This window comes from Flavobacterium sp. ov086, from assembly GCF_900187965.1.
Lineage (GTDB): Bacteria > Bacteroidota > Bacteroidia > Flavobacteriales > Flavobacteriaceae > Flavobacterium.
Genome location: NZ_FZNL01000006.1, coordinates 115344 through 173014 on the forward strand (window position 1 = coordinate 115344; position 57671 = coordinate 173014).

41 protein-coding genes (1 of these 41 only partly in view) are annotated in these 57671 nt (G+C 33.9%); 14 read left to right on the top strand and 27 right to left on the bottom strand.

Annotation, left to right across the window (positions count from 1 at the left end):
* The 14 genes from CHB81_RS08945 to CHB81_RS09015 all read right to left on the bottom strand — a co-directional run.
* Positions 1–47, bottom strand: partial view of a histone H1 gene (locus tag CHB81_RS08945; RefSeq protein WP_089351555.1) — the start only. The gene continues 130 nt to the left of window position 1, outside the view; the window shows 47 of its 177 coding nt (coding positions 1–47); its start codon is at positions 45–47; the stop codon falls past the left edge of the window.
* A gap of 320 nt (positions 48–367) precedes the next feature.
* The gene (locus tag CHB81_RS08950) at positions 368–769 is read right to left on the bottom strand and encodes a hypothetical protein (protein WP_089351556.1); all 402 of its coding nucleotides are present in this window, start codon (positions 767–769) and stop codon (positions 368–370) included.
* 19 nt (positions 770–788) lie between these two features.
* Positions 789–1178 (bottom strand): hypothetical protein, encoded by a 390-nt coding sequence (locus tag CHB81_RS08955; RefSeq protein ID WP_089351557.1) that lies wholly within the window; start codon positions 1176–1178, stop codon positions 789–791.
* A 697-nt stretch (positions 1179–1875) separates the two neighbouring features.
* Complete coding sequence (locus CHB81_RS08960) at positions 1876–2619, bottom strand: rhamnogalacturonan acetylesterase (RefSeq protein ID WP_089351558.1); 744 nt, start codon at positions 2617–2619, stop codon at positions 1876–1878.
* 274 nt (positions 2620–2893) lie between these two features.
* Complete coding sequence (locus tag CHB81_RS08965; RefSeq protein WP_089351559.1) at positions 2894–4243, bottom strand: glycoside hydrolase family 28 protein; 1350 nt, start codon at positions 4241–4243, stop codon at positions 2894–2896.
* 120 nt (positions 4244–4363) lie between these two features.
* Positions 4364–6373: a pectate lyase gene (gene pelA, locus CHB81_RS08970; protein ID WP_089351560.1), complete on the bottom strand. Its 2010-nt coding sequence runs from the start codon at positions 6371–6373 to the stop codon at positions 4364–4366.
* 196 nt (positions 6374–6569) lie between these two features.
* Positions 6570–8168, bottom strand: a complete 1599-nt coding sequence (locus CHB81_RS08975) for a glycoside hydrolase 43 family protein (protein ID WP_089351561.1) — start codon at positions 8166–8168, stop codon at positions 6570–6572.
* A gap of 330 nt (positions 8169–8498) precedes the next feature.
* Complete coding sequence (locus CHB81_RS08985) at positions 8499–9719, bottom strand: glycoside hydrolase family 105 protein (protein ID WP_089351563.1); 1221 nt, start codon at positions 9717–9719, stop codon at positions 8499–8501.
* A 20-nt stretch (positions 9720–9739) separates the two neighbouring features.
* A complete protein-coding gene (locus tag CHB81_RS08990; protein ID WP_089351564.1) occupies positions 9740–10942 on the bottom strand; it encodes a glycoside hydrolase family 105 protein in 1203 nt (400 codons plus the stop codon).
* 381 nt (positions 10943–11323) lie between these two features.
* Positions 11324–12292 (bottom strand): DUF4861 family protein, encoded by a 969-nt coding sequence (locus CHB81_RS08995; RefSeq protein ID WP_089351565.1) that lies wholly within the window; start codon positions 12290–12292, stop codon positions 11324–11326.
* A gap of 10 nt (positions 12293–12302) precedes the next feature.
* Positions 12303–13238 carry an alpha/beta hydrolase gene (locus CHB81_RS09000; RefSeq protein WP_089351566.1) on the bottom strand — a complete coding sequence of 312 codons (936 nt, stop codon included), beginning with the start codon at positions 13236–13238 and terminating at the stop codon, positions 12303–12305.
* A gap of 314 nt (positions 13239–13552) precedes the next feature.
* Positions 13553–15244: a RagB/SusD family nutrient uptake outer membrane protein gene (locus tag CHB81_RS09005; protein ID WP_089351567.1), complete on the bottom strand. Its 1692-nt coding sequence runs from the start codon at positions 15242–15244 to the stop codon at positions 13553–13555.
* A gap of 10 nt (positions 15245–15254) precedes the next feature.
* Positions 15255–18428 carry a TonB-dependent receptor gene (locus CHB81_RS09010; protein WP_089351568.1) on the bottom strand — a complete coding sequence of 1058 codons (3174 nt, stop codon included), beginning with the start codon at positions 18426–18428 and terminating at the stop codon, positions 15255–15257.
* A 39-nt stretch (positions 18429–18467) separates the two neighbouring features.
* Complete coding sequence (locus tag CHB81_RS09015; protein ID WP_089351666.1) at positions 18468–19907, bottom strand: glycoside hydrolase family 28 protein; 1440 nt, start codon at positions 19905–19907, stop codon at positions 18468–18470.
* Positions 19908–20194: 287 nt separating this feature from the next.
* On the opposite strand from CHB81_RS09015, the gene CHB81_RS09020 reads away from it, so the two are divergent.
* Complete coding sequence (locus tag CHB81_RS09020; protein WP_089351569.1) at positions 20195–21223, top strand: LacI family DNA-binding transcriptional regulator; 1029 nt, start codon at positions 20195–20197, stop codon at positions 21221–21223.
* Between the two features lie 412 nt (positions 21224–21635).
* Here the strand turns inward: CHB81_RS09020 and CHB81_RS09025 are convergent, their stop codons facing one another.
* The 8 genes from CHB81_RS09025 to CHB81_RS09060 form a co-directional block, all read right to left on the bottom strand.
* Positions 21636–23255, bottom strand: coding sequence for a UxaA family hydrolase (locus tag CHB81_RS09025; RefSeq protein WP_089351570.1), 1620 nt, complete (start codon positions 23253–23255; stop codon positions 21636–21638).
* Between the two features lie 2 nt (positions 23256–23257).
* Positions 23258–24724, bottom strand: coding sequence for a tagaturonate reductase (locus CHB81_RS09030; protein ID WP_089351571.1), 1467 nt, complete (start codon positions 24722–24724; stop codon positions 23258–23260).
* Positions 24725–24942: 218 nt separating this feature from the next.
* On the bottom strand, positions 24943–25614 hold the full coding sequence (locus CHB81_RS09035) for a bifunctional 4-hydroxy-2-oxoglutarate aldolase/2-dehydro-3-deoxy-phosphogluconate aldolase (protein WP_089351572.1): 672 nt from the start codon (positions 25612–25614) through the stop codon (positions 24943–24945).
* A 10-nt stretch (positions 25615–25624) separates the two neighbouring features.
* Positions 25625–26647, bottom strand: coding sequence for a sugar kinase (locus CHB81_RS09040; RefSeq protein ID WP_089351573.1), 1023 nt, complete (start codon positions 26645–26647; stop codon positions 25625–25627).
* Positions 26648–26772: 125 nt separating this feature from the next.
* Positions 26773–28179 carry a glucuronate isomerase gene (uxaC, locus tag CHB81_RS09045; protein WP_089351574.1) on the bottom strand — a complete coding sequence of 469 codons (1407 nt, stop codon included), beginning with the start codon at positions 28177–28179 and terminating at the stop codon, positions 26773–26775.
* A 22-nt stretch (positions 28180–28201) separates the two neighbouring features.
* Positions 28202–28993 carry a gluconate 5-dehydrogenase gene (locus CHB81_RS09050; RefSeq protein ID WP_089351575.1) on the bottom strand — a complete coding sequence of 264 codons (792 nt, stop codon included), beginning with the start codon at positions 28991–28993 and terminating at the stop codon, positions 28202–28204.
* Between the two features lie 5 nt (positions 28994–28998).
* Positions 28999–29838 (bottom strand): 5-dehydro-4-deoxy-D-glucuronate isomerase, encoded by an 840-nt coding sequence (gene kduI, locus CHB81_RS09055; protein ID WP_089351576.1) that lies wholly within the window; start codon positions 29836–29838, stop codon positions 28999–29001.
* An 85-nt stretch (positions 29839–29923) separates the two neighbouring features.
* Positions 29924–31393, bottom strand: coding sequence for an MFS transporter (locus tag CHB81_RS09060; protein ID WP_199232481.1), 1470 nt, complete (start codon positions 31391–31393; stop codon positions 29924–29926).
* A 432-nt stretch (positions 31394–31825) separates the two neighbouring features.
* Between CHB81_RS09060 and CHB81_RS09065 the strand changes: the two genes are divergently transcribed.
* The 10 genes from CHB81_RS09065 to CHB81_RS09115 all read left to right on the top strand — a co-directional run bounded on the left by CHB81_RS09065 (position 31826) and on the right by CHB81_RS09115 (position 44873).
* The gene (locus tag CHB81_RS09065; protein ID WP_369597374.1) at positions 31826–32782 is read left to right on the top strand and encodes an alpha/beta hydrolase; all 957 of its coding nucleotides are present in this window, start codon (positions 31826–31828) and stop codon (positions 32780–32782) included.
* A 1017-nt stretch (positions 32783–33799) separates the two neighbouring features.
* The gene (locus tag CHB81_RS09070; protein ID WP_089351577.1) at positions 33800–34114 is read left to right on the top strand and encodes a hypothetical protein; all 315 of its coding nucleotides are present in this window, start codon (positions 33800–33802) and stop codon (positions 34112–34114) included.
* A 221-nt stretch (positions 34115–34335) separates the two neighbouring features.
* Positions 34336–35025 carry a hydrolase gene (locus tag CHB81_RS09075; protein WP_089351578.1) on the top strand — a complete coding sequence of 230 codons (690 nt, stop codon included), beginning with the start codon at positions 34336–34338 and terminating at the stop codon, positions 35023–35025.
* A gap of 84 nt (positions 35026–35109) precedes the next feature.
* Complete coding sequence (locus CHB81_RS09080; RefSeq protein ID WP_089351579.1) at positions 35110–36894, top strand: amidohydrolase; 1785 nt, start codon at positions 35110–35112, stop codon at positions 36892–36894.
* 3 nt (positions 36895–36897) lie between these two features.
* Positions 36898–38265, top strand: a complete 1368-nt coding sequence (locus CHB81_RS09085; RefSeq protein WP_089351580.1) for an alginate export family protein — start codon at positions 36898–36900, stop codon at positions 38263–38265.
* Between the two features lie 134 nt (positions 38266–38399).
* On the top strand, positions 38400–40661 hold the full coding sequence (locus CHB81_RS09090) for a CocE/NonD family hydrolase (RefSeq protein WP_089351581.1): 2262 nt from the start codon (positions 38400–38402) through the stop codon (positions 40659–40661).
* Between the two features lie 290 nt (positions 40662–40951).
* The gene (locus CHB81_RS09100) at positions 40952–41512 is read left to right on the top strand and encodes a 2'-5' RNA ligase family protein (RefSeq protein WP_089351583.1); all 561 of its coding nucleotides are present in this window, start codon (positions 40952–40954) and stop codon (positions 41510–41512) included.
* A 229-nt stretch (positions 41513–41741) separates the two neighbouring features.
* Positions 41742–42665, top strand: coding sequence for an AraC family transcriptional regulator (locus tag CHB81_RS09105; RefSeq protein WP_089351584.1), 924 nt, complete (start codon positions 41742–41744; stop codon positions 42663–42665).
* Positions 42666–43142: 477 nt separating this feature from the next.
* Complete coding sequence (locus CHB81_RS09110) at positions 43143–43868, top strand: SDR family oxidoreductase (protein WP_089351585.1); 726 nt, start codon at positions 43143–43145, stop codon at positions 43866–43868.
* Positions 43869–44108: 240 nt separating this feature from the next.
* Positions 44109–44873: an SDR family NAD(P)-dependent oxidoreductase gene (locus CHB81_RS09115; protein WP_089351586.1), complete on the top strand. Its 765-nt coding sequence runs from the start codon at positions 44109–44111 to the stop codon at positions 44871–44873.
* Positions 44874–45033: 160 nt separating this feature from the next.
* On the opposite strand, the gene CHB81_RS09120 is transcribed toward CHB81_RS09115, so the two are convergent.
* The 3 genes from CHB81_RS09120 to CHB81_RS09130 form a co-directional block, all read right to left on the bottom strand.
* A complete protein-coding gene (locus CHB81_RS09120; protein ID WP_089351587.1) occupies positions 45034–45507 on the bottom strand; it encodes a PepSY-like domain-containing protein in 474 nt (157 codons plus the stop codon).
* A gap of 79 nt (positions 45508–45586) precedes the next feature.
* On the bottom strand, positions 45587–46285 hold the full coding sequence (locus CHB81_RS09125) for a LytTR family DNA-binding domain-containing protein (RefSeq protein WP_089351588.1): 699 nt from the start codon (positions 46283–46285) through the stop codon (positions 45587–45589).
* A complete protein-coding gene (locus tag CHB81_RS09130; protein WP_089351589.1) occupies positions 46282–47322 on the bottom strand; it encodes a sensor histidine kinase in 1041 nt (346 codons plus the stop codon). The genes CHB81_RS09125 and CHB81_RS09130 overlap by 4 nt, the downstream gene beginning before the upstream one ends.
* Before the next feature lie 165 nt (positions 47323–47487).
* On the opposite strand from CHB81_RS09130, the gene CHB81_RS09135 reads away from it, so the two are divergent.
* From CHB81_RS09135 to CHB81_RS09145, 3 genes are read left to right on the top strand one after another with little or no spacing between them, the layout of a single operon-like run.
* A complete protein-coding gene (locus tag CHB81_RS09135; RefSeq protein ID WP_089351590.1) occupies positions 47488–48870 on the top strand; it encodes a TolC family protein in 1383 nt (460 codons plus the stop codon).
* Positions 48871–48882: 12 nt separating this feature from the next.
* Positions 48883–52167, top strand: coding sequence for an efflux RND transporter permease subunit (locus CHB81_RS09140; protein WP_089351591.1), 3285 nt, complete (start codon positions 48883–48885; stop codon positions 52165–52167).
* A complete protein-coding gene (locus tag CHB81_RS09145; RefSeq protein ID WP_089351592.1) occupies positions 52157–53245 on the top strand; it encodes an efflux RND transporter periplasmic adaptor subunit in 1089 nt (362 codons plus the stop codon). The genes CHB81_RS09140 and CHB81_RS09145 overlap by 11 nt, the downstream gene beginning before the upstream one ends.
* A gap of 241 nt (positions 53246–53486) precedes the next feature.
* On the opposite strand, the gene CHB81_RS09150 is transcribed toward CHB81_RS09145, so the two are convergent.
* Entirely contained in the window at positions 53487–56138 is a 2652-nt protein-coding gene (locus tag CHB81_RS09150) for a hypothetical protein (protein WP_089351593.1), read from the bottom strand.
* Between the two features lie 4 nt (positions 56139–56142).
* On the bottom strand, positions 56143–56913 hold the full coding sequence (locus CHB81_RS09155) for a hypothetical protein (protein WP_141130381.1): 771 nt from the start codon (positions 56911–56913) through the stop codon (positions 56143–56145).
* Between the last annotated feature and the right edge of the window lie 758 nt (positions 56914–57671).

A 57671-nucleotide genomic window follows, 5' to 3' on the forward strand; every position in this document is an offset into this window, starting at 1 on the left:
TTGAATGCTTCGATTTCGGCGTTGATTTTTACTAATAGATCTTTCATGCTTATACTTATTAAATTAAGCAGCAAAAATAAAATTTTCGGCGATAGATTTACCAAATTTGATGTTAAATTTATCACTGTTTTAGCCACTTGAGCAAAGATTCGTCACAAATTGAAACTTCAAAAACATAACACTTTATTAATCATACACTTACTAATTCCTTTCCTTTTCACAGCACTTCTATTAAAAGAAACAATGCAGATCGAAAAAATAAAAAAGTGACGTTTTTAAGCAAAAAATGCAGGATATAGAACAACATATACCCTGCAAAAACAGTTTCTATTCTAATTTAAGAATAGAAAATATAAAAAAACACAAACTACATTAAAAAAAATAAGGCCTTATCAAAATTGTTAAATCTCGACTTTAAAAAACTTAAATTTTGAGATATTACTTTTGGTACAGTTGGCATTTCTAAATCCGTTTTTTCTTTAAAATACAATTTTAAATCCTTTATGATTTCTGCCTTATTTCTGGTACCATCCAATAAAATCAGATTCTTAAGATCATCTAAAAAAGACAAACTGCTGTATAATTGTTTATTGAATAAACACACCAGAATATTGGTGCCTTTTTTATCCAGTTTCAAAAAATCTAGAAATTCAGTCTTATTATATACTACATAAATGCAACGCTCAAAATCTGTAGATTCATTCTCATCAACAGCTAAAAATGAACTTTCATGAAATTCAAAGTCATCTTTGAACCTTCGTTTAAACATTTTTAAAAATGTTCCCTGATTATCTTGTTCCCGGAGCTCCGGTTGCACCAGTAATTCCGGTCATACCTCCTCCAGCACCTGCAGTAGCAGCTGCCAGATCAGCAGCATTTACCATTCGATTCCACTTATTATCAAACCAATAGTAGTACCCTGGAGTAACGTCCGAAATTGTTTTAGTGTTATATACTAATAAACTTTCAGGGGTCGTTTCACCCAGTTTGTTTTTGATAGTTGTATTGTCTGTAGTACCTGTTAATTCAACATCCGGTATTAATATACCCTTGTTTTTAGCGGCAGCAGTAACATCTAACTGCGCACCCGATCTTGGGACATTTGTTCCGATACCAACCTGTGAATAAGCCGAATAACATCCTAAAACAAAAACTAAAGGGAGTAATTTATTCTTCATAAGATTTCATCATTATGTATTATTAATTATTTTCTTGTATCTCTTACATAGAGGCAGGGACATAATACCTCTACAACTATGTTGCAAAGGTCTTTGTAAACGTTTTCTGATTTTGCCTGTAAAAGTTTTAAAACTTACAGATTAAGACATTTGTAAAAAGCGGGAATCTTTTTCCTAAAAAAAAGAAGCAAAAAACTGATAAACAAAGAAGTAAATAATAGGTATTACATACTAAAAAAAGTAAATCCTACAGATTTTATCAGTAAAAATACAAGGTGAAAATATTTGAGCAGTAGTAGACGTTATATACGATTCTTGCTAAATAAAAATGAGGAAAACAAAGTTTCCTCATTTTTTAACCCCAACAACATAACCCAATAAAAAACTGTTTCCCTTACAATTTTATAAGGCAAATTTGAAAATAAACATCGACTGTTTTATCCTCTAAAAGTTTTTATACCTACAGATAAAGACAAATTTTATTGAAGTATTAAATTCTGAATTATTAAGGTTCCGGCTTTTTATTTTTAGGTTTCGGCTTTAGTTAAAACTTATTCCATAATTTAATTGTCTCTACAGAACAGAAAAAGAACAAGCTGAACTGATGTAGCAATCTTTGCAAACACCAGCCAAAGATTAACAATCAACCAATTGTAAAAGGTATACTTTATAAGAGTTCGAAGAGGTTTAAAAAAATCTATTTAATCCCTTTTTGAAGTTTTTCTAAGGAAGGATCTTTTAACTTTTTAATTTGATTTACAACGATTTGAGCTATTTCTGTTGCCCCTTTTAGCGATAAGTGGGTATCGTCATTTTTATCCTTATTATAATAAGGATTCTCACCAGCATTGAAATGCAAATGCAATTGTTTAGATTTATCAGGTCCGTATGATTGCTCCAATAACTCTGTGTGGTATTCCAGATCTATAAAGGCTACCTTATATTCCTGAGCTACCAATCGCGCTTCAAGTGGATAATCTCCGTGAGTGGAAACCAATACTCCTTTCTCATTAAAATTACGTCTTGCTATTGAAGTTAATAGTATGGGAGTTGCACCTTTCTCTCTCGTATCCTTTACAAATTTGATTAGATTGTACCTATAAGAAGTATGCGGGTTTGTATAGCGGGTTGAATCTTCTATTTTTTCGTCATTGTGTCCAAATTCTATAAACACATAATCTCCTTTTTTGAGTTTATTAAAAACAGAATCCCAGCGTTTTTCATTGATGAAACTTTTGGTACTTCTACCGTTTACCGCTTTGTTTTCGATGACAATATTATCTTTAAAAAAAGGCTGAAGTACCTGCGCCCATCCATGCTCCGGATTACGATCAGGATCTTTTTTGTTTGCCATCGTGGAGTCACCAATAGTATAAACTGTTGTTTTTTGTGCGAAACAAGTTGATGTGATTATACAGATAATGAATATATAATATTTCATATTTTTTTTGACTTCTTAGATATTAGATTTCTTAGATATTAGACTTCTTAGATATTAGACTTCTTAGATATTAGACTTCTTAGATATTAGACTTCTTAGATATTAGACTTCTTAGATATTAGACTTCTTAGATTTGCTTAGACTTTTTATGATAATTTGTTCTTAAAATAGGCGCACTGCTGTGCGTCTCTACGGAAAACCTTTGTCCCTTTAAACCTTTGTTCCTTTGAACCTCTGCACCTTTGAACCTCTGCCCCTTTGAACCTTCAAAAACTTATTTTACCGAGGTAGGAACCGTCGCTCTCTTTCCTATAAAAACGTCTGTCATTAAAACATTTTCAGCATTTTCGTTTGAAATGGCATTTTTAGCTGATTTAATTTCAATATTGCTTAAAGTGATATTCCGAATCTTTTTGTCCGGAAATCCCTGAATTACAATACCCGATTCTGTTGCTTTGTTGCAGCTAATATTCGAAAAGTGAATATTTGATATCTCCGATTGATAACCATGACCCTCGCCGTGATAATTTGCCGTCATATATAAACAATCTTCTACTTCATCTAATTGAATGTTCCTAGCAAAAACATTCTTGATAAAACCTCCTCTGTCGGCATTAGTTTTCAGATAAATTCCTCTTTTTAAGTAACCAATTGTTTTGCAATTCTCGACGTAAATATTCTGAACTCCCGCTGACATTTCACTTCCAATAACAACGCCATGAAGTCCCTTGAAATTACAATTTCTGATTACTATATTTTCACTTGGAGTAGCAAAATTTGCTCTCCCTTCATGATCTCTTCCGGCTTTAATTGCCACATTATCATCACCATTATCAAAGGTTACATTTTCTATTAAAACGTCTTTTGCATATTCGGGATCGATGCCGTCATTATTATAATTTAAAGATTTATAACTAATTCCGCGAACGGTTATACTTTGTGATTTCAGTAAATGTAAACACCAGAAAGGTGAATTTTCGATGCTGATATTTCCGACCAAAATATTCCTGCAATTAAAAAACTGAATCATTTGCGGACGTAAAAAGTAACCCTCCCCAAATTTTCTGTCTTTTAAAGCAATGTCATTATGATTCATTTCGCGGCTTCTGTTTTTTCCCGCCTCTTCCTTAGCTTTAAAACTTTTCCAGATCTTTCCTCCTTCTCCATCAATAGTTCCTTCGCCTGTAATGGCAATATCACTACAATTGTATGCATAAATTAACGGACTGTAGTTGTACAGCATTGTACCTTCCCAACTAGTTAAAACCATTGGCAAATAATCCTGCGGATTGTCATTAAACTTAAGTTTTGCTCCTTTTTCTAATTTAAGATTTACATTACTCACAAAATGAATTGGACCGTTGATTTTATAAATTCCTTTTGGTACAATAATAGTTCCACCATTGTTCTTTTTGCACAGCGCCATTGCTTTGTCAAATACCACTTTATTATTGGTTACAGAATCTCCTTTTGCGCCCAATCTTGCAACATTAATTTGATAAGATGGAAACACCGGAAGCTGAATTCTGTTGACAATCGAATCTACTTTTGCAGAGGGAAAATCACCATTCTGAGCAAAAGAAATACAGGAAATCAACAGAAAAATTAAATATTTCAAATTCATAATTGTTGCTTTTTTTAGCCCGCAGATTTTAACGGATTTTCGCGGGTTTATTTTACACGTTTTAAATAATAAAAAATCAGTATAAATCCGTTTAATCCGCCAAATCCGTGCGCCATCTTTTTATCTCGAATACCAATTTGCAATTGAGTCTTTCAGAATGTTTTCGATTGTATATTTATCTGCTTCATTCTGCTGAAGCTGATGCGACCAGGTAACTCTTTTTGCGGGCTGAAAACCTTCGCCTTTGCAATTATACTCAGCATAGAAAGTCGTTTTCTCTGCTTCGGGTTTTGACCAGTTTTCCCAGCCTTCAGGTCTTATATGTTTTCCCATATCGCAATTGATGTAAACCGTTTTTGCATAAATACGCCACGGTCTTCCTAAGTAAACTGTCGTTGCTGATGGATTTGCTGTGAGTTTGCAATCTTTAAAAACAAAACCAAAAACAATATCCTGAGGTGTTGAAGCCGCAGTGATATAGGAATTTTTAAGACTATGAATCACGCAGTTTTCGAATAAAGCAGTCGCACTTCCAAAAATAAAATCGGTTGTACCTTCAATATAACATTCTTTAAAATATTGTTTTGCATCTTTTCCCGATAAGTACAAAGTATCCTGATTTCCCAGAATATTACAATTTAAAACCTGAACCCTATTTGCCACCAAAGACAGTGCAATCGCCTGCCCGTTATCGCCAGAAGCGTTTTTTATCGTCAAATTGGAAGCCGAAAAATCATCACCTTCTACTAAAACCGTGTAGGTAAAAAAAGTACTGTTTCGACCTGAATTGATTTTCGAAAAATTATCATCAAAACTAATAATCGTATTCTCCTTACTTTCTCCAATTAAAGCCAAATGTGTGTTCCATTCCGGAATCCGAACTTTTTCATTGTAGATTCCGTTTTTTATAAAGACGGTAACTTTTTCATACGGAAATGATGGACAAGCATTTATAGCATCCTGAATTTTTGTAAAATCACCGGAACCGTCTAATGCAACCGTTATTAAGTTATCTTTTTTTTTATCCGATGTTTCTTTTGAAGAGACTTTTACACCATTTTTAATCGCCCAAGCCGGATATTTTTTAAGGACTTCTTTTGGTTCATCCGTGTACCATGCATATCCATTTCTGCGTTCTGCACCAATCTCGTCCAATGATTTCTTTTTTACACCATCGCGATCGCAAAAGAATGGTTCGTTATTGTCCAACTCCATAAATCTTGCCCAAATTGGTGCTGTATTTTGTATAACAATCATTTTTTTGTCAATGATTTTTTCTTCGTCATTTAGAACTCGTTTCTCTTCAAGATTTGTGATTTTAGTTTTCTCGAACCAAGCCTGAGCACTTTTAACCGCTGTAATAATTTCCGAAGTAGGTTTATCGATCGACATCAAAAGCAAAACAATCTTAGCCGATTCTTTTCCGCTTAGCGAAGGTAATTCGTAGGCTCGTGCTTTGGCTGGAGCCAAAGTATTTTCGTCATGCTGGGCACACCAAGCAGTTAAAATTCCGTTTTGTTTGTATTGCGTTTTTAAGATACAATCAATTCCTATATCAAAAGATTTTCTGGCTTTTTTGACAATTTCCTTTGATGGTTTAATGCTATAAAAATCAGTTTCTTCACCTACTTGTTTCATGATATTCAATATATTAACCATTGAATCATCATTGTAAGTAATATGCGTATAATAGCCTTTTTTAAGAGGGTAAAACTGAGGCCATCCACCGTTTTTATATTGGGCTTCAAACAAATAATTTAGTCCTTTTAAGAAAGAATCTTTGTATCTCTCGTCCTTAACCTGTGCATATATTTTAGACATAAAAAGCATTTCCTGACACGTTGCACCGTTATCTGTTGTAATCTCATGCAAATCAGTTTTTAAAGCAATTAGTTTTTGCTTCTCCATCTCACTAAGCGGATTTTGCATCTGAATATTTTTTGGCCATCCGCCAATATTTCTTTGGTAAAGCAAAACATTCTCCGCAATGTTTTTGGCTTCCGCCGAAGCAAACCAAGCCGCATCATTTTTACGAATAATATCTGGCCAGTTTTTAAACGTGTTCTGTGCGTTTGCGATAAAACTTATGCCACATAAAACCAAGAATATGTATTTTTTTATTCCAATCATTTTAATATGTTTTTAAACTTAATGTTTTAAGCTTTTTTTTCAACAAAATCATTTTAACCCTATTTTAAATTATTATTTTTCCTACAAACGTATTCCAGTGTCAATTTTTAAAGTTAATCCAACAGAAGTGATTTATACAACCCGTTTTTTTCGAAAAACTAAAACATTATGTCAATTTACTGTGTTTTATTATTTTTTAGTTTGTTACCCTAAACCAATCGACGGCAACATTTCCAGAGTCATTTGTAATTTTTTCGCTCAAGGCAAAAAGTCCTACTTTAGCGCCAATCCATTTTCCTTCTTTGGCTACAAATCCATTTCCTATTGAATGGTATTTTTTATCGTCTAAGCTATAAAAGAAACTGCAAATACCTCCTTTTTTAACTTTTACTCTCAGATAGATTATATTGTCTTTTATAGAAATTGGTGTTGTCTCCGTTTCCCAAACTTTTTTATCGAACGTTCCTGTTTTCTGATTCAGATATAATTTTCCGTTCTCATTCTTCAAACACAAATAACTATAATCCAATCCCATAATTATAAGTCCGGTCGATTCTCCATTTATTCTCGCATTGAAAGTTAATTTGGCTGTAGCCGAAAATTCTTCAGCGGGGAATTTTTGCATCAATAAATTTGGTGCATCAAATATTTTCTGATCGTCTTTGATTGTTGGCAAACAAAACAAATTTAAATATCCCAAACTCGTCGGAAATCCCCAATTGATTTGAGAATTTGCCTGCCATTGCCATTGTAAACCTAATTTAAGTTCATTAAATTCATCAGATGTTGCAGGAACTTCTATCAGATATTTTCCTCCTACATTTGGTTTTTTGAATCTTGTAACTGGTTCTCCAATTCCGTTTTTATCGAAATCCTCTCCCATAACTGGCCAATCATTCACCCATTTCATAGGTTCGAGATGTACGATTCGTCCATAAGCCCCTTTATCCTGAAAATGTATAAACCAGTCTTCGCCGGTTTGTGTTTGTATCCACGCACCTTGATGTGGGCCGTTTATAGTTGTTTTTCCTTGTTCGAGAACTTTCTTCTTTTCATAAGGGCCATAAACATTTTTTGATCTCAAAACCGTTTGCCAACCTGTAGCAACGCCACCGGCAGGAGCAAAAATATAGTAATACTTATTTCGCTTATAGAATTTTGGGCCTTCAATAGTCCCTTCAGTTTCATGTCCGTCAATGACCATTACCTCATCATTATTGATAACAGTTCCGTCAGCATTCATGCTGCAAACGACCAACAGACTTTTAATTTGCGCCCGACTTCCTGCAAAGGCATGAACCAAATAATTTTTTCCGTCATCATCCCATAACGGACTTGGATCTATCAAACCTAATCCCGCTTTTACCAAAAGTGGTTCTGACCAAGGTCCTTCTGCTTTTTTGGCTTTTATCATGTAAACTCCAAAGTCAGGATCAGGATAATAAATATAAAATTCATCGTTATGAAAAGTAATACTCGGTGCCCAAACTCCATTTCCAGGCTGTACTTTATTATACGTTTCAAATGGCGGTTGTTTGCTAAGTGCATATCCTATAATTTTCCAGTTTACCAGATCTTTAGAATGTAAAATTGGTAATCCCGGAATACAATTAAAAGAAGAAGCTGTCATATAAAAATCATCTCCAACCCTGACAACATCTGGATCCGAATAATCTGCGTGAATTATCGGATTTGTATAAGTTCCATCTCCATTATCCGGTACCCAAACCTGAGCAAAAATATTTTGCATCACGAATACTGACCATAAAAGGAAAAGGACTTTTGTGTTTTTCATTGTTGTTTTTATATTTTTTTTGAGCTATTTCCCGCACCCGAGCCTGAAAGTGCGAACTAGCGAAGCAATCCATTTCAATCTTTTATGGCTCCCGAAGCCTCGGGACCGCCATAAAAGGATTTCCTCCCGTCCCGAAGCTTCGGGATCGGGACTATCGGGGCTAGGGCACTCATTTTCAGGAGAATATTTTCGTTTAATTTGTCATTTCGACCGAAGGGAGAAATCACATAAAGAAACTCCATAATCAAAATCGCCAATCTTTGTCGAATCCCGTGTGTGATTTCTCCTCCGTCGAAATGACACACTTTACGTTCATTCCATATTTTCAAATTATCGATTCAATTCTAAAGCAGCCAAAATAAAAGGTCCGGTTGCTTTAGGATCGTTGTCTTTTTTTCGTTCCTTAACATAATATTCATATGAACCATCACGATATGGTTTTCCGCCCAGACCCGCTACGGCACAAGCTTGTGTTAAGGTAATTCCTCCATCGGCATCGACTTTTATCAATTGTTTCGTCAAACCATCAAAAGCTTTATTGGCTAATTTTTTATATTTTGAAGGCAAATATCCTTTGTTTGCCCCTTTTGCAAAAGCATAAGCAAACATCGATGATCCTGATGCTTCAAGATAATTTCCTTCTTTATTTCCTTTATCCGTTACCTGATACCATAAACCCGATTTATCCTGATATTTTGCCAAAGCTTCCGAAACATTATTCAAATATCCCACAAGCTCTTTTTGTTTGGGATGATCCTTAGGGAAGTAATCCAAAACATCCACAAGCGCCATAGCATACCATCCTAAGGCTCTTGACCAGAAGTTTGGCGAAGTTCCCGTTTCTTTATTTGCCCAAGCCATTTGTTTGCTTTCATCCCAAGCGTGATACAATAAACCTGTTTTAGGATCTGTCGCGTATTTTTGAATCAATTCAAATTGTTTTGCAACGTCGTCTAATTGTTTTCCGTTTTCGAAAGCTGTTGTGTATTCTGCATAAAACGGTTCTCCCATATACAAACCGTCTAACCACATTTGGTTTGGATATATTTTTTTGTGCCAGAATCCACCGCTTTCTGTTCTTGGTTGTTCCGTTAATTGTTTACGCAACAATTGTAGTGCTTTTAAGTATTTTTCTTCTTTAGTAGTTTCATAAACTTTAAAAAGTAAACGACCGGAAACAACCATGTCAATATTATAATTATCAAGATCATAAGTTTTAATACTTCCGTCATTCTCAACAAAAGAATCTACATATCCTTTTATATAAACCGGATATCTTGGATCTGGATTTTGTTTGTACAATTCTTCAATCGAGTGCAAAACCAGACCGTGAACATAATCCCATTTTGGAGTCTTGGCATCATCGATCATATAGGCTTCAGGATGACGTTTCATCACCGTTAAAGCCATTCTATCACACCATTTCATATCCTTAGAAATAACAATATCAGTTTTTACCGGTTCTTGTGAAGTTACTTTACAACTCGTAAAAGTCATTGCGCAAATCAATAAAACGGATGCTAAATAACCTTGTCTTTTATTATTTTTCATTTTTATTATATTTTTTACTTCTATTTATCTAATTCAAGTGCACTCAGTAAAAATGCCACTAAAGCCGGAGAACCATTATCTTTTGTTTTTCCGCTAATATAATACTCATTTGTACCGTCTCTAAAAGGTTTTCCTCCCAGACCAACACTTGGTGAAACGTTTACAATATTTACTTCTCCCGTTTCTCCAACTTTTACAAATTCTTTTACAAAAGCATCGAATGATTTCTGTGCCGTTTTTTTATAATTTGACGCTAAGTAACCTTTATTACTGCCTTTAGCCAAAGCATAAATAATCATCGCCGAAGCAGAAGGTTCTAAATAATTTCCTTTTAATTCCGGTTTATCTGCCACTTGATACCATAATCCTGAAGAACTTTTATATTGTAACACACTTTTTGATATCTGATTCAAATAACCTACTAAAGTTTTATATTTTGGATGTGATTTTGGATAATAATCCAGTGTTTCCACTAAAGCCATCATGTACCATCCAATTCCTCGTCCCCAGATTGTTGGCGATGTTCCCGTTTCCGGATTTGCCCACGCAATTTGTTTGCTTTCGTCCCAACATTGATAAACCAAACCCGTTTTTTTGTCTACCAAATGATTCTGAACCAATTCGAATTGTTTGGCAATATCATCCAGACTTTTTCCATTTTCGTACTTAACCGTATATTGTGTATAAAAAGGTTCTGCCATATACAAACCATCAATCCACATTTGATTGGGATAAATTTGTTTGTGCCAAAATCCGCCGCTTGCCGTTCTGGGTTGATTTTCGAGTTGTTTCCTTAATTGAACAATTACTTTTTGATACCGATTGTCTTTCGTCAAATCATATAAATTAAAAAGAATTTTGCCCGGATTTACATAATCAATATTGTATTCTTTCTCGTCATACTTTTTAATATTTCCAGAACTGTCGATCATTTCATCCGCATATTCTTTTATGTAATTCAGGTATTTTAAATCGTTTGTTTTCTGATATAATTTCTCAAAAGAAAACAATAAAAAACCCATTTTATAATCCCATTTAGGTTTTTCGTTTCCATCAATTTGCCAGGCTTTCGGATAATTATTTAAAATTGAAAGTGCCGTTTTTTCAGACCATTTTGAATCTTTAGAAATAGCATATTTATTTTGCGCCATTATTAAACTACTGCTGAACAGAAGAAAAACAATTACCCAATTGGTATATTTTATGGAAACATTTTTAAGCATGGAATTTGTTTGTATTATTTTTTCTCGCAGGTTTGGCAGATTGAGCAGATTTTATTTTTAATCCGTTAATCTGTCGCATTTTTATTTCACGCAGATTTTAAAACGATTTAAGCAGATATGCGCAGATACTTATTCGCAATTTATTTTCAAATTAAATCTGCTTAAATCTGCAGAATCTGCGTGAAAAAAAATCTTTTTAATCCTTTTAATCTGTGGCATTTTTATTTCACGCAGATTTTAAAACGATTTAAGCAGATATGCGCAGATACTTATTCGCAATTTATTTTCAAATTAAATCTGCTTAAATCTGCAGAATCTGCGTGAAAAAAAATCTTTTTAATCCTTTTATCCCGATAGCTATCGGGAGTGGCAAAACAAAATTTACATTTTACCTTTCTTATTCAATAATTCCAGTTTTTCATCTAAATACTTTACAAATTCTTCTTTCGATTTAATTCCGTTTTGTTCTTGTTCCCACGCGCCTAAAAAGTAAAAAGAATGTGCTTTGGTTGTTGGTTTAAAGACGATAAGATAATCTAAATCCGTATCGGCAACATTTTCAATTTCATTTATTTGATAAAAAATTGCCATTCCTAATTTATCCGGAACTAAAGACTGTTCTCCATAAGTTGCCAGATAAGCCCACTTTTTATTCTTGCTTTCTTTTTTAAGTAATTCAGCATTCTTTTGTTTTACGATTCCGGTGCAGATTCCTTTAATTTCTTTTGAAGCCTGAATTTTATGTTCTGTATAAAGCTGGTCCGGTTTAATGGTTAATTCTGTAGTAAAATCAATTTTATCAGAAGCTGTTTTCCATCCGTAGTAACGAACTTTTACTTTCGATTCATTTCCTTTATTTTCGACATTTGCCAAAGTTGAATCTACTTCATGAAAATGCAGTTTTTCGTTGTTTAGATAACGATCAATTGACCCAATTCCGATTCCTTTTCCGGCTTTCAGAATGTCAGCTCCCCAATCGCTCATTTCATGATACGAATCAAAATTATCCTGACCAACTTGTGGCAAAACTATTGCTGATGTCTTTTTTCCGAAAATATCTATTGCATTTCTCCAGTCTAAATACAAACGATATCCAATTCTGTTGTTTTCCCAACCCGGACCTTCATAACGAATATCAAAAGAATGATCTGTATGTTCCGGTGCTAATTTTAGTTTATCAACGTTTTTAAAAACGGTTCCACCAATGTACTTTCTGCCTTCCCATTTTCCATCTGTTTTTACGGATAATTCAGCATAGGTTTTAGCCGTTTTAATGTCGTATTTATTTTGTGCTTTACAAGCCGAAAGTCCAAAAAATAATACCGCTGATAAGGTTATTACTATTTTCATTTTATAAAATTTATTTAAATATTTTGTTTAAAAATTGTGTTGTATACTGTATCATTTCATCAAACCAAGGTTGGAAAAACCAAAAGGAATGTGGTGACTTTTCAATTGTTTTTACTTCGTTATAAATTCCACTCTCCTTTAAAATGGTAATCATATCATCTCTTCCGGCATGAAACCTATCAAAACTACTGTTTATAAATAATATAGGCGGCGTATTTTTATTGGTATGGCTTAAAGCCGAAGCATTTTTCCAGTTCTCCGGATTTTCTTCATAAGTACCTTTTAACCAAAATGACGCCATTTCTCCTTCTTTTGATTCCGGATGTTTAAACGCTAAAATTCCATCTACATCGATAATTGCATTTACTTTTGATGAAGATTTACTTTTATTCAGTGCATCTTCAAAAGCTAAATCTCCATTTGTTGTACCAATCAAAGCTGCCATTTGACCTCCCGAAGAGCATCCTAAAATTGCAATTTTGTTTGGATCTACATGAAACTTTTTAGCATTATCTTTTATAAATTTAATTGCATTTTTAATATCATAAATCCCTTCCGGATATTTCGCTTCAAGCGATAATCTGTATTCAATTGCAAAACAAGAATATCCTTTTGACGCTATTTCCTGTGCTATAACCTGCATCTGACTTTTATTTCCTGATCTCCAGCCACCGCCATGAATCATAATTACGGCCGGATTTAGTTTTTCTTTTTTATAAAAATAAGCATCTAAATGTAATGCTCTATTTTGCTTTTGATTGTAAACAAGATTATAAATTTCAGTAACCTTTTTATCTTTTTTTGACTCCGCAATTGTGATAAATGGATATTGCTTAATCAATTTATTATAAGTGCTCTTTATGGTATAAGAAGTATCGACCGCAAAATTGTTTTGTGCAGAAATTGTTGTTGCATACAATACCAAAAACAGTACTATTTTATTCATTTCTAAAACTTCAATTCTTAGTTAAGAAAGGAGTTTGATATGCGATCAAACTCCTTTTTAACTTCTTCAAAAACACTAATTATAAAAACTTAGATTCTTTTTTTGCCACGAATTGCACAAATTTTCGCAAATCACTGTGCTTAATCTGTGACATTACTTTTGCCATTTTATTTGCCACAGATTCCAAAGATTAAAATGATTTTTTATGTTCGATTATCATAAATCATCACGATTAATTAGTGAGAATTCGTGAAATTCGTGGCAAAGAATCTTTTTTAATAAATTTAATCTATGGCATAACTTTTATCAAATTACTAATATGCCGGGTTTTGAGGATAATTTTTACTTCTGTTCAAATCTAATGCTGATTGTGGTATTGGTCTTAAAATTTTAAGATTACCAGCTTTTCCTGCAAAAGCATTTGTTGATGTAACTTTAGGGTTGTATAAAACGGTTCTTTCTACCAAAGTTCCTGTACGTTTTAAGTCGAACCAACGGTGATATTCACCTAATAATTCTCTACCTCTTTCGTCTAATATTGTGTTGATATCAATTGACGTCAATACCGGAATTGTTCCTGCTACTCCGCCTCCTGCTCTTCTTCTTACTTCGTTTAAACGTACTAATGCAGTTCCAGTATTACCTGCTTTAAAATAAGCTTCTGCGGCAATTAGATACGTCTCTCCAAGTCTTGATATAATAAAATCACGTGTGCTGCTTCTGTTTGTCGCTGGCGTTATTGGTGTTGTATTATAATTTGCACTTGTTGCACCGCTGTAAGGTGCTTTTGGATCATCGAATTTACGAACCGGAATCAAGTTGTAATCTCCTCCTGAAGCCGCTGCTGACGAATAAGTTCCCCAATTGTGGTATCTGAATTTTGCCGGATCTACCATTCTTGACGTATTTGCTAATACCCACGCATCTCTATCTGCCGTTGTAAACCATTTTGGCTCGTAGAAATCTGTAATTTTCAAAGCAGCTTTGTCGGCTACATCATAATAATCATAATATCTGCTGTAGATTTCGTTCATAAAAGTCCCTTCCCAACGTTTATCTCCTTTTTCATATAATGACAAAGCATAAACCGTAGGACAAAGTGTGTAACTTCTGTTAGGATAAGGATTTCCTGCCGCTGCAGCTCCTAAATACGAACTGAACCAATAGTTTTGCGAACTTCCTAAAGCTGTAGTTCCCGTTGCATTTGAAGCAGCTGAAAACTGAACTGAAAAGATGGTTTCAGCATTCATTTCGTTTCCTGGTTTTACCACATTATCAAAAGAAACTGCCAATGCTTGTCCGCCAATTACCTCATCTGCCAATGCAGCAGCTGTTGTAAAATCTGCCGGAGTTCCAAAAGTTTCATACCCTTTTGTCAAATATACTTTTGCCAATAAATCCTGAACCGCTCTTTTATTAACTCTTCCATTATAAGCTGCAGTGCTAACCGCCGGAAGCGCTTCGTTAAGATCTTTTAAAACCTGAGTATATATTTCTTCTGCCGAATTTCTGTCAAATGAAGTTACTGCTGTATTGATGTTTTCCAAAACAAGCGGAACTCCTCCATAAGTTTGAACTAACAGAAAATAAGCATTTGCTCTTAAAAATTTAAGCTCTCCAATTCTGGTATCCAACGTGCTTGATTTCTCCGTAAGAGTCGAATAATACAATCCCTTGTTAGCTTGCTGAATGGCGATGTAACAAGTTCTGTACAATTGATCTACTCCTGCAGATGACGATGATAAGGTCAAATATTTTGCAAGTCCTTCCGGTTCCTGATTTCTTCCTTCAGAATACATATCTGTTCCTGCTTCAAACAACCACGGATCACCTCCGTAAATATCTTTTAAAGTCGCGTAATTTGTATTTATTAAGGACTCAAAACCTGCAGAAGTCAAAAAGTATTGCTCTGCTGAACCGTAAGAACGATTGTCTTCCTCAATAAAATCGGAGCAAGAATTAAGTGTCGTTCCAAGTATTAGTATAGCTACTATTAATTTTTTCATTTTTTCTAATTTAAAATTTTAAACTTAATCCCATTTGAACTGTCATTGTCGACACACGATTCACTGCTAAAGCCGCAGTTGCCCATTCCGGATCGTACCCTTCATAAGGTGTAATTACAAACGGATTCAGCACATTTACATAAAAACGCATGCTTTTAAGTTTCAATTTATTTACCAGATCATTGTCCAAACTATATCCTAAAGCTATGTTTTGAACTTTAACAAATGATGCATTTTTGTAAAAAGCAACGTTATTAGTATCATAATAAACTCCTGCTCCACGCGGTAACGGGTTTGTGTTTGAATATTGTGGCGCAATACCGGCTCCATTTGCAGGAATGTACCAATCATCAAGATCTAATTTTTGACGACCTCTGTCCGTAACATCGGCAAAATTATCGTGGAAACCACTAAATACAGTCATTCCCTGATTGGTGATCAATGACATAGACAAATCAAATTGTTTTACTTTTAATGTCGTAGAAAAACTTCCTGACCATTTTGGATCGTAATTTCCTAAAATAGCTCTGTCATTATTAGCATCTATTTTACCATCGTTATTCAAATCTTTTACTCTTGCTTCTCCAGGTTTCTGACCATAAGAAAGAGCTTTTGCAGCTTCGCTTTCCTGCCATACGCCATCAAAAACATAATTGTAGTACGAGTGAATGTTTTCGCCGATAAATAAATTGTTTCCAACATCATCCACTTTATCTTGTCCGTAAATAGATTCTAATTTGTTTACGTTTTTAGTGAAAGTAAAACTGGTTTCCCAAGACACATTTTTAGTCTGAATATTTTTTGTTACCAAAGTAACCTCAATACCTTTATTGCTGATAGAACCCACATTTGAAGTAATTGTAGGAACTCCAATTTCTAACGGTAATGCTTGTTGAAACAATAAATCTTTTGATAAACGATCGTAAACATCTACACTTCCTGAGATTCTGTTTTTAGCAAATCCGAAGTCTAAACCTAAATTCACCTCTCTGGTTTTTTCCCACGTAAGATCAGTATTTCCTAAACTTGAAGAAGTATAACCGTTTGCCGCAGTACCGTTAAAATCATAATAAGTCGGCACTTTTAAAACACTTAAACTTGAATATGGCGAAACATTATCGTTTCCGGTATAACCAACGCTTCCTCTTAATTTTAAATTAGAAATAAAAGTAGCATTCTTCAAAAATGATTCCTGATTGATATTCCAACCCACAGCTACAGAAGGGAATGCTGTCCATTTATTACTGTCAGATAAAACAGAAGAACCATCATAACGTACTGATGCTGTTAATAAATAACGTCCTTTGTAAGTATAGTTTAAACGCGCTGCATAAGATTCTAATGTATTTTTAGAATATGGAATAAATACTCCTGACGGAATTATAGCAATAGATCCCGAAGGCGTTAAATTGTAAGTTGGCTGTGCTCCTGAACCCAAATTGTAAAATCCTGTTTCGAAAGGATTTTCTCTTGAAGATTGAAAATAAGTTTCAGTAGTATTAGAGTAGAAACTCTGAAGTAATAAAACATTGAAAACGTGATTTTCTTTTAATGTATAGTTGATATTAAATTGGTTGTCCCAAGTATAATTAAAATTTTGAACATTGGTCACATCTCCAGACGGTAAACTTTTGTTTTTAAGTCCAAAATCTGTTTGAGCACCAAGTGATCTTCCTTCTCTTGCATTCATAGAACCTGCTGAAAAAGTCGTTTTAAAAGACAGCCAATTTGTAAATTTATACTCTCCGAATAAATTACCAATTGTAGTAAATCTTTTGATTTCATCTGCAGAATTTGCAATTTCCAAAAGCGGGTTATATGAACCTGTTTTATTGATTGCAAGACTTCCGTTAGGATATTTTAATGTTCCCGGTTGTTGTGCATAAGTCCCAACAATTTCGTTTCCATCGGCATCAATTGCCCAAGGCGATGTAAAAGGATTTTGTCTAAAAGCTTCCTGCATTGCAGTTGCGCTTCCTAATTGTTCATCGGTTTTAGAAATCGTAAGGTTAACTCCAAACGAAATTTTATCGTTTATCTTATGATTCAAACCTGCCTTAAAATTGTATTTATCGATACCTTCATTGTCAATAACTCCGGTTTCTTTTTGTACACCAAGACCTATGTTATAAGACAAACCATTATCGGCACGACCGGTAATATTCAGATAATTATTCTGAGTCATTCCACCTTTTAGAACTGCGTCCTGCCAATTATAACTTTGGTTGTTAGCTACTCTTTGAAACAAAACCGGATTTGTTCCTGCCTGACCAACTGCCGTATTCAATTCCGTTGGATTGATATCATTAAATGTTGGATTCGAAGCCGAAATTGTAGTCGCTAAAAACGCCGATTGATGATAATACCACCATTTTTCAGGACTCATTAATTTAGGCAATCTCACCGCTTGTTTGTTTCCGTAAGAGCTATCATAAGAAACTGTTACACCGGCTTTGGCATTTGTACCGCTTTTGGTCGTAACAATTATAACTCCGCTTCCTCCTCTTGAACCGTAAATCGCTGCCGAAGAAGCATCTTTCAAGACATCCATTCTGGCAATATCCTGCGGATTCAAAAAGTCGATATTATCGGTTGGAACACCATCGACAACAAAAAGTGGTTTAGAGCCATCTTTATTAATAGAGTTTGCACCTCTAATAATAACGTTGAAACCATCACCAATTCGGCCAGAATTAGACGTTACCTGAACTCCGGCAATTCCCCCCTGAATTGCTTCCATTGGGTTCGTAACATTTCTTTCTGTAATTTTTGCAGCGGATAAAGTGTTTACTGCTCCGGTTAAATCTGTCTTTTTTACAGATCCGTAACCTACAACCACAACTTCGTTAAGCGAATTGGATTGTTCTGAAAGACTTACATTTACTTTAGATTTTCCGGCAACACTAACTTCCTGAGTCTGAAAACCCAAATAGCTGATAATCAAAACTGCTTTATTGCTTGCAACATTTATTTTAAAACTTCCTTCAAAATCTGTCGAAGTTCCGTTTTTAGTTCCTTTTTCCTGGATATTTACACCCGGAAGTGATAATCCTGCAGCATCAGTAATCTTTCCTTCTACCACCGTCGACTGAGCGTTCATAGTAGTACTCAAAAGGAAATTGAGGAAAAATAAAAACACAAGATTGTATTTTATTTTTTTCTTTGATAATTGTTTAATATTCATAGTTAGGTTAATGGTTTGGTTAATTGATAGTTTTCTTTTTTAATTTTTAATCGATTCTACTTTCTTTCCATTGATATAAGTGCTTATAAAATTTATATTTTTTACGTTTTTTAAAGAATAAACAGAGTCTACTTTTTCGATTACGACATCTTTAAAGCTGATATTCTCTATAGGAGATTCTTTGTAACCATCGGCGAGAATTCCATATTTTCCACCATTTTTGACTTTAATATTTTCAAGGCTGATATTTTTGATTGCGGGTATAAAATTTCCGGACTGACTGCCATATACATCATAAAACATAGTCGCTCTCAAAACACATTCTTTTACAGTTCCCACTTCAAGATTTCGAACATAAATATCCTCCGTTGTTCCGCCTCGTTTAGAGTTGGTTTTAATTCTGATTGCTCTTTCCAAATTTGGACTATCCATGACACAATTTTCAACAAAAACATTGTTTACTCCGGCAGATATTTCGCTTCCCATCACTACGCCACCGTGACCATCAATCATTTTACAATTCTGAACAATGATGTTTTTACTCGGAATCCCAACACGTCTTCCATCAGCATCTCTTCCGGATTTTATAGCAATACAATCGTCTCCGGTATTAAAAGTGCAATTTCTGATGATTACGTTTTGAGAATATTCAGGATCACAACCATCATTATTCGGCCCGTGGCTATTGACTGTTACTCCGTCGACAATTACATTATTGGACTTTATAGGATGTAAAATCCAAAACGGAGCATTAATCACCGTAATATCTTTTACTAAAACCGTATTACATTCAAAAAATTCAATAAAACTGGGACGTAAATAATGTCCTTCTCCAAAAATTCTTTCAGAAACCGGAATACCTTTTTCGGCCATTTCGATTAAACTAATTCTATTAAGCGGATCATTTTGAGATGGAGTTCCTTTTTGCCAACCGTACATTTTGCTTCCAGCCCAAATCCACCAATTGGTATTATTTGCTTGTCCATTTAATGTTCCTTTTCCGGTTATGGCAACATTCGTTTTATTTTTTGCATAAATAAGAGGCGAATGATTCATCAATTCTGTTCCTTCAAATGAAGTATGCACTAAAGGATATTCTTTTGAATCAATGCTAAACAGAATCTCCGCTTTATCATCCAGATGCAAATTGACATTACTTTCTAAATGTATAGGTCCTGTCAGGTATTTTCCATTTGGTACAAGAACTTTTCCACCTCCATTTTCAGCACAAGCTTTAATCGCTTTTTCAAAAATGGTTGTATTTGATGTTTTTCCATCCGCTACAGCGCCATAATCCATAACATTATAAGTCTTATCTAAAAAGTGTGTTTGTGGAATGCTTTTTACAATTAAATCCATCTTTTTCCACGGATCAGCTTCTGAAACATTAGAAACTTGTTTTCCACAAGAAAAAAATGACATTGCAAGCAGGCTACAAATAACAACTGATTTTGACACTATAGACTTATTTATAATCATTTGCAGGTAATTTTTTGATTTTTCAAACATAAAATCAATATTTATGTAATCGATTACACGAAAGTAGAAAATTTTTTTAATACCGCAAATTTATTTCGAAAATATTTATATATTTAATTTTTATTATAAACTATATTTACATTTAACACAAAAATATTCCTAATTATTTACCATAATAGAACAGAAAACGTTTTAGTTAGTCTATAATAGTAATCGATAACATTTTATATTTTGATAATAAAAAAAAATGTATTTTTGTCTAACAATTAATTTGAAACACTTTTTGAATGAGCGAAAAAATAACCATTTATGATATTGCCGAGAAATTAAATATCACTGCTGCTACTGTTTCAAGAGCCTTAAACAACAATCCGAAGATAAAAGAGAGTACACGTGAGCTGGTTCTTAAAACCGCTGCATCGATGAACTATAAGCAAAATAAACTTGCATTAGCCTTAAAAAGCGGTCGTAGTAATAATATAGGTGTAATTGTTCCTCGTATTGATAGCAACTTCTTTGCTTCTGTAATTAGAGGTGTTGAAGAAGAACTTCATCCGCATGGTTATCAGGTTATTATTTGCCAGACTCATGAAGATCCAAAAAGAGAAAATGAAAATCTATATACCTTAATTGACGCACAAGTAGACGGAATCATCATGTCGGTTACAGATGTGACTAACGAAAATGATAGTGCTTTTCGTAATGTTTTAGAGAAAAATGTTCCGTTGATCTTTTTTGACAGAAGTAAACATATTGAAGGTGTAAGCTCTGTAACAATCAATGACTTTAAAGGCGGATATATTACCACAAAACATTTAATAGATGAAGGTTGCCGTTGTATTGCTCATTTCTCCGGAGATCAATCTCTTGAAATATTCGAAAATCGTTTCTTAGGCTACAAACAAGCTTTACTGGATAATGGAATGACTTTTAAGGAAGAGTACGTTATTCATACCAAAAGTAGTGTTGATGCAGGAAAACAAGCTATTGATACTTTATTAAAATTAGAACCTCGTCCCGACGCTATATTTTCGGCGAGTGATTTTGCGGCTTTAGGCGCCATTCAGGAGTTAAAAGAACGCAATATCAGTATTCCGAAAGACTTTTGTGTAGCGGGTTTCAGTAACGAGCCTTTTACCAAATTCATGGAATTGTCAATAACTTCTGTCGATCAGTCTCCACTCGAAATGGGTAAAATGTCAGCAAGAGTATTCTTAGAACAAGTTGATAAAACCAATACAATCAAAATCGAAAAAAAGGTAGTACTCGCTCCGGAATTACACATTCGCAAATCGTCGTCAAGAACTACCTCTTAGTTTTTTTTCTTACCATTAAGAGATTAAGAAAAATTAAGCTTTACTTCCTTTAACTTCATTTCACTATTAAGACATTAGAAAATTAAGCATTACGCTTAATGAAACTTAATATCTTAATGGTGACAAAAAGAAAAAAAATACGCTCATTGTTAAATGAGCTTATTTTTACTTAAGTAAATATAAAACCGTGCCTTAAAAAATAGCCACGAATTCACGAATTATTCTAATTTATTACGCGCAATCATTCGTGAATTCGTGGCTGTTTTTAAGACATCCTATTAATCTTTTTATGCCGATAGCTATCCGAAAGTAGAAAAATAAAACCGTCGAGCTTAATTTTTCTTAATCTCTTAATGGTAAAAAAAATAAGCTCATTGTTAAATGAGCTTATTTAATTTATATGGTAAACTTTTTATAACGAAACTCCTCTTTTCCAAGGAATAAATACATCTTGTTTCAACTGGTCTGCTTTTGTTTCCACGTTTCCGCTCGCCAATTCTATAATGTAATCTACTATTTCTGCTCCAACCTCGGTAATGGTTTTTTCACCAGTAATCACCGTTCCGGCATTTACATCGATAATATCAGACATTCTATTAATTAATGCCGTGTTCGAAGAAATTTTTACAACGGGTGCAATCGGATTTCCCATCGGATTTCCTAAACCTGTGGTAAATAAAACAACTGTTGCGCCCGATCCCACCAATCCTGTGGTACATTCTGCGTCATTTCCTGGAGTATTTAAAAGATTTAATCCTGGTTTTGAAATATACTCTCCGTAATCTAAAACATCTACAACAGGTGAAGTTCCGCCTTTTTTAGCTGCGCCAGCAGATTTCATTGCATCTGTAATTAATCCGTCTTTGATGTTTCCCGGAGATGGATTCATATCAAACCCTGAACCTGCATCTACAACTGATTTTTCAAAAGCTTTCATTAAAGTTAAAAACTTATCTGCTTTTTCTTCGTCCACACATCGGTTCATCAATTCTTGCTCAACGCCACATAATTCCGGAAACTCTGCCAAAATTGTTTTCCCTCCCAAAGCTGCAAAAATATCTGAAACAATTCCTAATGCCGGATTAGCAGAAATTCCTGAAAATCCGTCAGACCCTCCACATTCTAAACCAATACTTAGCTTTGAAAGAGGAGCAGGTTTGCGTTCAATTTTGTTGGCTCTTTTAATAGCTTCATAAGAATCTTTAATCACCATTTGAAACATTTGATCAGTAGTTCCAATTTGTTGTTGCTCATAGATCAAAATTTCTTTATCACTATTCGGACTCATTTCTTTCAATGCCTTTTTAAAAATATCAACTTGCAAATTTTGGCAACCTAAACTTAAAACAGTTGCACCTGCAACATTTGGGTTGTTCACATATCCTGCAAGCAGTTTTGCCAACAATTCTGAATCTTGTCGAATCCCTCCACAACCACCTTGATGATTGATAAATTTTACTTCGACGTTATTTAAAAGATTTTCATTTAAATTTTTATCCGAAACTTCTTCTACGCTTTTTTCTTCAATTAAAGAGCGCAACAAATTTTTATAAGAAACTTCTTTTTTGGGCATTAATTCATTTTCGAAAATATCTTTCAGTTTTTCGATATTTTTGTTTTCACAAAAAACCAATGGAAAAAACAACCAAACGTTTTTGGTTCCAACTTGTCCATCAGTACGGTGGTATCCGTTGAAAGTTTTGTCTTTCCAACGATCTACATTTGGTGGAGTCCAACCTAAATTTCCGTTTTTACCAAAAACTTTTTCACTTTGATGTTTTACATTTTCGGTGGTAATTACTTCTCCTTTTTTTATAGGTTTAGCAGCTTTTCCAACCAAAACACCATACATTATAATATCATTACCAATTGTAAAATCTTTCTCTGCGATTTTATGTTTTGCTTTAACATCAGTTGTTGGTGAGACGGTAGTTCCTTCAAACATAATTTGTTCGTTTTGTACCAAATCGGTTAAAGCGACAATTACGTTATCTGCCGGGTTGACTTTTATTAATTTTTTTTGAGTTGCCATGATTAAGCGTTCTGAGTTGTAGTATGTAATTGTTTTTGAAAATTAGCAAAACCTTTTTCAATTCCGTTTGCATCAATTTCCTCCAAAGCTGTTGTAATTGCTTTTGTTAAGCCCGGAATTAGCGTTAAATCTTCATCCCAGAAACTTTTATTCTGCAAAGTAAGTCTTGCAATTTTATTATAATCATCAGATTTCCAAAGTCCGTCAAAGAAAGTTACAATATCTTCACTATCATTTATGGGTAAACTTTCGCCTTTCCAGATTCCTTTATAAAAACGAATTAAAGCCGCAAATGCAAACGTTAAATGAACCGGAAGTTTATGATGAACAGCAACATATCCGGTTAAACTTGGCAAGACACGTACTTTGAATTTCGAAACTGAATTTAAAGCAATAGAAGACAATAAATGCTTGATGAACGGGTTTCTAAAACGGTCTAATATTTCTTCGGCGAAACTTGTTAATTCCGCTTTATCCATGTTTAAAGTTTCATTAATCTCCTCAAAAACTGCCTTGTTTACAAATTCTCCTGTAAAGGCATTATCAACAGTTTCTTTGACAGTTTCATTTCCGTAAAGTAACGAAAAAGGAACCATTGCAGTATGTGCTCCATTCAAAATTCGGACTTTACGTGTGCGATACGGCTGCATATCAGCCACTATTTTTACATCTAAATCTGTTTTTTCAAACGGAAGTTTCGCTTTCAATTTATCATCACCTTCAATTACCCATAAAAAGAAACTTTCTGCGCTTACAATCAAATCATCTTTATATTCTAACTGACTGTTATATTCTTCAATCTGATCTTTTGGATATCCAGGTACAATTCTATCCACCAAAGTATTATGGAAAGAACAATCATTTATCAGCCATAATTTAAAATCAGATTCCAGATTCCAATCTACACAATATTTCAGAACAATTTCCTTCAAAGTATCTGAGTTGTAATTTATTAACTCACATGGAATAATTGTCAGCGCTTTTGATTTATCACCTTTAAAATACTTAAATCTTTCATATAAAAGTACGGTTAATTTTGCAGGAAATGAAACTGGAGGCTGCATTGTTACGCAATCAGATTCAATATATTCGATACCGGCTTCTGTTGTATTTGAGATTATAAAAGCCAACTCTTCTTCTTTGGCTAAAGCCAAAAATTCCTGAAAAGAAGCATAAGGATCAACCGCTTTTACAATATTGGTGATTAACTCTTTTTCCTGAATTTCTTCGCCCTTTTTAACTCCTTTCATAAACAAAGTGTACAAACCGTCCTGAGCATTTATCATATTGACCAAACCTTTATCAATAGGCTGTACAACAGCAATTCCGGCATTAAAATCTGCTTTTTGATTTAATTTCTGAAAAGCAAATTCTACAAAGGCTCTTAAGAAATTACCTTCGCCAAATTGCACTATTTTAATTGGAAGTTTCTTTGAAAATTCCGTGTTTGATCTGTTTATTTTTTCCATTATAATTTCTTTAAAGCGTTATAAATAATCACAATAAATACCTTATTCGTTTCTTTATCAAAGGATTTCTAACTTGTAAAAGAGACATTACACTTGTTTATGATAAATAGAAACTTGTTGTGAGGAATGACAAGTATTATTTTTTCAAGCGTAATGTTCAATTACAATCTAAAATCTAAAAAAAACGCAATTAAATAAGGAATTGGCATGATTACTCCTTATTTATTTTTAATATTATTTATGATGTCAAGAACCTGACTTACTTTCGTTTTTAATCCTTGAAAATCATTGTTATCCAGAATATCTTTTGATATTAATTGCGATCCGATTCCAACACAATACGCACCAGCACTAAACCAAGAAGTCAAACTTTCTACTGTTGGTAAAACACCGCCCGTTGGCATAATATTCGTCCACGGACACGGACCTTTTATAGCTTTTATAAACTCAGGACCATAAATATCTCCGGGGAATAATTTTACAATTTCGCATCCTAATTCTTCGGCTCTGGCAATCTCCGTTAGCGTGCCGCATCCCGGTGACCATAATACTTTACGGCGATTACAGGCAATTGCAATATCTTCTCTAAAAACTGGCGTTACAATAAAATTAGCCCCCAAACTCATATACAATGACGCTGCAGCAGCATCTGTAATTGAACCAACTCCCAGAATCATTCCCGGTAATTCGGCCAAAGCATATTTGTTTAAAGCTCCAAAAACTTCGTGTGCAAAATCACCTCTGCTGGTAAACTCCATTAATCTCGCACCACCATCATAACACGCTTTCAGCACTTTTTTGCTAATTTCTAAATCTGAATGAAAAAACAACGGAACCATTCCGTTTTTCTTCATTGTTAAAGCCACTTCTATTCTTGAATATTTTGCCATATATTATTAATTATCTTGATACTAATCCTGCCGAATTACCATCAATCATATTTTCAACTTCTTTTAAGGTTACCAAATTATAATCGCCTGCGATGGTGTGTTTTAAACAACAAGCCGCAACTGCAAAATCTAATGCTTTCTGATTGTTATTTTGATATTCTAATAATCCGTAAATCAATCCTCCCATAAAAGCATCCCCACTTCCTACCCGATCTACAACCGGAGTAACTTCTTTAATTCCTGCATGATAAATCATTTTTCCATCAAACAAAACACCACCAATTCGTTGATGCGAAGCACTTACAGAATAACGTAAAGTCGTCGCAACCGTTTTTAAATTCGGCATCAAATCAAACAATTTTGAGTACAAAACCGGAAGCGATTTTTCGTCCTGATAATTCGGATTTACCTTCGGAATTCCCAACATGAAATAAGCGGTATCAATATCTCCCAAAATAACATTGCTGTATTTCAACATTTCCGGCATCACATCACTTGGAGTTTTGCCATATTGCCACAATTTTGATCTGTAATTTAAGTCGCATGAAATCGTGATTCCCAGTTTATGAGCCACTTTAATAGCTTCTAAACAGGCTTCGGCAGCCGTTTCAGAAATTGCCGGAGTAATTCCGCTCCAGTGAAACCAGTTTGCACCTTCCAGAACTTTTTCCCAGTCAATATTTCCTTTTTCAATAGTTGCCATTGAACTGTGTGCACGATCGTAAACGACATTACTTCCGCGAGTTCCTGCACCGGTTTCCAAAAAATAAATTCCTAAACGTTCGCCTCCATAAATGATATTTTTGGATTCGACATTCATTTTTCTCATTTCTTTTAAAGCCGAAATACCAATTTCATTTTCAGGTAATCGTGTTACAAACTCCGCATTTAAGCCATAATTTGCCAAAGACACACAAACATTAAATTCTCCGCCTCCATAAGAAGCTCCAAATGCTGTAGATTGTGAAAAACGCAAATGCCTTTCCGTCGAAAGACGCAACATAATTTCTCCAAATGCAACTACTTTATTCATATAAATATTTTTTTGCCACAGATTCTAATGATTAAGAAAATTAAGCATGCTAAAATTCTTTCTTCTTTCCTCTATATTCTTTCCTCTATATTCTTTCCTCTTTCTTCTTTCCTCTTTCTTCTTAACTAAAATTTGAAATACTCTTTTGCGTTGTTGTATGAAATATCCTGAACCATTTTTCCAATCCATTCCATGTCATTTGGAAGCTCACCACGTTTGATTTCGTCTCCCAAAAGATTACATAAAATACGTCTGAAATATTCATGTCTTGGGAACGATAAAAAGCTTCTTGAATCTGTCAGCATTCCAACAAAACAGCTAATTAATCCCATGTTTGAGAGCGCGTTTAACTGCTTTGTCATTCCGTCTTTCTGGTCTAAAAACCACCATCCTGAACCAAATTGTACTTTCCCTTTAACACTTCCGTCGTTGAAATTTCCAATCATCGTCGCCATCACTTCATTATCAGACGGATTCAGGTTATAAATGATCGTTTTTGTCAATTTATCTTTACTGTCTAATGCGTTTAAAAAGCTCGATAATTTTTGTGCCTGCGGAAAATCACTAATAGAATCCCAACCTGTATCTGGTCCTAAAATTCTGTGCATACGCGCATTATTATTTCTTAAAGCACCTAAATGAAACTGTTGTACCCAACCAAACTCATGATACGTTTGGGATAAAAACAACAAGATTGCACTCTGAAATTTCAGTCCTTCTTCAGGGGTTATATTCTGGTTTTCTCTTTTCTTTTTGAAGATCGAATTGATTTCACTTTCGGTAAAATTCTCAAAGTAAATCTGGTCTAAACCGTGATCACTAAGCTTGCAGCCATTTTGATTGAAATACTCCACTCGATTTTTTAACGCATTGCATAAATCAGCATACGTATTAATTGCAATTCCGGACACATCCCCTAATGTGTCCAGATATGCATTATAACCATCATTAGAAATTAAGATGGCTTTGTCAGGTCTGAAAGCCGTACTCATTTTAACTCCAATTGGATTTTTTATCAGTTTCTGATGAAACTCTAAACTATCAATTGGATCTTCGGTGGTACAAACTACTTCAGCATTTACTTTTTTAAGCAGGTTTTGCGTGCTATAGGCTTCAGAATTAATTTTTTCTGAAGTTTCGATATATATTTTCTCTGCCGATTTTTCGTTTAATAAATCGTATATATCAAAATAACGCGCCAATTCTAAATGCGTCCAATGATACAAAGGATTACGCATTGTATAAGGAACGGTTTTTCCCCAGTTTAAGAACTTCTCTTTATCTGATCCGTTTCCGGTAACAAATTGTTCATTAACACCCAAAGTACGCATTGCGCGCCATTTGTAGTGATCTCCATTTATCCAAACCTGCGTGATGTTGTCAAAGATTTTATCCTCGGCAATAAACTGCGGATTCAAATGATTATGGTAATCTATTATGGGTTGATTTTTAGAATAGTTATGATATAATTCTTCCGCGAATTTATTTTCAAGTAAAAAATTATCGTTTATGAAACTTTGATTTGCGCTCATGATTTTTAATTATAATTGAGAATTATGCCTCGTTTGATGGTTTGCCAATTGTTGCCAAAATTCCGCCATCGACATACAAAATATGACCGTTTACAAAGTCACTTGCTTTTGAAGATAAAAATATGGCTGCTCCGGCTAAATCACTTGGATCGCCCCATTTTGCAGCGGGAGTTCTACTAATGATAAAATCGTTAAACGGATGTCCGTCAACTCTTATCGGTTTTGTTTGTTCGGTAGCAAAATAACCGGGACCAATTCCGTTGATTTGTACGTTGTATTTTGCCCATTCCGTTGCCATGTTTTTGGTCAGCATTTTCAAACCGCCTTTTGCTGCAGCATAAGCACCAACGGTATTGCGGCCTAACTCACTCATCATTGAACAGATGTTGATTATTTTTCCTTGTCGTCTTTCGATCATTCCTTTGGCAACATGTTTTGAAACGATAAACGGAGAAACCAAATCAATGTCAATTACTTCTTTAAAATCGGCAACTTCCATTTCGATTAATGGAATTCTTTTAATGATTCCGGCGTTATTAATCAAGATTGCAATTGGTCCAACTTCACTTTCAATTTTCTGAATTGCGGTAATAACTTCTTTTTCATCGGTTACATTAAATTTATAACCAACTGCATTTATTCCTTCACTTTGAAGTTCTTTAACAGCATCATCAATTTTTTGTTGAGAAGAGTTTCCGTTTACGATAATTGTTGCTCCAGCTTGACCTAAACCTTTTGCCATTGCCATTCCCAATCCGTGTGTACTTCCTGTAATCAGGGCAATTTTCCCTTTTATATCAAATAAATCTATCATGATTCTTATCTTAAATCTGTGATTTTACAAACATCCATATCTCCGTAATCCAAGTTCTCGCCTGCCATTCCCCAGATAAAAGTATAATTCGAAGTTCCAGAACCTGAATGAATCGACCAAGGCGGAGAAATCACTGCCTGATGATTGTTCATCCAAATATGTCGTGTTTCCTGAGGCTGTCCCATAAAATGACAAACCGCCTGATTTTCCGGAATGTCTAAATAAAAATAAACTTCCATACGACGATCATGAACGTGCGCCGGCATTGTATTCCAAACACTTCCCGGTTTTAGTTCCGTCATTCCCATTTGCAATTGGCAAGTTGTTACAACGCTGCCAATAATCATTTGGTTAACGGTTCTGTGATTTGCCGTTTCCATAGTTCCAAGTTGTAATTTATTGGCTTCAGCCAAACTCACTTTTACCGTTGGATACGCTGTATGTGCGGGAGCGGAATTAATATAATATTTAGCAGGATTCTTGCTGTCGTCACTTTTAAAGATTACTTCTTTGTTTCCGCTGCCGATATATAAGGCATCTTTAAAATCAAGTTCAAAAGATTTTCCTTCGACAACAACAGAACCTTTTCCTCCAACATTAATAATTCCTATTTCTCTTCTTTCCAGAAAATAACTTGCTTTAAGCGGATCGATACTTTCCAAAACTAAATCCCCTTTTACCGGAACTGCAGATCCTGCAATATATCTGTCGTAATGAGAATAGGTTAATACAATTTCATCTTCCTGCATAAGATCCTCAATTAAGAATTCATTTCTTAATTCCTGAGTATCATATTTTTTAACAGCTTCTGGGCTTGACGCGTATCTTGAACTATATTTTGTCATAATTTTATTTTAATGTAATCGATTGCACAAAATTAGATTTTTATTTTAAAATACCTTTTAGTTTCCTCAAAAAAAATTGAAAATCTTATAAATCTGTGATTGGGCGGTATTTTGGAACTAATACTTTCATTACGCACCAGCCTGTTAAGTAACAAACGGCACAAATAGAGAAAATGATAAAGTATCCGGCTTCAATTCCTTTAAAGCCCATGAAAACCATATTAGTTTCTTTTGCATGATCGAACAATAAACCCGAACCTTTGTTGATTAAAGTAGAACCAATACCTCCGGCTAAACCACCAATTCCTGTAATTGTCGCAATCGCTTTTTTAGGAAACATATCTCCAACTGTAGTAAAAATATTTGCCGACCACGATTGATGCGCCGCGCCTGCAATCCCAATTATAATTATAGGAAGCCAATAACTATAATGACCTAAAGGCTGCGCAACCAGCGCCAATAAAGGGAAAAACGCAAAAATTAACATTGCTCTCATTCTTCCTTCGTACGGGTTCATTCCTTTCTTTTCAACAAAATAAGTCGGAAGCCAACCTCCAATAATAGAAAGCAAAGTGATCATATATAATACAAACAAAGGCAAAGCAGCTTGTGTAGAATCCATTCCATAAACAGAGCTTAAATATGCCGGAGTCCAGAACAAAAAGAACCACCAAACGCCGTCTGTCATAAATTTACCAAAAGCAAAAGCCCAGGTTTGTTTGTATTTAAAACAATCCACAAAAGAGACTTTGGTCTTAGTGTCTTTGATATAACCAACTAATTTACTGTCAGCAATATCGTCTTGTTGAATATACTCTAATTCGGCAGCGCTAACTCGTGGATGTTTCTCTGGTTTATCGTACATAAAAACCCAAAATCCCATCCAGACAAAACCAAGCGCACCGATGATAATAAATGCCATTTCCCAGCCAAAAGCTTCAGCAATAAATGGTATTGAAATTGGTGCTGCCAACGCGCCAACAGTAGCACCGGCATTAAATATACTAGTTGAAAATGCTCTGTCTTTTTTAGGAAAATATTCGGCTGTTGTTTTGATCGCCGCAGGAAAATTTCCGGCTTCACCAATTGCCAAAACAAAACGGGCAAAAATGAACAATGTAACACTTACATTAATCACCATTCCGGTATCTTTTACCAAGTGAATTGCATTTTTTGCTCCTTCAAAACCTACAAACCAGTTTCCTGTAATGATTCCGGCAGTTGCAATACCACAAAATGCATGCAAACAAGCTCCAAAAGACCAAATCCCGATCGCCCAAAGAAATCCTTTTTTAGTATCTAACCAATCCACAAAACGTCCGGCAAACAATAAAGAAACCGCATAAAATATAGAAAACAATGCCGTAATATTTCCGTAGTCATTATTAGTCCAATGAAATTCAGGTGCAATGAAATCGTTCCATGTCAAAGAAAGCACTTGTCTGTCTAAATAATTGATTGTGGTTGCAAAAAAAAGCAATGCGCAAATGCTCCAACGGTATTTTCCTGTAGTTTTTTTGGTTTCGCTCATAATAACTGCATGTATATCACTCATGGTAATGGTTTATTATAAAATTTGTGATTTTTGGTCTTTCGATTTCATTGTTTCTTCAAAGAATCATTAAATCCAACAGATTCAAATTCAATAAAAAATCAAATAATGTAATCGATTGCACAAATATACTTTTAAATCTTTATATTCCAAATAAATTATATAAAAAATTAATTTAAGTCCATAAATAAACACATCGTATAAAAAAATTAAACCATAATTACATATTAAACAATATATTTGTTAAATCTATATTTTACAAAAACACACCATTTATCCTCGAAAAGCAGTGCTGAAATCAAGCCTTTTACAAGCTCTGTTTGATTTGTTTTTTAATATTCGGAAAATGAATTTATTTTTAAAGATTTTACAACTTAAATCAACTTTTATAAAGTAAATTACAACCCGATTACAACAACCTTAAATACTTTTAAATTGAAAACTTCAAGAAACCGCCTTTCTAAAAAAGCATTATTAATTCCGATACTGTTTTTAGCGCTTATGAATTCCTTACAAGCACAAAATTCTCAACCAATACCACTTTGGGATAAAGTTCCAGGAGAAATCGAAGATTTAAATTATCGGGAAAATGTTGGCGTAAACATTTCGAGTGGAAGAATAGAAAGTATCAGTTTGGTTAAAACTCCAACTTTAACTGTTTTTCTTCCTAATGAAACAAAACCTAATGGAACCTCTGTAATTATTCTTCCAGGCGGAGGATATCAGCATTTGGCTTATGATAAAGAAGGAGTTAAAGTAGCTGAATGGTTTAATAGTTTAGGTATTACGGCATTTGTTTTAAAATACCGTTTGCCGAGTGATTTAATCATGAAAAACAAAAACATTGGACCATTACAAGATGCTCAGCAAGCCGTACGCTATGTGAGAGAAAATGCTGAAAAATGGAATATTGACCCGAAAAAAATTGGTGTATTAGGATTTTCTGCCGGTGGACATTTAGCATCAACTTTAGCAACGCATTATGATGATAAAGTATATGAATCAACCTTAAAAGTAAGTGCTCGTCCTGATTTTTCTCTTTTGATTTATCCTGTAATTTCTATGCAAAATGACATTACACACAAGGGTTCTCAAACTAGTTTATTAGGCAATAATCCTTCGCAGGAATTAATTGATTCATTCTCAAATGAAAAGAAAGTAACCGCACAAACACCACCAACTTTCCTAATTCATGCAACAGACGATAATGTGGTTTTACCAGAAAACTCAATTAATTACTACCTAGCACTTAAAAAAAATGGAGTTTCTGCAGAAATGCATATATATGAAAAAGGCGGACATGGTTTTGGTTTAGGCATTAACGATACCAGTAAATATTGGACCAGAGATTGCGAAGAATGGCTTAAAGCACAAGGATTAATCAAACAATAAGCTCTTGAAAACATAACTATATAAGAGTAATCTTAGCCACTAATTTCACAAATTATCACGAATTAAATTAGTGGAAATTGGTGGAATTAGTGGCAACAATTTTGCACAAATAATAATCCGTAAAATCATTTTATCCGATAGCGATCGGGAGTGGCTAAAAATAAAAAAGGGTTTTTAGAGTCAGTTAAAAAACCAAATCTAAAAACCCGATAAAAATTAGACAGTCTTGTACTCTTGCAAATTTATACAAACCTACCCACGATCAAATGAATACGCCCAATTTTCATTGTAATAAAAAATTGTTTCTCCAAAAACAGTTTTAACCATAGAATCGATATCAAATTTAAAAAAGGCAAAAACCATATATCATTTTATTTCTATAGTACAAATCTACATGCAACTTTTATGAATTCATTACGGCTTTCCTCATTTTACTAAAAAAAAACCTTTTTTCATCTCCAATAAAATATAATCTATTGTTTCCGATTTAGTTATAATTTTATTTTAACAAAAGTTTATTTTTTGTTGCACTAAGTCCATTAGCCCCTAAGTTACTAAGCCTTTAACCTATTGTTAATTTAAGCAAATAAACTTCTATCCCGAAGCTTTGGAACTAAGTCACTAAGATTTCTTGTTCTAGATTAAGTTGAAACTGTAATTTCTAAAATACATTTGTCAAGTAAATTATACGTTCTTTTTAAAAGCTACTAAGTTTTTATCCAAAATCTTCAAAAATAAGCCGCTAAGATTTCTTGTTCTAGATTAAGTTGAAACTGTAATTTCTAAAATACATTTGTCAAGTAAATTAAACGTTCTTCTGACAGCTAAAAAAAATGGAAACTTAGTCAGTTAAAAACTCAGAATCTTTTCTTATTCTAGATTAAGTTGAATTAGTTTGATAACTAATAAATTTGTCAAGTAAAATAGAAGTTCTGATAAGATCTAAAAAGATTAAAAAACTTAGTGTCTTAGAAACTTAGAATCTTTTTTTTTTAAAAGAACCTTAAAACAAAAACAATGAAAACATTTGAATTCTTAATACTCGGAAAAAACCAGCCTATTTTAGAGATCTTACTTAGATTGGTAAATGCATACGAAAATTGGAATGCAGTTGGCTTTAGTGATGAAAAGCTAGCGGAAGAATATTTTCAAAATCACAAAATCGATATTGTTCTGTTGAGTTCCGGAATCGAAGATCATGTCGAAAAAGAGTTTACCATTTTCTGCTTAAAACAGCAACCCAATGTCGAAGTAATAGAGCATTTTGGCGGCGGAAGCGGTTTACTAAAATCAGAAATAGAACACAGATTATATCTTAAAGGAAAAATTTAGGTACCCAATTTTTTCACATCAATGCCATTTCATTAACACATTTACGAAGATCGCCTAATCGTTGACGATATATCGTTAAAATCACTATTGCCTTTTTTTCAAAAATTCGTTATAAATCAACGCCTTACAAACAAGGCACTGCTTTTGAACGCAATAAACTGAAAATCAAACTGAATACAAATTTTAAAAACCTTTTTATTAACACACAAATTTACATTATCATGAAAAAATTAATCTTAACAACAGTTTTAGTAGTAGCAACATTTATCGGTTTTGCGCAAAAACCAAGTCCTGCATTATTAAGCCCAACAAACCATACTTTGGTTCTTATTGATTACGAAAGCCAAATGGCATTTGCAGTAGGAAGCACACCAATCGATCAACTTCGTAATAATACCGCTTTAGTAGCCGGAGCTTCAAAAATCTTTAAAGTTCCAACAATTGTAACAACAGTTGCCGAAAAATCATTTAGCGGACCTGTTTTCCGTGAAATCGAAGAGTTTTATCCAAAAGCAACTTCAAACTATATCGACCGTACTTCAATGAATACCTGGGAAGATGTTCCTGCTTACAAAGCAATCACTGAAAAAAGTAAAAAGAAAATCGTTTTTGGAGGTTTATGGACAAGCGTTTGTATCGTTGGTCCAACATTATCAGCAATCAGCGAAGGTTATGATGTGTATGTAATTACAGATGCAAGTGCAGACGTATCTAAAGAAGCACACGAAATGGCTATTACACGTATGGTTCAGGCAGGCGCTCACCCAATAACTTCATTACAATATTTACTGGAATTACAACGCGATTGGGCACGTCAGGAAACTTATGTTGCCGTTACTGATCTTGCAAAAAAATATGGTGGTGCTTATGGCGTAGGTATTCAATATGCGCACGAAATGCTTAAACACTAATTCATAGATTGTTCTTAATTGGTTACCTAAAGGGCTGTGCAGAGTCACAGCCCTTTTTATTACAAAACTCATAAAACCAAGATCATGAAACTAAAAACCATATTACCAGCATTACTTTTAATTCTCTCCCTCCCTATTTTCGCTCAAGGCAAAAGTGCTACACTTATCGTTCACCATGCTGTAATTCATACTCTTGATGATAAAAACACAATAGTTGAAGCTATGGCTGTCGCCGATGGAAAAATCCTGAAAACCGGAAAAAACAGCGACATTTTAAAACTAAAAAACAAAAATACAACCGTAATCGATGCCAAAGGAAAAGTGATCATTCCGGGAATATTTGATTCTCACATGCACATAATCCGCGGCGGAAGATTCTTTAATACCGAATTACGCTGGGACGGCGTTCGTTCCCTAAAAAGAGCTTTGGCAATGCTGAAAGAACAAGCACAAAGAACACCAAAAGGACAATGGGTTCGCGTTGTTGGCGGATGGAATGCCTATCAGTTTGAAGAAAAAAGATTACCAACTCTTGAAGAAATAAACGAAGCTACAGGAGATGTTCCTGCATTTGTACTTCACTTATACGGTCACGCTTATTTGAACAAAGCAGGTTTAGAAACCTTAAAAATTGATGCTAATACTCCAAATCCAAATGGCGGACTTGTAGAAAAAGATGCTGCCGGAAACCCAACGGGATTATTAGTTGCAGAACCAAATGCTTTTATTTTATACTCGACACTTTCAAAATTACCCGAATTAACTCCTGACGAAAAAGTAAATTCGACCAAACAATTTATGACCGAAATGAATCGTCTTGGCGTAACTGCCATTATTGATGCCGGCGGTGGATTTCAAAACTTTCCAGGTGATTATGGCGTAACAAACGGTTTATGCAAAGACAACGAACTTACGATAAGAATGCCCTATTATTTGTTTGCTCAAAAAGCAGGAAGCGAATTAAATGATTACTCCAAATGGGTTAGCACAGTAGAAATTGGCGAAGGCTGTGACGATCATGATGCCGATAAAGTAGAATATCACGCACAAGGCGCTGGAGAAAATCTGGTAATGAGTGCAGGAGATTTTGAAAATTTCGATAAACCAAGACCAGAATTAAGTCCGGCAATGGAAGGTCAGCTAAAAGAAGTTTTATCATTATTAGTAAAAAACAGATGGCCATTTAGAATCCACGCAACTTATAACGAAAGCATTACCCGTTTTTTGAATGTTATTGAAGATATTAATAAAGAAACGCCACTAAACGGACTTTTATGGTTTTTCGATCACGGAGAAACTGTTTCTGTAGAAAACTTACAACGTATAAAAGCTTTAAACGGAGGATTAGCAATTCAGCATAGAATAGCTTATCAGGGAGAAAGTTTTATCAAAAGATATGGTAAAACTGCTGCTGCAAATACAGTTCCGCTAAAGAAAATCCTCGCAATGGGAATCAAAGTTGGAATGGGAACTGACGGAACCCGTGTTGCCAGTTACAATCCGTGGGTTGGTTTATATTGGTTAACGACAGGAAAAACACTTGGAGGAACAAAATATATGCTTGACGAAAATATTCAGGACAGAACAACCGCTTTGAAATTATTTACTTGCGGAAGTGCTCAATTGATCAACTTAGAAAAAGATCGCGGAATACTGAAGGAAAACAATCTTGCCGATTTTGCAATTCTTTCTGATGATTATTTCAACACCGCAGAAGAGAAAATCCTAAATATTGAATCGAAACTTACAGTCGTAAACGGAAAAGTTGTTTATGCTGATAATGATTTTAGAACTTATGCTGCACCAACTCCAAAAGCAATTCCGGATTGGAGCCCTGTAAACTATTTTGGTGGATATCAAAAAAACTAAACTATGAAAACGCTATTCCGATTATTGTTGCTTTTGGGAATTATTTTTTCTGCAAATGCCCAACAAAGACCAGTTTTTCAGAAGCTGCGATATGACGATGATTTGACTTATCTGAAAGATTCTACCAGAAATCTGTACGAGAAAATCAAATATATTCCTTTAGGAAAGAACGACAACTATTACGCCACTTTTGGCGGCGAAGCAAGATTACAATACACTTATACCGTAAATGATAAATGGGGCGATGATTCTGATGAAGGCGACGGATATTTACTTTCCCGTTATTTGCTTCATGCAGATGTTCATTTGGGAATTTTCAGAACTTTTGTTGAATTGCAAAGCAGTTTGGCAAACAGTAAAATTGATCCAAGTCCGGTTGACGAAAACCAGCTGGATTTTCATCAGGCTTTTTTAGATATTGATTTTATAAAGAATGAAAATGAACGATTTACATTACGTTCCGGAAGACAGGAAATGTCATATGGTTCGCAGCGTTTAATAGCAGTTCGCGAAGGTCCAAACAGCCGACTTGCTTTTGATGCCGTTAAATTATTCTATAAAAAAACCAATTGGCAAACAGATGCTTTTTACACACATCCAATTGCCAATAAAATAGGAACTTTTAATGATGATTTCAATAAAAATGCTCAATTCTGGGGAAGTTATACTGTAATTCATAAAGTACCTTTCATACAAAATATCGATTTCTATTATTTAGGGTTATGGAAAAAAAGAGCCGTTTTTGACGATGCGATTGGCGAAGAAAACAGACAATCTATCGGAACCAGAATTTGGAAAAATAAAGGAAACTGGAAATATGATTTCGAAGGATTATATCAATTTGGAACCCTAAATCAGAAAACAATTTCAGCCTGGACACTTTCCTCTTTTGCCTGTTATACTTTCGAAAACATAAAATTCAATCCCGAAATTGGACTTAAAACCGAAATTATTTCAGGAGATAAACATTCTGATGATAATCATTTACAAACCTTTAATCCCTTGTATCCAAGAGGCGCTTATTTTGGATTAGTTGCTTTAATTGGTCCTTCCAATTTAATTGATATTCATCCCTCAATTAATTTTACTTTAACCGAAAAATTAGGACTTGGATTTGATTATGATATCTTTTGGAGACAATCTTTAAGCGATGGTTTATACGCTCCCAATATGCAATTATTGTATTCCGGAAAAGATACTACTGAGCGTTTTATAGGTTCTCAGTTAATTGCGAATTTAGATTATACTGCCAATGCTTTTCTATCCTTTACATTAGAAACCGGTTGGTTTGATGCAGGAGCATTCTTAAAAGAAGTTGGTACAGGAAAGGATTATTTTTATGCAGCTTTAACAGCACAATTTAAATTCTAATTTTAAAGAATCGCAGATTCAATTGATTTTTATTTCAATTAAAATTCAAAATGATACGCATCGATTAATAAGAAATTTATAGTAATTTTGAGAAGACAAATTTAGACCAATACCTCAAAAATAAATTTCCGGACATGAAAAAAAGTATCATTGCACTATTAGTCTGTTTCTGCTTTCAAATAGGAACTTCACAAAAAATATATTTCGATAAAAGCAATTATAAAGATAGCCTGACCATTAGTAAAAGCTTGCCTTTATTAGCAAAAAAATTATTACCGATTTACAAAAACGATAATAAAGCTACATTTTTAGACAGTTACGCAAGAATACAATTTGTTGCAGGAGATTACAAAGCAATGCAACAAACTTTTGTTACCTATTCACAAGAAATATTAGGCGACAGTATTGTAAATAAACCTCTTGGGTTTATCTATAAAACATATGCCGGAACAATTACAAAAGATCCAAAATCAAAAGCCGATTTTGAAACAATCTACACTTCCGAATTTTACAAATTATACAACGGTGTAGACAAAAGCGGAAAAAACTGGGCGGAAAGTTATTATGAAATAAAGTTTGATGAAATAAAAAGCAATTACGAATCTAAATTAAAAGCTGCTCAAGCAAACGACAGTATTAGTCTCGAAGATGCTGCTGTTTTATGCAGACATTATTCCCGATATTTTATTTATAGTAAAACACTTTCTATCGCCAACAAAATAATTGCAAAAATAGAAGCTGATACCTATTTCATTGACAAAAACATCATTATTACATTACCAAACGGAAGCACCGTTTCTGGTACTATGGTTAAAAAGAAAAATGTATCTGAGCCACAACCCGTTGTCATGAGATATAATATTTATGCCGGAAATGAATTAAGTCAATGCAAAGAAATTGCCAATATGGGTTATGTTGGTTTTGTGGCTAATACAAGAGGCAAACGTCTAAGTAATGATCAGATTGAGCCTTATGAACATGATGGCGATGATGCTTATCATATTTTGGATTGGATAAGTAAGCAATCCTGGTGTAATGGCAAAATAGGTTTATACGGCGGAAGCTATCTGGGGTTTGCACAATGGAGTGCCATGAAAAAAGTACATCCTGCCTTAAAAACAATTGTACCACAGGTTTCTGTTGGTGCAGGAATTGATTTTCCTATGCAAAATGGAATCTTTATGAGTTATTGTTTAAGATGGATTCATTTTGTCGCAAACAATAAATTAATCGATTTAAACGATTTTCAAAACAGTAAAAAATGGGATGAAGTTTTTGCCCAATATTATAAAACAGGCAGTAGTTTTAGAACTTTGGATCAAATAGAAGGTAATCCATCTCCGTTGTTTCAAAGATGGTTAGATCATCCCGTTTATGATAAATATTGGCAAGATATGACACCTCAAAAAGAAGCTTTTGCTAATATCAATATTCCTATTTTAACCACTACAGGATATTATGACGACGATCAGCTTGGTGCAATGTATTATTATAATCAATATCAGAAATACAATAAAACAGACAATTATTACCTAATCATTGGACCTTACGATCACGGAGGATCTCAAGGATCTCCAAAAAAAGAATTAGGAGGATACACCATAGATGAAGTCGCTATAATTCCGATAAATGCTATTGTTTTTCAATGGTTTGATTATATTTTAAAAGGCGCTAAACGTCCGGAGATTTTAAAGGATAAAGTAAATTTTGAAATCATGGGCAAAAACGAATGGAAAAGCGTTGCTTCTTTAGATAAAATGCACAATCAGGAACTTACTTTCTATCTCGCAAATAGTGATAAGAAATATTCACTGCAAAAAACAGCTCCTAAAAAAGCGACTTCTTTTGATCAGACTGTTGATTTTACAGATCGTTCTGAGATTAATATCTATACTGATGATTCTGTAAATGGTTTTCCAAGTGTAATAGATTCTATTATAAAACCCGAAAAGCAACTATTAGTTTTTGAAAGTGATCCTATCACAGAACCTTTAATTATTAGTGGTTCACTAAAAGCTTCTTTAAAAATAAGCATCAATAAAAAAGATATTGATTTACAAGTGCAGCTTTATGAAAAAACTGCTAATGGTAAATATTTTGCTTTAACCAATAATATACAAAGAGCGAGTCTTGCCAAAGACAGAACCAAAAGACAATTGTTAACGCCGAACAAAATTGAAACCATAGACATTAATCAAACCTTTATTATTTCGAAAGAATTACAAAAAGGAAGTTCAATTGTAATTGTGGTTGGTGCAAATAAAAATCCAAATTGGGAGGTTAATTATGGTTCAGGTAAAGATGTTAGTTCTGAAACAATTGCCGACGCCAAAGAGCCTCTTAAAATAAAATGGTACACAAACAGTTCTATTACGCTTCCAATTTTAAAACAATAAATAATGATCAACGATAAGAAAATAACTCGTGTATTCAAATTATTTTTAGGATGCCTGTTCGTGATTTTACTTTCATGGTTGTTATTTGTTTTGCTTGATAAATTTGATCTTTATGACAATGCTTTTGCACATTTCATATATTATATATCTTATTTTGCAGTTTTTATATCTTTTTATTTAGGAATTATATTATTCCTTTTTTTAATTTATTTAGTACTAAGAAAATTCATTTCAAAAAAGGTATAGATCTACATCTGAGCAAAACTATTTTCTAAGCAAATCAATATAAAATGGAAAAGAAATATTCTATTGTAATTCATCCTTCGCAAGCTGTAATTGATTCAATCAAAGCAATGAAAGAACTTTTGGCGCTTAAGGTTGGTTGGTTTAACAGCAAGAATTCTGTGGCACATATCACGATTTGCGAATTCACCATTGAAGAATCTCAAATCGATAAATTCAAACAGAAAATTATCAAAATCTGTGATACATTTACGCCTTTTCAGGTGCTTTTAGATCATTATGATTCTTATGATAGTGGCGCTTTTTTCATCGCTCCAAGTGAAGAATCAAAAGTGAATCTAAAACCCATAATGAAAAAAACGCAAGAGGCATTACAACTTTCAAACCTCACAAAAAGTAATGATCCTCATATTTCTATCGGACGAAGATTAACGCCCGAAAGTATTAAAATCGCTTCACAACTATTTACAACAATCGACATTGATTTTTTGTGTGATAATATTGTCCTGAGAGAATTTGATCCAATAAAGAAACAGTTTTTTGTAATTGACACTTTTTCTTTTGGCAGTAATCCTCAGCCCGAGCTTGTTCAGGGAAGTTTATTTTAACCGCAAGGTTCGCAAAGTTGCTTTTATTTAATCTCGCAAAGACGCAAAGTTTATTCCCTTTGCGTCTTTGCGACTTTGCGAGAAATAAGTTAGCGTTCTTAGCGTAAAACCCTAGCGCACTTTGCCGTTAAATTTAGACAACGTTACAAACCTGAAACAAAGAAAACCTAAAACTAAAAAAAACAATCTTTTATTTTTTCGTATATTTGAATTTTACAATTCCTTTCTCATGAAATCACTAGATTCATTTTACGAAGATATTACCAAAGGCACCACTGTCGAACCAAGTTCATTATTACCCAACGACATCAAAAAAGAAATAGGTCATTTTAATGTCTTTGATATAAAAGAGCTTTACGAAAGACTAAAAGAAAAGCCTGGAATGCCGTATGACCGAAGAGCTTATTACAAAATAAGTTTGATAAAAGGTAAAAACAAAGCCGAATATGCCGATAAAATAATCGAAATTGAAAAACAAGGGCTTTTATTTGCTACACCCAAAATTCCTTATAATTATCTGCCACAAGACATGAATCAGTCTGGGCAATTTTGTGTATTTACCGGCGAATTTTTATCTAAAAACAAAAGCGGAATTGACTTAGACGAACTTCCAATTTTTGCTTCAGATGGATATCCAATTTTTCAGCTTACAGATGAAGAAGTCGCCGAAGTAGAATTGATTTTCAATAAAATTAAAAAAGAAATCAACTCCGATTATATTTATAAATATGATTTAATCAGAAATTATGTTGCTGAGTTAATTCACTTTGGACAAAAATTGCAACCTATAGCGGCGTTGTATTCTAAACACAATTCGGCTACAAGAGTTTCTTCTTTATTTGCTGAATTACTGGAAAGGCAATTCCCGATAGAATCACCAAACCAACGTTTAGAACTTAGAACTGCCAAAGATTTTGCTGAGAGATTATCTGTTCATGTCAATCATTTAAACAAAGTTTTAAAGGAAAACACCGGAAAAACAACCACAGAATTAATCACTAACCGATTAACAAACGAAGCTAAGATCCTTTTAAAACAAACGGATTGGAACATCTCCGAAATCGCTTTTTCTTTAGGCTTTGAAGAATTAGCGCATTTCTCTAATTTCTTTAAAAAACAAACTTCTTTTACGCCTTTAGCATTCCGTTCTTAATTTTACATTATAGAATTTAGATTGTGTCCTTCTCCCGAAGCCCAATGTCATTAAGTTAAGGGAAAATCTATAAAATTACTTAACAGTTTAATCAAGAAAATAATTAGAAAAATCCGTTTTTATCAGCGTTTTCGCTTTAGCGAATCAGTAAAATCAGCGGATAATTTTGACGCGGATAAAACAGATTTACTTCGTAAAAACGCGGATAAAAACGGATTTTATTTGCAATAATTTTATTTTTTAAAAGCTTAACTTAATGACATTGCCCCAAGCCTCGGGACGCTCAGGAAGACATAAAATGAGAATTGGAATTTAGAATTTGATTTGATTTTTCAATTTGGAATTTATCCCGAAGCTTCGGGATTGGAATTTGAACTTCCCCTGATTTGAATTTCGCAAACATCGGTTTGATATTTACAACTCCCCATTCCTACTTCGCTCCTACCTTTGTACTATCAATTTAAAAGATCGAAAAAGATGAACTTATCAAACAACAAAATTTTAATAACTGGTGGTGCAAGCGGTATCGGACTTGGGCTTACCGAAAGATTTATACAAGAAAACAATACTGTAATTATCGTTGGTCGTCGTGAATCTGTTTTGGAAGAAGTTAAAGCAAAATTCCCAACTGTAATTACAAAAGTATGTGACTTAGCAGTTGAAGCAGAACGCATTGCACTTTATAAATGGATTGCAGAAAACCACAGCGACTTGAATGTTTTAATTAATAATGCAGGAATTCAAAAATGGGTTTCGGTTAATGATGCTGATTTCTACGAAAGTGCAAAAACCGAAATCGCAACCAATATTGAAGCACCATTGCATTTAACTTCATTATTCATTCAATTAAAATCACTGACTACTGTAATGAATGTAACATCTGGACTGGCATTTTCACCTTTTGCAAAAGTTCCGGTTTATTCGGCTACAAAAGCATTCTTCCGTTCGTTTACCTTAACACTTCGTCATTTATTAAAAGAGAAAAATATCGAAGTAATCGAAATTATTCCGCCGGCATTAAACACAGATCTTGGAGGTATTGGTTTGCATGACGCACATCCAAGTGTAGCTGATTTCATTGTATCAATTTTTGAACAATTAAAAGACGGAAAAAATGAACTTACTTTCGGAACAAGTGAAGCCAGATTAAATGCTAGCGCAGAAGATTTGAAAAATCATTTTAATACAATGCACTCGAATTAATAAGTTCAAACACATAGACACATAGATATTGTAAACTTAAAAAAGGTGTTTCACTTTGCATTAACCAATCCCGATGCTTCGGGACTATGTGTTAGAAACTAGGTTCTTTTTAATCTCTTTTTTAATTTCTAAATAAAAGAATCTATGTTTCTGCGTGTTTAATTTTTTTACACAGATTTTACAGATTAAAAGTTTCAGATCAACATTCTAACTTGAAACAAACTTAAAAACAAAAATAAAATGGCAGTAAATACAAAAATAGCTCTTGTTACAGGCGGTAGCAGAGGTTTAGGGAAAAACATGGCAATCGCAATTGCAAAAAAAGGAATCGATGTAATCATTACCTACAACAGTAAAAAAGAAGAAGCTGATTCGGTTGTCAAAGAAATCGAAAGTTTAGGGCAAAAAGCAGCTTCACTTCAATTGAACGTCGCAGATTCAGGAACATTTGATGGCTTTTTCGGAAGTGTTTCTGAGACTTTAAAAGACACTTTTAAAACTGATAAATTCGACTTTCTGATAAACAATGCCGGAATCGGAATTCATAATTCTTTCATTGGAACAACTGAAGCTGAGTTTGATCAATTGACTAATATTCAGTTTAAAGGACCATTCTTTCTAACGCAAAAAGCACTTAATGTAATGAATGACGGTGGCGGAATTGTAAATATTTCGACTGGTTTGGCAAGATTTTCTTTCCCAGGTTATGCGGCTTATGCTTCTATGAAAGGCGCTATTGAAACTTTGACAAAATATCAGGCAAAAGAATTGGGCGAAAGAAAAATCAGAGCAAATGTTGTGGCTCCGGGTGCAATCGAAACTGATTTTGGTGGCGGAGTTGTTCGTGACAACGAGCAAATGAATAAACAGATAGCTTCTGTAACCGCTTTAGGAAGAGTTGGATTACCGGATGATATTGGCGGAGTTGTTGCTTTTTTATGTACTGAAGAGGCACGTTGGGTAAATGCGCAACGCATAGAGGTTTCCGGAGGAATGATGTTATAATACTTGTGAGTTGTAAAAAGTTAAATGGCAATTCTCTTAAAAAAGTTAAATCTATCTGCTTTTGGATATCTACAACATACTAAATAAATCAAAACCCGACAAGTTTAAATAAACAGGTCGGGTTTCTCATTTTCAAATATATTGAATTAGTAAGTCTTTTTTAATCTTTCTGAACGATGACGTCAAAACCGCCATTTTTATCAAATACAACATCATAAAATTTGGAATCTTTTTCTACTCCAACTTCATAAGTTGTTTTGTTTTTATCATCTACAACCACGGCAACTTCACGAATGGCATTTGCCGGATAATTTTTCTTTAAATAACTTTGAGCTTTCTGCGGAAGCTTACTTAAGGGAATTTGTGTTTCAAAAGCTTTCAAAACTCCCAAGTTATCATAAACTGCTAACGATTCCGTATTTTCATTTGTTTTAAACTTTCCTTCGTATCTAATTTCATCATCATCATCTCCAACATATTTCAATGCCCAAACTGCAACTTTTCCCGGATATTCCTTTTGAAAAGTAAATAAAACTTTTTCCGGTGGTGTAACTACACTATTTGGAGCAACTTGACTTTGTGCTGATACAAGACAATTATAAAGAAGAATCAAAATTAAAAATGCTTTTTTCATTTGTCGATTTTTACATTATTAATATTTCTATTAAAATTACATTTTTTTTAACAGGAAAAAAGAACTTTTAAATAATATTTTATTTTTTTAATCTATCATATAATTCTCTTTTATAAGTAATACCTATTGGCAGCTTTTCATTTTTAATAATAACAAAATCTTTTTCGGTAACATCGATCTTATCCAGAGCCACAATATAAGATTTATGAATTCGCATAAAGTTCTTCTCTGGCAGGCATTTTTCAAGCTCACTTGTTGTAATCGATGCCAGATAAGTTCTTTTTATAGTGTGTAACTTCACATAGTTACCAAAACTCTGCGCAAACAAAAGCTGATCTAATTCTATATCCATAAAATAACCATCGACTTTCACACTTACCGAATTCACAATCGCTTCTTCTGTTTTTGCTTTTACAGTTTCACTAGCAAAAAAACGATCAACAGCCTTTAGGAACCTCGGAAAATAAATAGGTTTCAAAAGATAATCTATCACACCATAATCATAACTCTCAAGCGCATACTCAGAATAAGCAGTCGTTAGAATCGTTTTGGGATGTGTTGGAATAATCTTCAATAACTCCATTCCTGAAATCTCGGGCATATTGATGTCTAAAAACATCAAATCGACAGGATTCTCTCGTAAATAATCCATTGCCTCGATGCCATTATAGCCCTGAAAAACCAACTCTAACTGCGGATTTTGCTTGATATAATTCGCCAGCACATAATGCGCTGCCGGTTCATCATCTACAATTATACATTTTTTGGGTTCTTTCATTCTACAAACTTTTTCAATTGCAATTTCAAATCTACAATATAAGTATTTTTATCGTCCTGAATGTTCAATTTATAGTCTTTACCGTAAATCAGATTTAGACGTTCTATCGTGTTTTTTAAACCAATTTTAGTCGAAACTACTTCCGCTTTTTTAGTCGGGATTGAATTTACAAGATGAAGGTGCAATTGCCCTTTTTCCACCGTAATAAAAATTCTGACATAACATTTTTCAATCGCGCAAGTTCCGTGTTTAAAGGCATTTTCGATAAACGCAATTAATAGCATTGGCGAAATCTTATAGGCATTTTCATTATCGATTTTGCAATCATAAGTAATTTCACAACGATAACCAACGCGTTCTTTTTCAAGCTGAACATAACTGTTTATAAACTCCAGTTCATCTTCCAGCGAAACACATTTTTTGTTATTACTTTCGAGCTGATATCGCATTAATTGCGAAACTTTCATAATCAAATCCGGCGTTCTTTCGGGAAACTCCAGACTAATTCCGTAAAGCGTATTAAAGGTATTGAATAAAAAATGCGGATTGAGTTGTCCTTTCAAAGAATTCATCTGCATTTCGTTAAACAATAACGTTTCATCTGTTTTTTTTCTGTGAATTCTATAGAATTTAAAAACAATTATCGGACTCAAAATACAAACCAAAGTTCCTAAAACACTTGCCAATTGGTAGACATAACTTCGTTGATGCGAGTTTTGATACAAGCGACAATTGCTAAACATATCAAACTTTGTAATTTCATACAAAATGAGTGAAAACACAAATACTCCAAAAAGCGTTAAGAATGTATATGTTAAAGGACGTTGGGTTTTAAAAAGAATCGGCAATAGAAAAAATCGGTTAAATTGGGCATGCATATATAGGATACAGTAAAAAAATATCCCCATTAAAATGGATATGAAAGAACTAAATAACATCCAGTCATTTTTTAATGTATAGATTGTAAATGAAAAGGCAACAACGGCAATTTCCTGCCACCACTTGTTGTCCAATATGTTATCAAATTTTTTGTTCATTTTTAAAACTTAAATAGTTTACAAATTAACCACTAATTTTTAGTTTTCATTTCCATTAAATGACAAATTCAATTGGTCATTTATAACCGTATTACATCATTTAAGAAGGCTTTTATCCGCATAAGAGAAATAATTTTGGGAGATCAAATTCATACCACTAATTTTATGTACTTCAAAAAAATTACTTTGTTAGTTTTCTTGATTTTTGCTTGCGGTAGTTATGCACAAACCTTGTCTTTAAAAGAAGCTATTAAAACAGGTTTAGAAAACTACGGTTCTATCAAGGCAAAAAGCAATTACGCCAATGCATCGCGCGAAACGCTCAAACAGTCAAAGCGCGATTACCTGCCAAATCTTAACTTATCGGCACAACAAGATTACGGAACCATCAATGGGCAAAATGGCGCTCTTTATGGTTTTAATGGTTTAGGAACTGCTTCTTCCGGACCTGCATTGCCAGAACAAAACTGGAACTCTGCCTTTGGTGCTTTGTATTTAGTCAACATGAACTGGGATTTTTTCACCTTTGGAAAAACTCAGGAGAAAATTAATTTGGCTAAAATCGATATTCGAACCAAAGAAAACGATTTAAAACAAGAACAATTTCAACAAGAAATTAAAATTTCTGCTGCTTACCTAAATTTATTGGCAAGTCAAAGATTACTGATTTCACAGCAAAAGAATTTAAGCCGTGCAGAGGTTTTCAAGAAAACTGCCGTTGCACGAGTTAAAAACGGATTATTGGCAGGCGTAGATTCTACTTTGGCTACAGCCGAAGTTTCTAAAGCTAAAATTGCGTTGAACCTTGCTAAGAATTTCGTCAAAGAGCAAAACAACAAATTAGTTGATCTAATGGGCGTTGCTCCTCAGGATTTTATTACAGATACTTTATTTGTAAACCAAATCCCAAAAGAAATTTTGACCGGAATCGCTTCAGACAGTCTGCATCCATTACTTCAATATTATAAAACGAAGATTGATTACAGCAATCAGCAAACTAAATTATACAAACGTTTTTATTATCCAACCATGAGTGCATTTGGTGTTTTACAAACGCGTGCTTCAGGATTCAATAACGATTATATTACGGATCAAAATTCTTTCAGCCGAAATTACTGGGATGGCGTAAATCCGGATCGTACCAATTATTTAGTCGGAATTGGAATTAGCTGGAACCTAACCACTCCTTTTAGAGCAAGCAAACAAGTAAGTGCACAAAAGTTTGTATCGCAAGGTCTGCAAGAAGAATACAATCAGGCTGACAGAGAATTAAAGTCACAATTGGCATTGGCCGATGATAAGATAAAAATCACGCTTGACAACTTTGCCGAAGCACCAATTCAGGTTGATGCCGCAAAAAAAGCTTATTTGCAAAAATCTACTTTGTACAAAAACGGACTGACTGATTTAACAGATATCACGCAAACTTTATATACACTAAATCGTGCCGAAATTGACCGTGATATTGTAAACAATAATGTATGGCAATCCTATTTGCTAAAAGTAGCCGCAACGGGCAATTTTGACTTATTTATAAATGAATTTTAATTATAGATCCTAATGAATTTAATACGTTTTGCACTCCGCAAACCCATCTCCATATTAGTATTGGTTGCGGGTCTATTTTTCTTCGGAATTGGTGCCATCCAAGACATTAAGGTAGATATTCTGCCAAAAATGAACTTGCCGGTTATCTATATTGCGCATCCTTTTGGAGGTTATACGCCAGACCAGATGGAAGCTTATTTTGCTAAGACTTACGTCAACATTTTACCTTTTGCCAACGGTGTAAAATCGGTAGAAACCAAAAATATCCAAGGGTTAATGATCATGAAATTAACCTATTATGAAAACACAAATATGGCTCAGGCTGCTGCCGAATTAAGTTCACTCTCGAACAGAATCCAAGCGGCATTTCCTCCGGGAACCCAACCTCCTTTTATTATTCGTTTTGATGCTTCTTCATTGCCAATTGGACAATTGGTTTTGAGCAGTAAAATCAGATCAAATAATGAATTGCAGGATTTAGCCAACGTTTATGTTCGTGCTTCGTTTACTTCGATTCCCGGTTTACTTTCTCCGGCACCCTTTGGCGGAAGCCCAAGAACTATTGAGGTTAACGTAGATCCTGATTTATTGCGTTCGCATAATATGACACCGGATCAAATTGTAGAAGCAATTCGTATCAACAATCAAACTGCTCCATCAGGAAATGTTAGAATGGGCGATATCAACTACATTACTCCAACAAACAACACGATTAAGGAAGTTAAGGATTTTGAAAATATTCCTTTGTTTAAAGGAAGCGTTCAAAACTTAAAATTAGGCGATGTTGCCACTGTAAAAGATGGTGCAGATATTACACAAGGTTATGCTTTGGTAAACGGAAAACGTTCGGTTTATATTAGTATTGCAAAAGCCGGAGATGCTTCGACCTGGGATGTGGTTCAGAAATTAAAAGCGGAACTTCCTAAAATTCAAAGCACATTACCCGAAGACGTAAAATTATCTTATGAATTTGACCAGTCCGTTTATGTAATTAACTCTGTAAAAAGTTTGATTACAGAAGGTATTATTGGAGCAGTTTTAACCGGATTAATGGTTTTACTTTTCCTTGGTGACAGACGTGCGGCTTTGATTGTAATCTTAACCATTCCTATTTCTATTATTTCTGGGGTTTTATTCCTAAAATTATTCGGGCAAACCATCAACTTAATGTCTTTAAGCGGATTGGCTCTTGCAATTGGAATTCTGGTAGATGAAAGTACCGTAACAATCGAAAACATTCACCAGCATCTTGATATGGGAAAACCCAAAGCACTCGCCATTTGGGACGCTTGTCAGGAAATTGCTTTGCCTAAATTATTGATCTTACTTTGTATTTTGGCAGTATTTGCTCCAGCATTTACGATGGTCGGAATTCCCGGAGCGTTGTTCTTGCCTTTGGCTTTAGCGATTGGATTCTCAATGGTAATTTCGTTTTTACTTTCTCAGACTTTTGTGCCCGTAATGGCAAACTGGTTAATGAAAGGTCATGAAAAACATGCACATGGTCCTGAAATTACAGATGATGAAGCAGAATTTAACGATTGCGGATTAACACCGGAATCTGAAAAAGATTTGATCACACAGAAAAAAGGTTATGTAGAAAGAGACGACACAAATAATAACGGAAAAATTGGTGCTTTCGAGCGCTTTAGAATCCGTTTTATGCGAACGCTGGATCGTTTGTTCCCTTATAAAAAAGCAGCCGGTATAACGTATCTAATTGTAATTACGCTTCTAGCGGTTGTCTTTATTAATTTTATTGGAAAAGATGTTTTCCCAAAAGTAAATTCAAGTCAGTTTCAATTAAGAATGCGCGCTCCTGACGGAACTCGTTTAGAACGTACCGAAGAAAAAGCAATTGTAGTTTTGAAAGAATTGCAAAAAATGGTGGGTAAAGAACATATCGGAATCTCGTCTGTATATGTGGGTCAGCACCCGTCGCTGTTCTCAATTAACCCAATTTATTTGTTCATGGCAGGTTCGCATGAAGCAGTGTTTCAGGTGAGTTTAAAAGAATATCACGTAGATATGGATGACTTTAAAGATGCCTTTAGAGCCCGAATTAAAAAAGCACTTCCGGATGTAAAACTATCTTTTGAGCCAATTGAACTTACAGATAAAGTTCTAAGTCAGGGATCACCTACTCCAATCGAAGTTCGAATTGCCGGAAAAGACAAAAAACGAAATGAGTTATATGCCAATCAAATTGTCGAGAAACTAAAGAAAATCTCTTATTTCAGAGACGTACAAATTGGTCAGCCTATTCATTATCCAGCCATGAATATTGATATCGACAGAACTCGTGCAGCCGAACTAGGCGTTGACATGAACGACATATCACGATCACTTGTAGCTTCGACCTCATCGTCAAGATATACTGAGAAAAATACCTGGGTAGACGAAAGAGCCGGATTATCATACAACGTTCAGGTACAAGTACCTCTGAACAAAATGAAAAGCAAAACCGATATTGGAGAAATTCCGGTATTGAAGAATTCGCTTCGTCCTGTTTTGAGCGACGTTGCCAAAATTACACCAGCTTATGTAAGCGGTGAAAATGACAATTTAGGGGCTATGCCATACATTACCGTTACAGCAAACATCAACCAGACCGATTTGGGGACGGCAGTAAAAGATGTAGATGCAACGATAAACTCATTGGGAGAATTACCACGTGGGTTATTCATTACTCCTATTGGTATGAGTAAAGTATTGGTAGAAACATTAAGCAGTTTACAAGTTGGTTTATTGGTTGCCATCTTTGTAATCTTCTTAATGTTAGCCGCTAATTTCCAGTCGTTCAAAGTTTCGTTGGTAATTTTAACCACAGTTCCTGCGGTAGTTTTAGGAGCGTTATTAATGCTTACCATTACTGGTTCAACGCTAAACTTACAATCGTATATGGGAATCATTATGTCTGTTGGGGTTTCAATTGCAAATGCCGTTTTATTGGTTACCAATGCTGAGCAGCTTCGAAAACGAAACGGAAACGCATTAGAATCGGCACGTGAAGCTGCGGCGTTGCGTCTTCGTCCAATTATCATGACTTCTGTGGCGATGATTGCCGGAATGTTGCCAATGGCAATTGGTCACGGCGAAGGTGGCGATCAGGTTTCTCCCTTAGGTAGAGCCGTAATTGGTGGATTATTATTTTCGACCTTTGCAGTATTGCTTATCTTGCCATTAATTTTTGCATGGGCACAAGAAAAAACAACAACACAATCTGTTTCTTTAGATCCTGAGGACGAAGAAAGCATCCATTATATCTCATCATTAAATCCAAAAAATGAAAAATAAAATTATACAATCGACCGCATTATTGTTTGTAGCCGTATTTTTTCTAACCGGTTGTAATTCTAAAAAAGAAGAAGCTCCTGTTGCAGAAATTGAACCTAAAACAGAAACAATTTCTTTAGAGAAAGAAAAACTAAGTACAGAATTGCGTTTACCAGCCGAAATAACTGGTTTTCAGCAAGTAGATTTATATGCGAAAGTAAGCAGTTTTGTAAAATTACTGAAAGTAGATATTGGTACCAAAGTAAAAAAAGGACAGCTTTTGATCGTTCTTGAAGCACCGGAAATCAGCTCACAACTAGCTGCTGCCGAATCTAGACTAAAATCGATGGAAGCTATTTATGCAACGAGCAAAAGCACCTACAACCGTTTGTTCGAAACTAGCAAAGTTGAAGGAACTATTTCTAAAAATGATTTAGAAATGGCAAACGGAAAGAAAAACTCAGATTACGCACAATATCAGGCTGCAGTTGCAGCTCACAAAGAAGTATCGATTATGAGAGGTTACCTTGAAATTCGTGCTCCTTTTGACGGAGTTGTAGCAGCAAGAAACGTGAATTTAGGAACATTTGTTGGTCCGGCAGGAAAAGGTTCAGATTTGCCTTTATTGACGATTCAGCAACAAGATAAATTGCGTTTGGCAGTTTCTGTACCGGAATTGTACACTGGATATTTACACAATGGCGACGAAATGAGTTTTAACGTAAAATCATTGCCTGAAAATTTCAAAGCAACAATCACAAGAATGTCCGGAGCATTAGATTTAAAACTACGTTCTGAACGTGTAGAAATGGACGTTCACAACACAAAAGGAGATTTATTGCCAGGAATGGTTGCCGAAGTTCTTTTACCGCTTAACGCAAAAGACAGCACATTTGTAGTTCCAAAATCGGCTTTGGTGAGTTCTGCCGAAGGCATGTTTGTGATTAAAGTAGTAAACCACAAAGCAATGAGAGTTGATGTGAAAAAAGGAAGAGAAATCGACGATAAAATTGAAATCTTCGGAGATTTGAACCTTAAAGATAAACTGGTAAAAATTGCCAGCGAAGAAACTAAAGAAGGCGATATCATAAACGAATAACCTGCGTTTAGCTTTCGATAGGAGTTTACCAAAAACTGTACGCAATTATTAAATGTGGCATTTTAAATCAGAAATGGTTTAGAATGTAAATCAAAATTTACCTAAAAGGGCGGTGCTATAGGTGCCGCCCTTTTTTTGTTTTAGTAAGTTTGGAAGGTTTTGGGAGTTTCACAGAGATTCGCTAAGATAGCACGGAGGTTCGCGAAGTTTTTTTAGGCTTGCGAATTAATCTCACAATCTCTTAAAACTTGAGATATACTAAATAACCAACTTGAAACTCACCATATCCATTGGTTTCCCAATCAGATGTATTTGTATAACGATACCTAAAGAAAAACTTATTATCGCCTTTTGGTGAAGGTGTATAGTAAGTACCTAGTTCAAAACGATGCAACCATTTTGATGTAAGCTTTTGGTTGTCTACAAATTCTTTTTCTGAACTTACAGTATAAAACTCTTCATTATTGGGTACAATGGTCTTAAAAGGTCTGAATCTAAAATAAGCACCAAAACGTTCTTCGGGTCTAATTCTTAAAATAAAATCTGGATATGCTCTTATCATATTAACGTTTTTATCAAATCGCTTGGTTACATCAGTTGCCAATGTATCTACTACATTTACTCTTCCATAATGTATACCAGCATTCAACTCAATACGTGCTTTGAGTAACGGAAAATCGAAGGAAGCTATATTCAAGTCAGCACCTACGGAAGTGTTTTCATACTTAATCATGTCTAAAAAAGTGACATATCTATCTGGACGATAATCATTATTCACATAACGATCTGCATATTTGACCTGTAATTGCCTGTTTTCATCACCTATTTTGGCCCAGGTTAGATTAAAATTGATATAATTAACGATACCCAAATTAGAACTTCTTCCTACCCCCAATACCATTCTTTTTGTCCAAAGTGGAATGTTTTTTTCAATTTCAAATTGCAACAATCCGTTCGGATTTCCTTCCTTCAGACCTAAAAAATCACTATAGATATTAACGTTTAATATTTTTGACGAGGTTTCCTTTTTCAACTCAACAGCGTTGCTTCTGGCAAAATCGTCAGATGGTAAACTCACCACTTGATCTTTGGGACTAAAATCTAATCGGTCGTTTTGATGTCGTTGAACATATAGTGTTATGACATTCGTTACAGGCAGGGAGAATATTTTTTCAGCCCCTTCAAAAGCGTATAAGGTATATTTATGTAAATCGGCAAAATCTGACTTTGAGCTAAACCCTATTGGAAATTCATTTTCAAATTTTAATTCTTTGCCTATAATATTGTTGAAAATTTCCTTCACGATGCGTTCATTATAGAAGTTTTCTAGCATTTCTTTTATTGAGGATTGATTAACATCACTATTTCTATTATCTTTTTTTTCTATTGAATTAGATACTTTTAAATCATCAATAACATAATAAACAAGACTTTCATCAATAACTGGAAGCTCAGCTTTTCCTACAGCTGTTATATGCTCTATAAAACCGTCATTAATGTCAATTTCAATCGTTTCAACTTTGAAATTCCATAATGGTAATTTTTTGATTTCTAATTTTTTTGTTGAAATATAAATATCAATTAGGTTCTGTTTAGTTATAATATTTGTTTTTTGATTTCTTATACGTTGTTCCAAATCTTTCTTACTGTTTCTTAACGAATCCAAACTTTTTTTCTTTCCAACGAGAATTTCTCCAAATGTCTTAGTATTTTCAATAATGTTTGATAATTTTTGATTATTATTGAGAATTGTGATTTGATTTTGTTGTGCATTATAATTAGCTAATGCGTTATTAAGACTCTTCAACAATTCCTCTTGTTTTATCACTGAAGGATCATTAGGTGTATCTTTTTTTAAACTTTCTAAAGTTTTTGCTTGTTCATTAATCTGAGATTCAACTTCACCAATTCTTGCATCAATTGATTTTTTTTGGTTATTATAAGCCTCTAAATTTGTACTAATTAGACTTGCTTCCTTTAGTTTTAATTCATCATTTTTTACAGTTTCCTCAAGTGTTCTAATTAATTTTTCGACATCATTTTTAGAAATATTAAGTAAATTAAAACTATCATTTAGCATTGTTAATTCAGTTTTCATTGATTGGTATTCTTTTAACACACCGCATCGAATCAAGTTCTCAAATTCATAAACATTATAAAGCTCTTTTAATTTTTTTTCTGCATAATGTTTAAATTTTACTTTGGCTCTATAAGTTCCTGGACCTTTGGTGTTTTTATAAAAATCAGAGAATAATTTGTTTTTTGTTTCAAACTTATTTACATATCCCATAAATTTATCTCCATTTTCTTTATTATCTTTATTGAAAATAGAATCCCTCAAATCTTTTGCACGTTTAGTAAAATAAACATCAGCATCAATTCCTTCAATATTCTTTTTAGCAATTGTAGTGTTTAAAGAATATTTTAACACACCTGCAACAGGCTCTGTATCGTACGCAAAAGCAGTAATGACTAATGCGTTAAAAAATTGATAAATGTTTCTGACATCCTGAACTGCAATTTTCTGTTCTTGAGAGATGGGGCTATCCTTTAAATTCGTTATACGCTCTTTTATAATGCCATAGGTGTTTTCAACATCATTATCTTTTATGCTGGTAATTGCATCAGTAAGATTTTTTCCAAAAGAAATTTCGGTAAAAGGGAATACTTGGAAACTTATTTCCTTACCATCGTTATTAATCAAGACCTCATCTTTAGCGTTTTTTAATGTAAATGTTAAATTATTGACTGAACTTGCAGCAGCATAAATCATAATAGTTTCTGTTTTATCCTTATCTGGATCTGTAACAGAATAATTATAGGGCTGTATTTGTTTTTGGGCATGTAAACCAAATACTATAAACAAAAAAAGAAGGTGTAATTTTAGTTTCATAAAATCAGTTTTGGTGAGTTAGATTAAATTGTAGTATGCGCTCATTACTTTCTTCAGTAATTGACACTTTACCAGATAAGGTAGTTCCATTTAAATTTAAAAGGTCACTAGTAATATTTACTATCGAGGATAAATTGGTGCCATTTCTATTCAGTATTTTACCCGATATCAAATTCCCTGTGTTAATATTTCCTTGTAAAACCACTATATTATCCTCATCATCTTCTTCAACAAGAAACATGAATTTTCCTTGATAATCTATATATCCTGTACAGGTAACGCTTTTTAAAAATTCATTATCGACGGTGTAAATATTTAGTTCCCCTTTATAAAATCCGTTTAGAATGTGGTCAGAAATAGCATCATTAAAATTTAAAATCGATACAATAACATTGCTTTCTGAAAACAGCAGGTTTGTTTGTTCCATTGTAATATCGGTCTGGCTTTCATTTTTGCTTAAATTTAAAATATCCCCTCTCTCAATAAATGAAAGATTATTATAGTTTTTTTCATTGTTATCGAATGCTAGTACAATAAATTCTCCTGAAATATCGGAGGCACCTATATTCTTTAAAATTAAACTATTATTATAAGGAATAATAGAGTTAGTGTTTTCTGATTGTTGAGAAAAATCAAAGCTAATTCTATTGGGAATGACGTAAGAGTATTTTTTAGGTGTTAATTCAGGCTCTAAATACGTATCATTTTGACAAGAACTAAAAAAGACGCATAACGATAGAAAAAACATATTAATATACAGATGACTTTTACGCATAAATTGATTGATTAAGGTTAGTAATAATAACTTCCAATATTGGAATTATAAACAGCTATCATTTAGTTGATGTAAATAGAAATAAATTCATAAAAAAATAACAATTTGTAACACTATATCTTAAAAAAATGAAATCATAAAGAATCATTTTAGATGGTACTCAATTCACAAGATTGCAACGGACAGCAGAACTGAATATATGTTTACGAAAATAGATTTTTTTGCTCCCCACTCCTCGAAGTGTTTTTCTGAATAGCTGCGCATTCTAATTATTATCGTCAATAGTACCAATAGGCGTTTGACAATGAATGTTAACTGTAAAAGAGGCTATATATAACAGTAATATAAACTTGGTTATTCTGCTATTTTTATTATTAGTATTCATAAATTAGTCTTCTTTAAGGTTTTTAATTCAATTATTTTATTTGCTACCTATTCAAATACTTAAATTAACATTGAGTTTTACATTTTTTTTAGAAATATTATCAAAATTATAAGAAATGAATCAATCTCACACAAGTATTTATACGTGATTTTCAACGTGTTAATTATATTTTAGCTATGCAACGCACTAAACCCTCGCTCCTCAAATTGTTCATCGCAAACGCTGTGGAGTCTCCCGACTTCGTACACCCTGCTATAATCCATTCCAATTTATCCAAGTTTTTATATTGCTTTATTTGCTTATTGGAACGGGTACGAAGTCGGGAGGCTTCGCAGAGCTAAAAAACCTAGTGAAATTATGATTTTAATTTCTA

Coding starts and splice junctions, on each gene's coding strand:
- CHB81_RS08960 (WP_089351558.1), bottom strand. CDS start 2,619: ATGAAATATTATATATTCATTATCTGTATAATCACATCAACTTGTTTC.
- CHB81_RS09115 (WP_089351586.1), top strand. CDS start 44,109: ATGGCAGTAAATACAAAAATAGCTCTTGTTACAGGCGGTAGCAGAGGT.
- CHB81_RS09005 (WP_089351567.1), bottom strand. CDS start 15,244: ATGAAAAAATTAATAGTAGCTATACTAATACTTGGAACGACACTTAAT.
- CHB81_RS08985 (WP_089351563.1), bottom strand. CDS start 9,719: ATGAAAAATAATAAAAGACAAGGTTATTTAGCATCCGTTTTATTGATT.
- CHB81_RS08995 (WP_089351565.1), bottom strand. CDS start 12,292: ATGAAAATAGTAATAACCTTATCAGCGGTATTATTTTTTGGACTTTCG.
- CHB81_RS09035 (WP_089351572.1), bottom strand. CDS start 25,614: ATGGCAAAATATTCAAGAATAGAAGTGGCTTTAACAATGAAGAAAAAC.
- CHB81_RS09130 (WP_089351589.1), bottom strand. CDS start 47,322: ATGAACAAAAAATTTGATAACATATTGGACAACAAGTGGTGGCAGGAA.
- kduI (WP_089351576.1), bottom strand. CDS start 29,838: ATGACAAAATATAGTTCAAGATACGCGTCAAGCCCAGAAGCTGTTAAA.
- CHB81_RS08955 (WP_089351557.1), bottom strand. CDS start 1,178: ATGAAGAATAAATTACTCCCTTTAGTTTTTGTTTTAGGATGTTATTCG.
- CHB81_RS09150 (WP_089351593.1), bottom strand. CDS start 56,138: ATGAAACTAAAATTACACCTTCTTTTTTTGTTTATAGTATTTGGTTTA.
- CHB81_RS09135 (WP_089351590.1), top strand. CDS start 47,488: ATGTACTTCAAAAAAATTACTTTGTTAGTTTTCTTGATTTTTGCTTGC.
- CHB81_RS09125 (WP_089351588.1), bottom strand. CDS start 46,285: ATGAAAGAACCCAAAAAATGTATAATTGTAGATGATGAACCGGCAGCG.
- CHB81_RS09090 (WP_089351581.1), top strand. CDS start 38,400: ATGAAAAAAAGTATCATTGCACTATTAGTCTGTTTCTGCTTTCAAATA.
- uxaC (WP_089351574.1), bottom strand. CDS start 28,179: ATGAGCGCAAATCAAAGTTTCATAAACGATAATTTTTTACTTGAAAAT.
- CHB81_RS09120 (WP_089351587.1), bottom strand. CDS start 45,507: ATGAAAAAAGCATTTTTAATTTTGATTCTTCTTTATAATTGTCTTGTA.
- CHB81_RS09000 (WP_089351566.1), bottom strand. CDS start 13,238: ATGAATAAAATAGTACTGTTTTTGGTATTGTATGCAACAACAATTTCT.
- CHB81_RS09085 (WP_089351580.1), top strand. CDS start 36,898: ATGAAAACGCTATTCCGATTATTGTTGCTTTTGGGAATTATTTTTTCT.
- CHB81_RS09010 (WP_089351568.1), bottom strand. CDS start 18,428: ATGAATATTAAACAATTATCAAAGAAAAAAATAAAATACAATCTTGTG.
- CHB81_RS09155 (WP_141130381.1), bottom strand. CDS start 56,913: ATGCGTAAAAGTCATCTGTATATTAATATGTTTTTTCTATCGTTATGC.
- CHB81_RS09060 (WP_199232481.1), bottom strand. CDS start 31,393: ATGAGTGATATACATGCAGTTATTATGAGCGAAACCAAAAAAACTACA.
- CHB81_RS09040 (WP_089351573.1), bottom strand. CDS start 26,647: ATGAATAAAGTAGTTGCATTTGGAGAAATTATGTTGCGTCTTTCGACG.
- CHB81_RS09110 (WP_089351585.1), top strand. CDS start 43,143: ATGAACTTATCAAACAACAAAATTTTAATAACTGGTGGTGCAAGCGGT.
- CHB81_RS08990 (WP_089351564.1), bottom strand. CDS start 10,942: ATGCTTAAAAATGTTTCCATAAAATATACCAATTGGGTAATTGTTTTT.
- CHB81_RS09105 (WP_089351584.1), top strand. CDS start 41,742: ATGAAATCACTAGATTCATTTTACGAAGATATTACCAAAGGCACCACT.
- CHB81_RS09015 (WP_089351666.1), bottom strand. CDS start 19,907: ATGATTATAAATAAGTCTATAGTGTCAAAATCAGTTGTTATTTGTAGC.
- CHB81_RS08965 (WP_089351559.1), bottom strand. CDS start 4,243: ATGAATTTGAAATATTTAATTTTTCTGTTGATTTCCTGTATTTCTTTT.
- CHB81_RS09050 (WP_089351575.1), bottom strand. CDS start 28,993: ATGATAGATTTATTTGATATAAAAGGGAAAATTGCCCTGATTACAGGA.
- CHB81_RS09025 (WP_089351570.1), bottom strand. CDS start 23,255: ATGGCAACTCAAAAAAAATTAATAAAAGTCAACCCGGCAGATAACGTA.
- pelA (WP_089351560.1), bottom strand. CDS start 6,373: ATGATTGGAATAAAAAAATACATATTCTTGGTTTTATGTGGCATAAGT.
- CHB81_RS09145 (WP_089351592.1), top strand. CDS start 52,157: ATGAAAAATAAAATTATACAATCGACCGCATTATTGTTTGTAGCCGTA.
- CHB81_RS09080 (WP_089351579.1), top strand. CDS start 35,110: ATGAAACTAAAAACCATATTACCAGCATTACTTTTAATTCTCTCCCTC.
- CHB81_RS08975 (WP_089351561.1), bottom strand. CDS start 8,168: ATGAAAAACACAAAAGTCCTTTTCCTTTTATGGTCAGTATTCGTGATG.
- CHB81_RS09075 (WP_089351578.1), top strand. CDS start 34,336: ATGAAAAAATTAATCTTAACAACAGTTTTAGTAGTAGCAACATTTATC.
- CHB81_RS09140 (WP_089351591.1), top strand. CDS start 48,883: ATGAATTTAATACGTTTTGCACTCCGCAAACCCATCTCCATATTAGTA.
- CHB81_RS09100 (WP_089351583.1), top strand. CDS start 40,952: ATGGAAAAGAAATATTCTATTGTAATTCATCCTTCGCAAGCTGTAATT.
- CHB81_RS09030 (WP_089351571.1), bottom strand. CDS start 24,724: ATGGAAAAAATAAACAGATCAAACACGGAATTTTCAAAGAAACTTCCA.
- CHB81_RS09070 (WP_089351577.1), top strand. CDS start 33,800: ATGAAAACATTTGAATTCTTAATACTCGGAAAAAACCAGCCTATTTTA.
- CHB81_RS08950 (WP_089351556.1), bottom strand. CDS start 769: ATGTTTAAACGAAGGTTCAAAGATGACTTTGAATTTCATGAAAGTTCA.
- CHB81_RS09020 (WP_089351569.1), top strand. CDS start 20,195: ATGAGCGAAAAAATAACCATTTATGATATTGCCGAGAAATTAAATATC.